The 43,093-nt window shown below is 51.4% G+C and carries 38 protein-coding genes, 1 tRNA gene and 1 pseudogene (1 of these 40 only partly in view); 22 read left to right on the top strand and 18 right to left on the bottom strand.

Features of this window, described 5'->3' with window-relative positions:
- Nucleotides 1–74 precede the first annotated feature (74 nt).
- From GF617_RS08010 to mgtE, 6 genes and pseudogenes are all read left to right on the top strand, one after another.
- Nucleotides 75–1,106, top strand: a pseudogene (locus GF617_RS08010) (porin OmpC); the annotation flags it as partial.
- 116 nt (nt 1,107–1,222) lie between these two features.
- Nucleotides 1,223–2,272, top strand: a complete 1,050-nt coding sequence (gene apbE / locus GF617_RS08005) for an FAD:protein FMN transferase ApbE (protein ID WP_203451456.1) — start codon at nt 1,223–1,225, stop codon at nt 2,270–2,272.
- 78 nt (nt 2,273–2,350) lie between these two features.
- On the top strand, nt 2,351–3,415 hold the full coding sequence (gene ada / locus GF617_RS08000) for a bifunctional DNA-binding transcriptional regulator/O6-methylguanine-DNA methyltransferase Ada (RefSeq protein ID WP_181623809.1): 1,065 nt from the start codon (nt 2,351–2,353) through the stop codon (nt 3,413–3,415).
- A complete protein-coding gene (gene alkB / locus GF617_RS07995) occupies nt 3,415–4,065 on the top strand; it encodes a DNA oxidative demethylase AlkB (protein ID WP_203451455.1) in 651 nt (216 codons plus the stop codon). Before ada ends, alkB begins: the two co-directional genes overlap by 1 nt.
- A 75-nt stretch (nt 4,066–4,140) precedes the next feature.
- Nucleotides 4,141–5,784 carry a multidrug ABC transporter permease/ATP-binding protein gene (locus GF617_RS07990; RefSeq protein ID WP_203451454.1) on the top strand — a complete coding sequence of 548 codons (1,644 nt, stop codon included), beginning with the start codon at nt 4,141–4,143 and terminating at the stop codon, nt 5,782–5,784.
- A gap of 146 nt (nt 5,785–5,930) precedes the next feature.
- Nucleotides 5,931–7,367, top strand: coding sequence for a magnesium transporter (mgtE, locus tag GF617_RS07985; protein ID WP_181620183.1), 1,437 nt, complete (start codon nt 5,931–5,933; stop codon nt 7,365–7,367).
- Here the strand turns inward: mgtE and GF617_RS07980 are convergent.
- Nucleotides 7,330–8,631, bottom strand: coding sequence for a SulP family inorganic anion transporter (locus GF617_RS07980; protein WP_203451461.1), 1,302 nt, complete (start codon nt 8,629–8,631; stop codon nt 7,330–7,332). The genes mgtE and GF617_RS07980 overlap by 38 nt on opposite strands.
- Nucleotides 8,632–8,819: 188 nt before the next feature.
- Here GF617_RS07980 and mqo point away from each other — a divergent pair, with 188 nt between their 5' ends.
- Complete coding sequence (gene mqo / locus GF617_RS07975; protein WP_203451453.1) at nt 8,820–10,469, top strand: malate dehydrogenase (quinone); 1,650 nt, start codon at nt 8,820–8,822, stop codon at nt 10,467–10,469.
- 41 nt (nt 10,470–10,510) lie between these two features.
- On the opposite strand, the gene eco is transcribed toward mqo, so the two are convergent.
- Nucleotides 10,511–11,014 carry a serine protease inhibitor ecotin gene (gene eco, locus GF617_RS07970; protein ID WP_375289793.1) on the bottom strand — a complete coding sequence of 168 codons (504 nt, stop codon included), beginning with the start codon at nt 11,012–11,014 and terminating at the stop codon, nt 10,511–10,513.
- A gap of 208 nt (nt 11,015–11,222) precedes the next feature.
- Here eco and GF617_RS07965 point away from each other — a divergent pair, with 208 nt between their 5' ends.
- From GF617_RS07965 to GF617_RS27500, 3 genes are all read left to right on the top strand, one after another.
- Entirely contained in the window at nt 11,223–11,483 is a 261-nt protein-coding gene (locus GF617_RS07965; RefSeq protein ID WP_181620180.1) for a DUF2534 family protein, read from the top strand.
- 173 nt (nt 11,484–11,656) lie between these two features.
- Nucleotides 11,657–11,863, top strand: coding sequence for a VasL domain-containing protein (locus GF617_RS27505; protein ID WP_375289790.1), 207 nt, complete (start codon nt 11,657–11,659; stop codon nt 11,861–11,863).
- Nucleotides 11,864–11,946: 83 nt separating this feature from the next.
- Complete coding sequence (locus GF617_RS27500) at nt 11,947–12,060, top strand: hypothetical protein (RefSeq protein ID WP_181623807.1); 114 nt, start codon at nt 11,947–11,949, stop codon at nt 12,058–12,060.
- Nucleotides 12,061–12,196: 136 nt separating this feature from the next.
- Here the strand turns inward: GF617_RS27500 and GF617_RS07950 are convergent.
- The 3 genes from GF617_RS07950 to GF617_RS07940 all read right to left on the bottom strand — a co-directional run bounded on the left by GF617_RS07950 (nt 12,197) and on the right by GF617_RS07940 (nt 14,353).
- Nucleotides 12,197–12,273: transfer RNA gene (locus GF617_RS07950), tRNA-Pro, on the bottom strand.
- Between the two features lie 72 nt (nt 12,274–12,345).
- A complete protein-coding gene (gene yejM / locus GF617_RS07945) occupies nt 12,346–14,106 on the bottom strand; it encodes an LPS biosynthesis-modulating metalloenzyme YejM (protein ID WP_203451451.1) in 1,761 nt (586 codons plus the stop codon).
- 19 nt (nt 14,107–14,125) lie between these two features.
- Nucleotides 14,126–14,353, bottom strand: coding sequence for a YejL family protein (locus tag GF617_RS07940; protein ID WP_001135586.1), 228 nt, complete (start codon nt 14,351–14,353; stop codon nt 14,126–14,128).
- 135 nt (nt 14,354–14,488) lie between these two features.
- Between GF617_RS07940 and yejK the strand changes: the two genes are divergently transcribed.
- Entirely contained in the window at nt 14,489–15,496 is a 1,008-nt protein-coding gene (yejK, locus tag GF617_RS07935; protein ID WP_203451450.1) for a nucleoid-associated protein YejK, read from the top strand.
- Nucleotides 15,497–15,546: 50 nt separating this feature from the next.
- Here yejK and rplY read toward each other — a convergent pair whose 3' ends face one another.
- A complete protein-coding gene (gene rplY / locus GF617_RS07930) occupies nt 15,547–15,831 on the bottom strand; it encodes a 50S ribosomal protein L25 (protein WP_203451449.1) in 285 nt (94 codons plus the stop codon).
- 124 nt (nt 15,832–15,955) lie between these two features.
- On the bottom strand, nt 15,956–17,716 hold the full coding sequence (locus GF617_RS07925; RefSeq protein ID WP_203451448.1) for a DEAD/DEAH box helicase: 1,761 nt from the start codon (nt 17,714–17,716) through the stop codon (nt 15,956–15,958).
- Between the two features lie 266 nt (nt 17,717–17,982).
- Between GF617_RS07925 and rsuA the strand changes: the two genes are divergently transcribed.
- The 3 genes from rsuA (at nt 17,983) to GF617_RS07910 (ending at nt 20,582) form a co-directional block, all read left to right on the top strand.
- Nucleotides 17,983–18,690, top strand: a complete 708-nt coding sequence (gene rsuA, locus GF617_RS07920) for a 16S rRNA pseudouridine(516) synthase RsuA (RefSeq protein WP_181620167.1) — start codon at nt 17,983–17,985, stop codon at nt 18,688–18,690.
- Nucleotides 18,691–18,705: 15 nt separating this feature from the next.
- Nucleotides 18,706–19,902 (top strand): Bcr/CflA family multidrug efflux MFS transporter, encoded by a 1,197-nt coding sequence (locus tag GF617_RS07915; RefSeq protein WP_181620166.1) that lies wholly within the window; start codon nt 18,706–18,708, stop codon nt 19,900–19,902.
- 335 nt (nt 19,903–20,237) lie between these two features.
- Nucleotides 20,238–20,582 carry a YejG family protein gene (locus GF617_RS07910; protein ID WP_181620165.1) on the top strand — a complete coding sequence of 115 codons (345 nt, stop codon included), beginning with the start codon at nt 20,238–20,240 and terminating at the stop codon, nt 20,580–20,582.
- Nucleotides 20,583–20,585: 3 nt separating this feature from the next.
- On the opposite strand, the gene yejF is transcribed toward GF617_RS07910, so the two are convergent.
- The 9 genes from yejF to GF617_RS07865 form a co-directional block, all read right to left on the bottom strand.
- A complete protein-coding gene (gene yejF / locus GF617_RS07905; RefSeq protein WP_203451447.1) occupies nt 20,586–22,175 on the bottom strand; it encodes a microcin C ABC transporter ATP-binding protein YejF in 1,590 nt (529 codons plus the stop codon).
- A gap of 1 nt (nt 22,176) precedes the next feature.
- Nucleotides 22,177–23,202, bottom strand: a complete 1,026-nt coding sequence (locus tag GF617_RS07900; RefSeq protein ID WP_181620163.1) for an ABC transporter permease — start codon at nt 23,200–23,202, stop codon at nt 22,177–22,179.
- Complete coding sequence (locus GF617_RS07895) at nt 23,202–24,296, bottom strand: microcin C ABC transporter permease YejB (protein ID WP_181620162.1); 1,095 nt, start codon at nt 24,294–24,296, stop codon at nt 23,202–23,204. The genes GF617_RS07900 and GF617_RS07895 overlap by 1 nt, the downstream gene beginning before the upstream one ends.
- Before the next feature lie 9 nt (nt 24,297–24,305).
- The gene (locus GF617_RS07890; protein WP_181620161.1) at nt 24,306–26,111 is read right to left on the bottom strand and encodes an extracellular solute-binding protein; all 1,806 of its coding nucleotides are present in this window, start codon (nt 26,109–26,111) and stop codon (nt 24,306–24,308) included.
- Nucleotides 26,112–26,200: 89 nt separating this feature from the next.
- The gene (locus GF617_RS07885; protein ID WP_203451446.1) at nt 26,201–27,757 is read right to left on the bottom strand and encodes a cyclic di-GMP phosphodiesterase; all 1,557 of its coding nucleotides are present in this window, start codon (nt 27,755–27,757) and stop codon (nt 26,201–26,203) included.
- A 205-nt stretch (nt 27,758–27,962) separates the two neighbouring features.
- Nucleotides 27,963–28,532, bottom strand: a complete 570-nt coding sequence (gene mepS, locus GF617_RS07880; protein ID WP_203451445.1) for a bifunctional murein DD-endopeptidase/murein LD-carboxypeptidase — start codon at nt 28,530–28,532, stop codon at nt 27,963–27,965.
- Nucleotides 28,533–28,945: 413 nt separating this feature from the next.
- The gene (locus GF617_RS07875; protein ID WP_181623806.1) at nt 28,946–29,659 is read right to left on the bottom strand and encodes a phosphatase PAP2 family protein; all 714 of its coding nucleotides are present in this window, start codon (nt 29,657–29,659) and stop codon (nt 28,946–28,948) included.
- Between the two features lie 34 nt (nt 29,660–29,693).
- Nucleotides 29,694–30,680 carry a GTP-binding protein gene (locus GF617_RS07870; RefSeq protein ID WP_181620158.1) on the bottom strand — a complete coding sequence of 329 codons (987 nt, stop codon included), beginning with the start codon at nt 30,678–30,680 and terminating at the stop codon, nt 29,694–29,696.
- A gap of 123 nt (nt 30,681–30,803) precedes the next feature.
- Nucleotides 30,804–32,270: a mannitol dehydrogenase family protein gene (locus tag GF617_RS07865; RefSeq protein WP_181620157.1), complete on the bottom strand. Its 1,467-nt coding sequence runs from the start codon at nt 32,268–32,270 to the stop codon at nt 30,804–30,806.
- A gap of 204 nt (nt 32,271–32,474) precedes the next feature.
- Here GF617_RS07865 and uxuA point away from each other — a divergent pair, with 204 nt between their 5' ends.
- On the top strand, nt 32,475–33,665 hold the full coding sequence (uxuA, locus tag GF617_RS07860) for a mannonate dehydratase (protein WP_181620156.1): 1,191 nt from the start codon (nt 32,475–32,477) through the stop codon (nt 33,663–33,665).
- Nucleotides 33,666–33,713: 48 nt separating this feature from the next.
- On the opposite strand, the gene yeiP is transcribed toward uxuA, so the two are convergent.
- A complete protein-coding gene (yeiP, locus tag GF617_RS07855) occupies nt 33,714–34,286 on the bottom strand; it encodes an elongation factor P-like protein YeiP (protein WP_006176435.1) in 573 nt (190 codons plus the stop codon).
- Between the two features lie 165 nt (nt 34,287–34,451).
- On the opposite strand from yeiP, the gene GF617_RS07850 reads away from it, so the two are divergent.
- Nucleotides 34,452–34,706, top strand: coding sequence for a YkgJ family cysteine cluster protein (locus GF617_RS07850; RefSeq protein ID WP_181620155.1), 255 nt, complete (start codon nt 34,452–34,454; stop codon nt 34,704–34,706).
- On the opposite strand, the gene setB is transcribed toward GF617_RS07850, so the two are convergent.
- Nucleotides 34,703–35,884 (bottom strand): sugar efflux transporter SetB, encoded by a 1,182-nt coding sequence (gene setB / locus GF617_RS07845; protein WP_181620154.1) that lies wholly within the window; start codon nt 35,882–35,884, stop codon nt 34,703–34,705. The two genes, GF617_RS07850 and setB, sit on opposite strands and share 4 nt — an antisense overlap.
- Nucleotides 35,885–36,243: 359 nt before the next feature.
- Between setB and fruB the strand changes: the two genes are divergently transcribed.
- From fruB to GF617_RS07815, 6 genes are all read left to right on the top strand, one after another.
- On the top strand, nt 36,244–37,374 hold the full coding sequence (gene fruB / locus GF617_RS07840; RefSeq protein WP_181620153.1) for a fused PTS fructose transporter subunit IIA/HPr protein: 1,131 nt from the start codon (nt 36,244–36,246) through the stop codon (nt 37,372–37,374).
- Nucleotides 37,374–38,312 carry a 1-phosphofructokinase gene (fruK, locus tag GF617_RS07835; RefSeq protein ID WP_119937029.1) on the top strand — a complete coding sequence of 313 codons (939 nt, stop codon included), beginning with the start codon at nt 37,374–37,376 and terminating at the stop codon, nt 38,310–38,312. Before fruB ends, fruK begins: the two co-directional genes overlap by 1 nt.
- A 16-nt stretch (nt 38,313–38,328) precedes the next feature.
- Entirely contained in the window at nt 38,329–40,014 is a 1,686-nt protein-coding gene (gene fruA, locus GF617_RS07830; RefSeq protein WP_181620152.1) for a PTS fructose transporter subunit IIBC, read from the top strand.
- Between the two features lie 286 nt (nt 40,015–40,300).
- Nucleotides 40,301–41,242 carry a pseudouridine kinase gene (locus tag GF617_RS07825; protein ID WP_203451444.1) on the top strand — a complete coding sequence of 314 codons (942 nt, stop codon included), beginning with the start codon at nt 40,301–40,303 and terminating at the stop codon, nt 41,240–41,242.
- Complete coding sequence (locus GF617_RS07820) at nt 41,230–42,165, top strand: pseudouridine-5'-phosphate glycosidase (RefSeq protein ID WP_203451443.1); 936 nt, start codon at nt 41,230–41,232, stop codon at nt 42,163–42,165. The genes GF617_RS07825 and GF617_RS07820 overlap by 13 nt, the downstream gene beginning before the upstream one ends.
- A 96-nt stretch (nt 42,166–42,261) precedes the next feature.
- Nucleotides 42,262–43,093, top strand: the 5' portion of a protein-coding gene (locus tag GF617_RS07815) for a NupC/NupG family nucleoside CNT transporter (RefSeq protein ID WP_181620149.1). Its footprint extends 422 nt past the window's final position; only the first 832 of its 1,254 coding nucleotides appear in the window; the start codon lies at nt 42,262–42,264; the stop codon falls past the right edge of the window.

The raw sequence follows: 43,093 nt of genomic DNA, 5'->3' as shown, positions 1-43,093 counted from the left end.
ATGGCTCATGATGTCCCTCTGGGATGCGCTCCGGATGAATATGATGATCTCATATCAGGAACTTGTTCGCACCTTCCTTAGATCTCTACGGCAAAGTAGATGGTCTGCACTATTTCTCCGATGACAAAGGTAACGACGGCGACCAGACTTACATGCGTCTTGGCTTCAAGGGTGAAACTCAGGTCAACGACCAACTGACCGGTTACGGCCAGTGGGAATATCAGGTTCAGGGCAACACCACTGAATCAGATAACCAGTCCTGGACGCGTGTTGCGTTTGCGGGCCTGAAATTTGCGGAAGCCGGTTCCTTTGATTACGGTCGTAACTACGGCGTGATCTACGACGTAACCTCATGGACCGATGTTCTGCCGGAATTCGGCGGTGACACCTATGGTGCAGATAACTTCCTGCAATCCCGTGCTAATGGCGTAGCAACTTACCGTAACCAGGACTTCTTTGGTCTGGTGGATGGTCTGGATTTTGCCCTGCAGTATCAGGGTAAAAACGGCAGCGTAAGCGGTGAAAACGATACGGGTCGTAGCACCCTGAAACAGAACGGCGACGGTTACGGCGCGTCTGTAACCTATAACCTGGGCGCTGGCTTCAGCCTGGGTGGCGCAATGTCCTCTTCTAAACGTACTGCTGATCAGAACGACACCACTAACCTGGCTCTGAAAGGCGATGGCGATCACGCTGAAGTGTACACCGGTGGCCTGAAATATGACGCAAACAACGTCTATCTGGCTGCACAATACTCTCAGACCTATAACGCAACCCGTTTTGGCGATTCCCAGACAAGCCGCAGTGATGCGATCTACGGTTTTGCTAATAAAGCGCAGAACTTTGAAGTGGTTGCTCAGTACCAGTTCGACTTTGGCCTGCGTCCATCCGTGGCGTACCTGCAGTCTAAAGGCAAAGACATCGAAGGTTACGGCGATCAGGATCTGCTGAAATATGTTGATGTAGGTGCGACTTACTACTTCAACAAAAACATGTCTACCTACGTGGACTACAAAATCAACCTGCTGGATGACAACACCTTCACCAAACAGGCTGGTATCGGTACTGATGACATCGTAGCACTGGGTCTGGTTTACCAGTTCTAATCCCGTTTCAGTATTACAGAGGGGCCATTAGGCCCCTTTTTTCTTGCATTTTATAGGGTCTTACAATTGGCCCGTTTTGGTGTACTCTTGCCGCCCTGGCATGAGGATAATAACGAATGGACATGATTTTTTTACGCGCCAGCTTTCTGGCTACCCTTTTTTTTCTGACAGCATGCGACTCTTCTACGCCTCCCGCAAAAACGGACGCGCCAGCGGCGACAGTTCTGGAAGGCAAGACAATGGGGACGTTTTGGCGTGTCAGCGCCATTAATCTTAGCGATGATCGGGCAAATGAGTTGCGTGGCAAAATTCAGTCACAGCTGGATGCCGACGATCAACTGCTTTCAACCTATAAAAACGATTCTGCGCTGATGCGCTTTAACCTGTCCAAAAGCACCTCCCTCTGGCCGGTGAGTGAAGCGATGGCCGATATCGTGACCGAAGCGATGCGCGTGGGCTATAAAACCAATGGTGCGATGGATGTTACCGTTGGGCCGCTGGTCAATTTGTGGGGATTTGGTCCCAACAAACAGCCCATCAAGACACCTACACAGGCGCAAATTGATGACGCCCGCGCAGTGATCGGGTTACAGCACCTGACGGTGATGAATCAATATGGGCAACAATATCTCCAAAAAGACATCCCTGATTTGTTCGTCGATCTCTCAACCGTAGGAGAGGGGTATGCGGCTGATCATCTTGCTGCATTGATGGCCCAGGAAGGCATTTCGCGTTATCTGGTGTCCGTGGGGGGCGCACTCGTAAGCCGGGGTCTGAATGCGAGTGATAAGCCGTGGAGAGTGGCGATTCAAAAGCCGACTGACCAGCAAAATGCGGTTCAGGCGATTGTGGATATTAATGGCCACGGAATCAGCACATCCGGGAGCTACCGTAACTATTACGAGCTCGATGGCAAGCGCATTTCCCATGTAATCGATCCGAAAACGGGCCGCCCTATTACGCATAATCTGGTCTCGGTGACGGTGATCGCCCCGACAGCTCTGGAAGCGGATGCCTGGGATACCGGGTTGATGGTGCTTGGTCCGGACAAGGCAAAAGAAGTGGTTCGTCAGGAAGGGCTGGCGGTCTACATGATCACCAAAGAGGGAGACAGCTTTAAAACCTGGGCTTCGCCGCAGTTTAAAAGCTTCCTGGTGAGCGAATAAAATTAAAAAGCAAGGTTGCGGGTTTTTGTTCAGTGGCATTCAGGCAAGGTGTGAGTATGCTTGTAAAAGGAGCTGATGATGAAGAACCCAACCTTTAATTCCGATGAGGATCGCTGGCAGGCAGTTCAGACCCGCGATCCGAGTGCAGACGGTCAGTTTGTTTTTGCCGTGAAGACGACCGGTATTTTTTGCCGTCCATCTTGTCGTGCTCGCCATGCCCTGCGTAAAAATGTCTGCTTTTATTCTGATGCCCGGCAAGCCGTACAGGCTGGATTTCGCCCCTGTAAACGCTGTGTGCCTGACAAGATTGACCCGCAAGAACGCAAACTGGCGATAGTGGCAAAAGCATGCCATCTACTGGAGCAGGAAAAGACGCTGACGCTGGAGGCATTAGCCCGGCAGGTCGCCATGAGCCCGTTTCATTTCCATCGTCTGTTTAAATCCGTAACGGGAATGACCCCAAAGGCCTGGCAGCAGGCGGCTCGGGAGCAACGTCTGCGCGCGGCGCTGGCTCAGGGCGAGAAAGTCACGGATGCCGTTTTGGCCGCAGGGTTTCCAGATAGCAGCAGTTATTACCGTCAGGCAGATGGGGCTCTGGGCATGACGGCGAAGCAGTATCGTAAAGGAGGGCGCGATGTGCCAGTTCGTTATGCCATCAGCGATTGCAACCTGGGTCGATGTTTGGTGGCGGAGAGCGAGCGAGGCATCTGCGCAATATTGCTAGGGGACGATGACTCGCTGTTATCAGACGAACTGTTATCCTTGTTCCCGCAGGCAGAGCGCGAACCTCTGGACGGTGCATTTGCCCGACGCGTCCGGCAGGTGATGACCAGCCTCGACGATAATGCGACGCCGCTGACCTTACCGCTCGATATTCGTGGTACAGCTTTTCAGCAGCGGGTCTGGCAGGCGCTACGCAGTATTCCCAGTGGTGAAACGGCAAGTTATCTTCAGGTGGCGCAAGCGATCGGCAACCCCGGTGCTGTCCGGGCCGTTGCAGGTGCTTGTGCTGCCAATAAACTGGCCATTGTGATCCCATGTCACCGTGTTGTGCGAAGCGACGGTGCACTGTCAGGCTATCGTTGGGGGACGGCGCGTAAGGCGCTGCTGCTGAAACGCGAGGCGAAAAACCCGGAGGGATAATGCTCGATCTTTTTGCCGATGCGGAACCCTGGCAGGAACCGCTCGCCCCAGGGGCCGTAATCCTGCGCCGCTTCGCCTTGTCGCGTGCGGCGGTGCTTTTCGACGGCATCAACGCGGTAGAGGCGGTTTCACCGTTTCGCCATATGATCACCCCTGGTGGCTACACCATGTCGGTTGCGATGACCAATTGTGGAACACTTGGATGGAGCACTGATGAACACGGGTATCTGTATTCACGCTACGATCCTGTGACCGGAAAACCCTGGCCGCCGATGCCTTCGGTATTTGAGCTGCTATGTCACGATGCCGCCGCTGCGGCGGGTTATTCGGGTTTTCATCCTGATGCTTGCCTCATTAATCGCTATGCTGTAGGCGCAAAACTCTCCCTGCATCAGGACAAAGATGAACCAGACCTGCGTGCACCGATTGTTTCTGTCTCGCTTGGGCTGCCTGCCATCTTTCAGTTTGGGGGAGCACGGCGCAGCGATCCGCTTAAACGCCTGATGCTTGAACACGGGGATGTCGTGGTGTGGGGCGGAGAATCACGGCTGTTTTACCACGGTATTCAACCCCTCAAACCCGGCTTTCACTCGCAGTCGGGGGCATTTCGCTTTAATCTGACCTTCAGACAGGCTACGTATAGCGAATAAAAATAAGAATTATTCTTGATGTGAGCGTAAGGCAGTTTACACTGCTGGCTGTTTTTATTGCCCGGATTGCTCAGTATGCAACTACTTCTCCTTGTCTGGCGTCAGTACCGCTGGCCCTTTATTGCCGTTATGGCGCTCAGCCTTGCCAGTGCCGCGTTGGGTATTGCTCTTATCGCCTTTATCAATGTGCGCCTGATTGAGATGGTTGATACCTCTTTGTCCGTCTTGCCAGAGTTTCTGGGGCTGCTGCTGCTGTTAATGGCCGTGACGCTGGGATCACAGCTGGCATTAACTGTGCTCGGACACCATTTCGTCTATCGCCTGCGTAGCGAGTTTATCAAACGTATTCTGGATACACAGGTAGAGCGTGTTGAGCAGCTTGGGAGTGCTTCTCTGCTGGCAGGGTTAACCAGCGATGTTAGGGCGATAACCATTGCCTTCGTGCGTTTGCCCGAGCTGGTCCAGGGGATCATTTTAACCTTTGGGTCGGCGGCGTACCTGGCCTGGCTCTCCACCAAAATGTTGGCGGTGACGGCGCTGTGGATTGTGATCACCATCTGGGGCGGTTATATGCTGGTGGCACGGGTGTACAAACATATGGCGGTGCTGCGTGAAACCGAAGATAAACTCTACAACGATTATCAGACGGTGCTGGAAGGCCGCAAAGAGCTAACGCTGAACCGCGAACGTGCTGAACATATCTTTAACCATCTTTATATCCCGGATGCGCGGGAATACCGTCACCACATTATTCGTGCCGATACGTTCCACCTGAGTGCGGTGAACTGGTCCAATATTATGATGCTGGGCGCGATTGGTCTGGTGTTCTGGATGGCTAACAGCCTGGGCTGGGCAGATACGAACGTGGCGGCGACGTATTCGCTGACGCTGCTGTTTTTACGCACCCCGCTGTTATCTGCCGTGGGCGCGTTGCCGACCTTGCTGAGTGCACAGGTGGCTTTCAATAAACTCAAAAAATTCGACCTTGCACCGTTTAAAGCAGAATTCCCTCGTCCACAGGCGTTCCCGGACTGGCAAACACTGGAGCTGCGCAATGTGATGTTCCACTACCAGGATAATGCGTTCTCGGTCGGACCGGTTAACCTGACGATTAACCGTGGTGAGTTGTTGTTCCTGATTGGGGGCAACGGTAGTGGGAAGTCAACGCTGGCTATGTTGTTGACTGGGTTATATCAGCCGCAATCGGGTGAAATTCTGCTCGATGGTCAAGCCGTTAGCGTGGAGAAACCGGAAGATTATCGCAAGCTCTTCTCAGCGGTATTCACTGACGTCTGGCTGTTTGATCAACTACTGGGACCTGAAGGACACCAGGCCAATGCTGCCCTGGTCGAGAAATGGCTGGCGCATCTGCAAATGGCCCATAAGCTTGAGTTACACGATGGCAAGATCCTGAATCTCAAACTCTCTAAAGGGCAGAAAAAGCGCGTGGCATTGCTTCTGGCGCTTGCCGAAGAGCGTGACATTATCTTGCTGGATGAGTGGGCTGCCGATCAGGATCCGCATTTCCGTCGTGAGTTTTATCAGGTATTGCTGCCGTTGATGCTGGAGATGGGCAAAACTGTTTTTGCTATCAGCCATGACGACCACTACTTCATTCATGCCGATCGCCTGCTCGAAATGCGTAATGGGCAGCTCAGCGAGCTGACGGGTGAAGAGCGCGATGCTGCGTCGCGTGATGCGGTGGCGCGAACGGCCTGATGATTCTCTCCGACCCTCTCCCATTGGGAGAGGGTGCTATATCTCGCTATTCGCCGTTTTTTTGCCCATTCCTTTGGCATGTTTATTCTTATTTACATATCCCCGCGCTATGCTTAGTTCCATCTCATTTCATGGATATATGATTGATGTCGGTAATAAACAAAAACAGCGCAAGGTTGCGCGATCAGGAGCGTGCCCGACTTATCTGGCTGCTCACGACCGATAAAGCGGTTACCTCCGCGTTGTTGGGCAAATTGACCCTGGCTGAGCAATATGATGTCGGGACGCTGTCCGACGATATTGCTGAGGTTGGTGCGCTGGTTGCCCATTTACCCCCTCCTGATTTAGCCGATACGCTCGAAGCACTCCCTTCAGAAGAGCGTCATGCCCTGTGGCGCCTGGTGCAGGATCATGAACGGGGCCAGGTCCTGCTGGAAGCCTCAGAAAACGTCTGGGACGATCTCATTGATGAGATGAGCGACCGCGACATTCTCGATGCACTACAAACGCTGGATATTGATGAGCAGATCTACCTTGTTCAGCATTTACCGCGAAATCTGACGGGACGCTTGCTCGCATCGCTTCCCGCAGATGAACGTGCGCGCGTGCGCCAGGTGATGAACTATGAGAAAAACAGTGTCGGCGCGATCATGGAGTTTGGCGTCATCATGGTTCGCCCGGATGTGACGCTTGGTACGGTGCAGCGCTACCTGCGTCGTCTGGGTAGCATGCCGGATAACACCGATAAGCTGTTTGTCACCTCGCGGGATAAAACCCTGCTCGGCGAGCTGGAACTGAAAACCATCCTGCTGAACAGTACCCAGCGGCTGGTGAGTGAGGTGATGGAAACAGAGCCCATGGTTTTCTCCCCGGAAGATGATGCGGAAAAGGCAGCCCGAACCTTCGAACGTGACGACCTGGTGAGTGCGGCGGTGGTTGATTCCGTAGGAAAGCTGATGGGGCGTTTGACCATCGATGAGATCGTTGATGTAGTTTACGAGGAAACCGATAACGATTTGCGTGCCCTGGGCGGGTTAAGCGCAGAAGATGACGTACATGCTTCTGTCGGTAAAGCTGTGAAAACGCGCTGGGCATGGCTTGCCATTAATCTGTGTACGGCATTTATTGCATCGCGCGTCATTGACGGATTTGAACACACCATTTCACAACTGGTGGCGCTGGCGTCTCTGATGCCTATTGTTGCGGGGATTGGTGGGAATACCGGTAATCAGACCATCACCATGATCGTCCGTGCACTGGCCCTGGAAAATATCCAGCCCGGTAACTTTACCTTCCTGATCTTCAGAGAGATGGGCGTTGCGCTGATTAATGGTCTGGTGTGGGGCGGTATTATGGGCGGCATTACCTGGTGGCTTTACGACGATATGGCGTTAGGCGGGGTGATGATGCTGGCGATGGTGCTGAACCTGCTGGTGGCTGCCATGATGGGGGTGATTATTCCCCTGACGATGACCAAACTGGGGCGCGACCCCGCAGTGGGGTCGAGCGTGATGATTACCGCGATTACCGATACCGGTGGGTTCTTTATTTTCCTTGGTCTGGCAACGATTTTTCTTTTATAGCCAAGACGTTACGCTTAAGGCGTGCGGGAAGGATAACCATGACAATAATCCCACCCAGCACGCCAATGGCCAGATTTCCGGTAGAAACAGTTGCTGCAACAGTGACCAGCATGACGAGCGTTTCGGCCACGGGCGCACCTTTCATTTTGGCAGGTTGAAGGCTATGCCAGTTGAAGGTTTTGAAGGCCACAATGGCCATGATTCCGGCCAGAACGGCCATCGGAATTTTTGCCATCACATCACTGAGTGATGTCACCAGTATCAGCAGGACGATGCCTGCGGCAATCGTTGAAATACGACTCCGGCCTTTCCCCATCTCAACGTTGACAATGGTTTGTCCAATCATTGCACAACCCGCAATTCCACCGTAAAAACCAGACAGAATATTCCCGACACCCAGCCCGGTACTTTCGCGGCGTTTGCCTGATGGTGTGGCCGTCAGCTCATCCACCAGTTTTGCTGTCAGCAAAGACTCCAGTAAACCGACAAAGGCAATACTGAGAGCGCAGGGCCAGATAATAACGAGCGTATCCAGATTCAGTGGTACAAGCAACGGGGTCAGACCTGGCAGACCACCGCTCATTGAACCTTCATCGCCCACGGTTGGCAGCGTTTGGCCGCTTAACACGGTAAATAGTGTGAGTGCAACAATAGCGATCAGAGGGGAAGGGATGTTTTTTATATAGCGCGGGATCCACAGCACAATCAGCAGTGTCAGCATGAACAGGCCCACAATCAGCGGGCTGTTACTCCAGAAATGGGGAACCTGTGCAATGAAAATCAATATTCCCAGTGCGTTAACAAAGCCAGTCATTACCGACTGAGGAATAAATCGCATTAACCGCGCCATACCCAGTATGCCGAACAGGATTTGGATAGCTCCAGCCAGTAACACGGCAGGCAAAATGTACTGCACACCATGCTGATGAACCATAGGACCTATCACCAGCGCGACAGAACCCGCAGCTGCGGTCACCATTGCCGGACGGCCACCAAGCACAGAAAGCACCAGGCAAAGTACCACCGAGGCAATCAGGCTTACTTTAGGGTCAACGCCCGCCACCACGGAAAATGAGATCACTTCAGGAATCAGTGCCAGGGCGGTAATCACCCCGGCCAGCGTTTCACGCATCATGAGTGTGGGAGAGCGCAGCACGATGGCAACGCGGCCTTCGTTGGAGGCTGGAGTAGAAGAGTGTGGTAATGACATAACAATTCGCAGGTTAGGGCAGGCTTCCGTGCGCGCGATCACAAAGTGCAGCATAGTAGCCAGAAAACGGCTGTTTTGCCAGCCGCATCCCTCAATCCCATACAAACAATCCATCATTAAATTTCACAATTACAATAATTTCGTAACCTTTAAACAATATTTAAAAGTTGTTACCGTTCCCCCGCAGTTTTTTCACCTGCAATTTCCACGCATAAAGCACTACTACAACGAAGGCATAAATTATGAAAAAAATGACTGCCATGCTCATGACCCTGGCGATGGGGCTGAACGCTGTCTCAATGACTGCGAAAGCCGACACGCCGAAAGAGCAGGAAACGGACGTCCTTTTAATTGGTGGCGGTATCATGAGCGCCACGCTGGGAACCTATCTGCAAGAATTACAGCCAGACTGGTCAATGACCATGGTCGAGCGCCTTGATGGCGTGGCAAAAGAGAGTTCTAACGGCTGGAACAATGCCGGCACAGGACACTCGGCACTTATGGAGCTGAACTATACGCCGCAGAAAAAGGACGGCTCCATTAGTATCGAGAAAGCAGTAGAAATTAACGAAGCGTTCCAGGTGTCTCGCCAGTTCTGGTCACACCAGGTGAACAGTGGTGTGATGCATGATCCACATGCCTTCATCAATACCGTTCCACACATGAGTTTCGTGTGGGGTGACCAAAATGTGAACTTCCTGCGCGCGCGTTACGCCGCTCTGCAACAAAGCAGCCTGTTCCGTGGCATGAAATATTCAGAAGATCACGCTCAGATTAAAGAGTGGGCTCCGTTGGTGATGGAGGGGCGTGACCCAAATCAGAAAGTTGCAGCGACCCGTACCGAAATCGGTACGGACGTTAACTACGGTGAGATCACCCGTCAACTGGTCGGTTCCCTGCAGAAAAAAGAGAACTTTAACCTGCAGCTCAGCACCGAAGTCCGTGGCTTCAAGCGCAATGCGGATAACAGCTGGAGCGTGACGGTTGCCGATCTGAAAAACAAGGATGCGGAACACGTCATTAAAGCGAAGTTTGTCTTTATTGGTGCGGGTGGTGCGGCGTTGAAACTGCTCCAGGAAACCGGTATTCCTGAGGCGGATGATTATGCTGGTTTCCCGGTAGGCGGTCAGTTCCTTGTATCTGATAACCCGGAAGTGGTGAATCGCCATCTGGCGAAAGTGTATGGTCAGGCTTCTGTCGGTGCGCCGCCGATGTCTGTTCCCCATATCGACACCCGTATTCTGGATGGTAAACGTGTGGTGCTGTTTGGGCCATTCGCAACCTTCTCCACCAAATTCCTGAAGAACGGTTCTCTGTGGGATCTGCTGAGCTCCACGACGACATCCAACTTTATGCCAATGGTGGATGTGGGCCTGGATAACTTCGATCTCGTCAAATACCTGATTGGTCAGGTGATGCTCTCCGATGACGATCGCTTTGCGGCACTGAAAGAGTATTATCCACAGGCGAAGAAAGAAGACTGGCGCTTGTGGCAGGCGGGTCAGCGTGTACAGATTATCAAGCGCGATCCGAAAGAGGGCGGTGTGTTGCGCCTTGGCACTGAAGTTGTGAGTGATAAAGACGGTACAATCGCTGCACTGCTGGGGGCATCGCCTGGTGCGTCAACCGCAGCGCCAATTATGCTGCACCTGATGGAAAAAGTGTTCAAAGATAAAGTTTCCAGCCCGGCGTGGCAGGCAAAACTCAAAACGATTATTCCGTCTTACGGCACGAAGCTTAATGGCAACGTGGCGGCAACAGAACAGGAACTGGAATACACCAGCCGTGTTCTGCAGTTGCAGTATGTCAAACCGCAGGTAGCGGATACGACACCGAAGGCAGAGCTTAAGTCTCAACCTGAAAACAAACCGGTAGCGGATATCGCGCTGTAATGTAAAAAGCCGGGTAGCGATAGCGCTTACCCGGCTTTTTATTAACGAACGACAGCGTTTCTCGTCTCTTCTTCTGCCTTCCACACTCGATATTTCACATCAATATTCTCTGGCGTATATACCACGATAGGTAACTTGCTGTTGTAGCGCAGCAGGCTGTTATCGCCCAGATATGCGGTTACAAATTTGTTCTCTTTCTTGCCATCCGGGCACGCCATCATAGTGGATACCGGCGAGGTCACTTTGTCGAAAACGTAGTAATCGTAGCCCCATCCCTCTAGAGTCTTGCTTTCCAGTTGGCCGCCAAGACGATGTCGATTACAGTCCACTTCCAGCGTCTGGCCGATTAACAGCTCAACTTTGTAATTTGTTTCGTCTTCCTGAACCGGTAACTGAATCACCTGACGCTTCATTCCTTTCTCCGATTGCGGATAAGGAGCAACTTTTTCCAGCGGTTGCACATTTTTAGCATCAGTGGCGAAAGCGCTCGCGCTAACACAGGCTGCGGCGATCAGGGCAATTGCAAATTTTGGTGCGTTTTTCACAGTCATTCCTTTATGTCAAACGATCCCGTTCAGATTAGCATAACCTTGCTGAATAAGTAGTTTTGTTTACCTATTCTTTCATTTATAGCAGAGTAATGAGCTGGTTTTTTGTGTTATATCTGGATTTTAATGCTGAATTGGAGTCGTGTGGGAGATCGTGTTAGTGTGAGCGTTAAATAATGTTATTTATCTGTAAAGGAAGAGAGAGATGGTTCGCGCAAAACTGAAAACACCTGAAGGCCGCAAATTCTTACTGGCTCTGCTTGTTGTATTTTTGATTGCGGCAGCAGGCGTCGGCCGGGCCACCATTGTCGGTGTTATCGAACAGTACAACATCCCGCTTTCAGCATGGACGACAAGCATGTACGTCCTGCAATCGGCGATGATCTTCGTTTATAGCCTGGTGTTCACCGTTCTTCTTGCCATTCCGCTGGGGATTTTTTTCCTGGGTGGGCGTGAAAAACAGTAAGTACAGACTCGCCATTTTGTTACTGCCCAAAATGATGGCATTAAAACCAATTGCCTGCGTTGGCCGGTATTTCTTGCTGGGGTTGGTTCGGTGTTGATGGTCTGTGCTGTGAGTGGATAATGCCTCCCGAACGCTAGCTGCTTCAATTCCCCTTTTGTCGCAAACGCTGAGCAATGCTCAAATACAGGTGCTTAATCAGGCTGGTGGCGTTAAACCTGCCCCCAGTCTGGCTAAAGGACGTCTTTTCGCAAGGGAGGCGGGTGGCGACATTACCGCCCAACTGGGCAATTCAATACGGGAATGCACTTGTGGCCCTGGCTCAAACTCTGTGGCCAGCGAGACCAGATGTGGAACAAATGCGCAAACAATGGCAACGCTGACTCAGCGTGGGTGCGCCTCCTGACTGGTTGAGCGTTTGAATGTACTGGATGGGCAAAAGGGGAAATAAACCACCGTTAGCGGGCTGAAATCTCAGGTATTCACTTTTACTCAGACTGTTAGCCGATCGGTCCCGGCGGAAGAACAACTTCGTCAATTTCAATCAAAGTTTTCGCGTGAGTATTATTCTTGCGATTAGCTTCGTAAGGTGCGGATTAACAACGTAAGGGGTTTTGCATCAGGGAAGGAAACGCAAAGGTACTGTGTATACACAAATTACCACATAGAAAAAGGGCTAACCCGATCAGGCAAGCCCTTTATTTAACGAGTAAGATTGGTCGGCACGAGAGGATTTGAACCTCCGACCCCCGACACCCCATGACGGTGCGCTACCAGGCTGCGCTACGTGCCGACGCATAAAAATAATACTACTCGTTTCGTTGTTGAATGCAAGAGTCGCAACAGTTAACTGGTTTATAATTAATCAGTTAGCAATAAACCGCTTCTCATCCGTCAGAACTTGCAGTAGCAGGCTTAACTGCGGTTTTTGGTCACGCAGTTTCTGACCCTGCAAGTTGTACGTCTGATAGTTGCCATTGCTATTCAGCACCAGCGTCAGCTCTGGCGTTGTCACGGCGAGCGTATTGTTGCCTGCGGCGGTGACCCAGTTATGCCGACGTGTGGCGCTGAACAGATCCTGCCCTTGTGAGTACTCATTTGCGGGTGTGCTGACATGCAGCAGACGTTGCATCAGCGTGGTCATGACATCTTTATGGTCGGTCAACATATTGATGCGCTGTGCCGGTGTTCCCGGCCAGTGAATCACCAGAGGAACCTGCAAGCTCGGGCGTGACCAGCCCATATTCTTCGCATCGTTACCGAGCGGAACGCCGTGACCCGCAGTGATAATCACTACCGTGTTATCCAGTTTGCCGGATTCGCGTAATGCATTGAGTACGCGTTCGATTTGTACGTCGACATCGCCAGCTGCGCGGCCGTAACGGCGTTCAAAACCTTTCTGGTTACTGTCACCCAACGTTGTACCGTTAAAAGCAACCCAGGAGAACCAACGGTTATCTTCCTGGGCATAGCGTTGAAGCCAGCTAACCCATTGGCTGGCTGTCTGTTCATCAGACTGGCTCTGTGCAGCCGGCAGCGAGAAATCAGACAACAGTGCCTGACGATACAACGCGCTACTGAAACCATCTGAGGAGAATAACCCAAGCTGGTATCCTTGCTGATTAAGTCCGGTAATCAGCGCCGCAGGAACTCGAGCAGAAAGCACCCCGTCCATGTAGGCTGCGGAAATCCCGTAGAACAGACCAAAAATACCTGTATCCGCCGCGTTACCAGAGCTCATATGCTGTGTGAACGTGATGTTCTTATCTGCAAACTCTGCCAGGGCGGGCATCTGTTTTTCGTAGCGCGAATAGTTCAGGCCATCAACGGTAATGAGCAAGACATTCTGACCGCGACCCATGTCCCGATAGCGCAGATCGCTCAATGGATACTGAACCGTTACCGCTTCGGGGTTGCCTTGTTCGATCAGACGACGCTGATACTCCTGCGCGTCCAGCAGGCCATGTTTTTCGAGGAACCGGCGGGCCGTCATCGGATAAGAAAGCGGCAGGTTTGCGCGCTGCATTGTAATTGGGCGATAGAAGTTTGCATCTGCCCAGATATACATGATGTGCGAGCTAACAAAAGAGGCGAAAAAGAGGGCTGCAACAGGCTTCGCATAATGCCGACGGCGAGTCAGGCTGCGGAGTTTTTGCCAGCTCCAGGTTGCAAACAGCATCTCAATCAGAAGAATGATGGGCACGCTAATAAACATCAGCTGCCAGTCTCGCGCAGTTTCGTTCTGGTCGGGGTTAATCACCAGTTCCCAGACGATGGGATTGAGATGTAAGTGAAAACGGGTAAAGACTTCGCTGTCGATAAGCAGCAGCGTCATGCCCACCGTCGCAAGGATGGCGGACAGGAAACGCATCAGGCGCTGCGACATGACGATAAACGTCAGGGGAAACAGAATCAGCAGGTAAGTGGCGAAAACCAAAAAACTAAAATGACCAACGACGCTCATCCAGGAGTAAATACGCCCGGTCAGTGTTGTTGGCCAGTCCGCCACAAACAGATAACGGCAGCCAAGCACCATCGCCAACAAAATGTTGAACAAGGCAAACCAGTGCCCCCAGCTAACCATCTGGGAGACTTTTTCGCGGTAGCGCTGACGATTCGTCACCATAAACTGTCGTTCTTTTCCCTTAATGGGCCTGATCGTCGCTAACCGATGACTGCAAAGCCTGGGCGAAAGATTTGGCGATCGCCTGACGTTGTGCCGGTGCAACGCTGGTATTGATAAGGTTGGTGACCATATTTCCCAAAACCATGAGAGAGAGATCGGTCGGCGTTTTATGTTTTTCCAGTACGTTGACCAGCTCACTGAGCAGTTGTTCAACGTGTTCGTCACTATAGCGGGAATGTTGTGGCATAAATCAAAAATCAGTTTGTTGATGAAAGGGCAACATATTACCGTAGCAACAGCTTTTTTTCCCCTTTTTTATCTAGTGTTGCACACATGCGTGGGTGGTGGTTGAATACTGCCCGGCCTAAAAGGAGAGTTTATCATGAGTCTGGATGTCAACCAGATTGCCCTGCACCAGCTTATCAAGCGTGATGAGCAAACCCTTGAAGTGGTGCTGCGCGAATCGTTGCTTGAACCAACGCCTACTGTTGTCGAGATGATGGCAGAGTTACACCGTGTTTACAGTGCTAAAAATAAAGCCTATGGCTTGTTCAGTGAAGAGAGTGAGTTGGCGGACAGCCTGCGCTTGCAGCGCCAGGGCGAAGAGGATTTCCTGGCTTTCACCCGTGCGGCAACCGGACGTTTGCGAGATGAGCTGGCGAAATATCCTTTCGCTGATGGCGGCATTGTGCTGTTTTGCCATTACCGATACCTGGCGGTGGAGTATCTGCTGGTTGCGGTGCTGAATAACTTAAGCAGCATGCGTGTCAACGAGCAGCTGGACATTAGTTCCACACACTATCTGGATATCAACCATGCAGATATTGTGGCACGAATCGATCTGACAGAATGGGAAACCAACCCGGAATCGACTCGTTATCTCACCTTCCTGAAAGGACGTGTTGGGCGCAAAGTGGCGGATTTCTTTATGGATTTCCTGGGCGCCAGCGAAGGGTTGAACGCCAAAGCGCAAAATAAAGGTTTGCTGCAGGCCGTGGATGACTTTACGGCTGACGCTCAGCTTGATAAATCTGAGCGTCAGAATGTGCGTCAGCAGGTGTATAGCTATTGTAATGAGCAACTGCAGGCGGGTGAAGAAATTGAACTGGAATCGCTGTCGAAAGAGCTGGCGGGTGTCAGCGAGGTCAGTTTCCAGGCGTTCGCGGCGGAGAAAGGCTATGAACTTGAAGAGAGCTTCCCCGCGGATCGCAGCACGTTGCGCCAGTTAACCAAATATACCGGAAGCGGTGGCGGGTTAACCATCAATTTTGACGCGATGCTACTGGGTGAGCGGATCTTCTGGGATCCGGCGACCGATACCCTGACTATTAAAGGGACGCCGCCGAATTTGCGCGATCAGCTACAACGTCGTACGTCTGGCGGTAAATAGCCGCCATAAAAAAACCCCGCATTGCGGGGTTTTTCTCAACTTGTCAGCGATTAAGCGCGAACGAAGTCGATGTGAGACAGTTTTGGCTTGAACGGGTGACGCTGAACAGCCTGAACTTTCACTTTTTCTTCTTTACCGCCAACAACGATGGTCAGAACTTCGTTGTAAAACTCAGCTTTAGTCTGCAGGTTCCACACTTTGTCCTGGTCCAGTTCGATAGAAACTGGAGCAGCTTCGCCACCGTAAACGATAGCTGGGAACTTGTTGGCGTTACGCAGGCGGCGGCTCGCACCCTTACCCTGTACGCTACGTACTTCTGCTTCGATAGTAAACATTGATTTCTCTCTGTAAATAAGTCCTGCTACAGGCGACCCAGCAGCAGGTGAGTGTTCTGCCTCACGGATGTGAAGCGGGCGGCATTTTATACTCAAACGCATTTCACATCAATGAAAAGTCCCGTTATCCCCGTAATTCATTTGCCCGGCGATAGCGCCCTTCGTAGTCAAAAACTTTCTCTCGCACCTGCCAGAACTGTCCTTTTTTACGGGCGACAACGAAATCAGGATGGCGTAACAGCGCCTGCTGATGCACGATGTCGGCAACGGTTATCCAGCGGAGTGGTACGCCCGGCGTGCGGGTGTGTGGGCGGATAAACAGCTGTTCAAAGGCAGTTCGTTGCGCTGGTGTATGAAGGCGAAAGCGCTCGCTAACATCCGCGCCATCTTCATCGTAATAGGTAATTTTTAGCCATTCGCCTTTGTCATCAGCCCCTGGCTGGAGGGACATGCCGGAACAGCGCAGAACCAGCGCATCCTTAAGCTTTAGTGCCGCTTTAAGCATGTCATCAGGATCGACCAGCACCGTGTCGCACTCACGGCAGCGGCGAGCAGCAATATCGTTCTCCGCATTGCATTGTGGGCAGTTTTTAAAGCGAAAACGAAAATCACACTGTTCGCGATGCCCTTCCTCATCTTCGAACCAGCCCTGACAGCGGCGACCAAAGTGTTCAATGAGTGTCCCGTCTGATGTGGTTTTCCCCCAGAAGGTGTTCGCAAATCCACATGCAGGGCAAAAGACCTGCACCGGCACGTTATCACTTTTTCCTTTGGGTGCGCCCACTTCCGGCGAATACAGGTCATGCGGGTTGCCGGCATAATCCAGTATCAGGCAGTCGGTTTTTCCCGGGGCAAGCCGAAGACCTCGTCCGACAATTTGTTGGTAAAGGCTGACGGATTCGGTTGGACGCAGAATGGCTATCAGGTCGACATGCGGCGCGTCAAATCCGGTGGTTAAAACCGATACGTTGACGAGATAGCGAAACTGTTGTGCTTTGAAGGATTCAATGAGTGTGTCCCGCTCGGAACCCGGTGTTTCGCCGGTAATGAGCACAGCATCGTCAGCAGGCAGTAAACCGGTGATTTCCCTGGCATGTTCTACGGTAGCCGCGAAGATCATTACCCCTTTGCGTGTTTGAGCAAATTCCTCAATCTGGCTGATGATATGGGGGGTTATGCGTTGCTGCTTTTTAAGTTCGTGATTGAGATCGGCTTCGCTGAACAAGCCATTACTTTGCGCCTGCAATCGGCTGAAGTCGTACTGAACTACAGGCATATCCAGGCGTTCAGGTGGCGTCAGGTAGCCATGTTTAATCATGTAACGCAGCGGGAGTTCATAGATACAGTCGCTAAAAAGCGCTTTTTCATCTCCGCGTACCATGCCGTGGTAATGAAAGCGATAAATCCAGCCCTTGCCCAGACGGAAGGGGGTGGCCGTCAGGCCGAGCAGACGTATGTGAGGATTCACCTCTTTCAGATGAGCGAGGATTTGCTGATATTGGCTGTCGTCGTCATCGCTGATGCGGTGGCACTCGTCGACAATCAGCAAGGAGAACTCGCTGCGGAAATGCTGCAGATTGCGGGCTACCGACTGCACGCTACCGAACACCACTTTTCCATGGCTCTCTTTGCGTTTGAGTCCGGCGGCAAAAATATCCGCCTCAAGCCCGAGGGCGCAATACTTGGCATGGTTTTGCGCCACCAGTTCTTTGACGTGGGCCAGCACCAGAACCCGACCACGGGCCAGGCGTGCCAGTTCGGCGATCACCAGGCTTTTGCCTGCACCTGTTGGGAGCACAATAGCGGCAGGTTCCTGGTGCTGGCGAAACCAGGTGAGGGTAGCGTCAACGGCTTCCTGCTGATAGGGGCGAAGTGTAAATGTCATGAAGTCTCGGTTTAGTTATTTCGCACATATACACGACATCCTTCAGGCTGCGACTGCTCACCCCGTCACTGACTTGAGTAAGCATCCCAGGGATGCTCAGGCATACCGCTTTGACGCAGCTTGAATGATTTTGTGTATCTACAGTATGCCACGAAACTTTTTCCCTTGAGTGGCACAACCAGACCATTATACTGAACTGTTTCTGACTGCTTCTTTTTCGGACGCGTAATCCGACTTCCAGCATTTTTTAAGGCTAAAAAGACTTCATGCGACTTGATAAGTTTATCGCTCAGCAACTCGGCGTAAGCCGCGCTATTGCCGGACGTGAAATTCGCGCCAGCCGCGTTACCGTGGATGGCGACATTGTGAAAGACAGCGCTTTCAAACTCCAGCCTGAACATCAGGTTGAATATGACGGCAATTCGCTTACTCAGCAGAATGGCCCGCGCTACTTCATGCTCAACAAACCGGAAGGCTATGTTTGCTCCACTGACGATCCTGATCATCCGACGGTGCTCTATTTTCTGGATGAACCCGTTGCGCATAAACTACATGCGGCGGGACGTCTTGATATTGATACGACAGGCCTGGTACTGATGACCGACGATGGTCAATGGTCACACCGTATTACCTCTCCGCGTCATCACTGTGAAAAAACCTATCGGGTGACTCTGGAATCTCCGGTTGCCGATGACACAGCGGAGCAATTCGCCAGAGGCGTTCAGTTGCATAATGAAAAAGATCTGACGAAACCGGCGGTGCTTGAAGTGATTACGCCGACCGACGTTCGTTTGACCATCAGCGAAGGGCGCTATCACCAGGTGAAACGTATGTTTGCCGCAGTGGGGAATCGTGTTGTGGGTTTGCATCGTGAACGTATTGGCGCGATAGCACTCGATCCAGAGCTTGAACCCGGTGAATATCGGCCGCTGACAGAAGAAGAAATCACAAGCGTTAGTCTGTCTTCACGTTAATTTCAGGAGAACTCTGTGACCACCAGGCCACACTCATCTTTCAGGATTGTGTTTATTCTTGGCCTGTTGGCCATGCTGATGCCCCTGTCCATCGATATGTATTTACCTGCGCTTCCTGTGATTTCCGCGCAGTTCGGTGTTCCGGCGGGCAGCGCGCAGATGACGCTCAGTACCTACATCCTCGGTTTTGCTTTTGGGCAACTGCTCTATGGCCCGATGGCTGACAGCCTGGGGCGTAAACCGGTTATCCTGGGCGGTACGCTGGTTTTTGCGGGGGCGGCCGTTGCCTGTGCTCTCGCGCAGACCATTGATCATCTGATTATCATGCGTTTTTTCCATGGTCTGGCCGCCGCAGCGGCAAGCGTGGTCATTAACGCCCTGATGCGCGATGTGTATCCGAAAGAAGAGTTCTCGCGCATGATGTCGTTTGTCATGCTGGTCACAACTATTGCGCCACTCATTGCGCCAATGGTCGGGGGCGCAGTGCTGGTCTGGTTTAGTTGGCATGCGATTTTCTGGATCCTGGCGATTGCGGCATTGCTGGCTTCAGCGATGATCTTCTTCTTTATTGATGAGACGCTCCCCGTTGAGCGGCGGCAGAAATTTCACATTCGCACCACGCTCGGGAATTTTGCTTCGCTGTTTCGCCATAAACGCGTGTTGAGCTATATGCTGGCAAGTGGGTTCAGCTTTGCGGGGATGTTCTCTTTCCTGAGCGCCGGGCCCTTTGTTTACATCGAACTTAACCACGTTTCCCCACAGCATTTCGGTTACTACTTTGCGCTGAATATTGTGTTCCTGTTTATCATGACCATGATTAACAGCCGTTTTGTCAGACGTGTCGGGGCTCTGAATATGTTCCGCGCTGGTCTTTGGATCCAGTTTGTGATGGCTGTATGGCTGGTGTTGAGTGCGTTTCTTGGCGTGGGCTTTTGGGCGCTGGTGATTGGGGTTGCAGCATTTGTGGGATGTGTTTCTATGGTCTCATCCAACGCAATGGCCGTGATACTGGATGAATTTCCACACATGGCGGGCACGGCATCCTCTCTGGCAGGCACGTTCCGTTTCGGGATTGGTGCGATTGTGGGCGCACTGCTTTCAATGGCTACGTTTAATACCGCCTGGCCGATGCTGTGGGCCATTGCATTTTGCGCCACCAGTTCCATTCTGTTCTATCTCTACGCCAGTCGGCCACGAAAGCTCGCACGCTGACGTTGATAAAAAGGCTCACTGAGGGCCTTTTTTTTGATACATATCAACCAAAGGTGTGTTCGTTTACCCGGTGTTTGTTTCTTTTATGTAAAATCTATTTATGTAAAAAGTCACATCATTGTAGTTAAAAAGGTTGAGTTAGATCGCAGAAACGGGTACATATAGCGCCGAAGCGAACCTGAAACTCACCAAAAAAAGCCCTGATAAATGAGACGCTAATGCCCACAAGATGCGGCTGTAAGCGTTTTCTCATCAAAAACAGAGCAGGTTAGCGATGATGTGTTACTATAAATGTAAATAAATTGTGAAGTAATTTTTGCTTCCGGGGAACGAACGTGAATACATTACAACTCTCCATTGTCCATCGCTTGCCCCAGAGCTATCGCTGGTCTGCGGGTTTTGCAGGTTCGAAAGTTGAACCGATTCCGCAAAACGGATCAGGCTGCGAGAATTGTCTGGTCGCGCTCAAATTACTGAGCCCGGATGATGAAAACGCATGGCCCGTAATGGAACGTCTCAGTCAGGCGCTGACGGATATCGAAGTGGATAGCTCGGTACTGGAGTGCGAAGGTGAGCCATGCCTGTTTGTTAAAAGTCAGGATGAATTCGCCGCGACGTGCCGCCTGAAAAACTTTGGTGTTGCGATTGCCGAACCCTTTTCCGGTCAATACCCTTTCTAAGCGCTAGCCTAACGATAACAGCTGGCGCGTGTAAGTCTGCGTTGGCGCAGAAAATACGTGCTGGCATTCACCCTGCTCAACCACTTCCCCCTGCCGCAAAACGATCACCTGGTGGCACAACGCGCGAACGACGTGTAAATCATGGCTGATAAAGATATAGGCCAGTTGATGTTTTTCCTGTAATCCCTTGAGTAATGCCAGAATCTGCGCCTGCACGGTTTTGTCCAGCGATGACGTGGGTTCATCAAGAATGATCAACTCCGGTTTGAGGATCAGCGCGCGGGCAATAGCAATACGCTGACGCTGCCCGCCAGAAAACGCTGCAGGGTAGCGGTGTCGCGTATGCGGATCTAATCCAACCTCCTCCATAACCCGAATCACCTCCTCTTCGCGTTGTTGCTCCGAGAGTTCCGGACGATGTACGCGCAAACCCTCTTCGACGATCTGTAGTACGCTCAGGCGAGGATTAAGCGACGAATTAGGATCCTGAAAAACGACCTGCATACGTGGGCGAACAGGGAGCATCTGGCGGCGGTTCAAACTGTGTAATGGCATCCCATCAAACAGAATATGGCCTTGAGAGGCAATTAAGCGCAGAAGTGCGAGGCCGGTGGTACTTTTGCCTGAACCCGATTCGCCCACCAGCCCCAGCGTTTCGCCTGGCCGCAGGGAAAAGCTGATGTCTTTCAGCACCAGATTCTGATCGACAATGCGTCGCAGAATGCCTTTACGGACAGGGAAAGAGACGGACAGATTCTCAACGTGCAGCAGGGGCGCGCTGCTGGCTCTGAGTGGCACAGGGTCACCGGAAGGTTCGCTATCGAGCAAACGTTGTGTATAGGGGTGCTGAGGCGCGCTAAGCAGAACCTTTGCTGCATTTTGTTCTACACAACGCCCGTTTTGCATTACCGCAACGTTGTCTGCGAGTTTTCTCACGATGCTGAGGTTATGAGTAATGAACAACAGGCTCATGTTCAGCTCGTCACGCAGCTCCCGCAATAGCTGTAAGATTTGTGCCTGTACGGTGACATCCAGTGCGGTAGTCGGTTCATCGGCAATCAGTAATTCAGGACGCGTCAACAAGGCCATCGCAATCATTACGCGCTGACGTTCTCCCCCGGAAAGTTGATGCGGAAAATCCGTCAGCCTTTTTGCCGCATGGCGAATACCGGTGCGTTCAAAGCAATCCAGAATCTCGCCGCGTGCTGCCTCTTTTCGCATGCCACGGTGGAGTGACAGCACTTCATACAGCTGCTTTTCCAGAGTATGTAACGGATTGAGTGACACCATGGGCTCCTGGAAAATCATGGCAATTTTATTACCACGGATGCCGCGTAAGGTTTGTTCGTCAGCCCGTAACAGTGATTGACCGTGAAACAGGATATCCCCATGGGGATAACTAACCGGCGGAGAGGGAAGAAGACGTAACACGGAGAGCGCCGAAACGCTTTTCCCTGAGCCAGACTCACCGACCAGTGCCAGTGTTTCTCCCGGCTGAATACGCAGTGATAAATCGCTGACTACGGTCTGCATTTCCCCTTGCTGAGAAAACGCAATCGACAAATTTTCGATACTCAGAAGTGGCTGGGTCATCTTATACCGCCTTATTGGGATCAAAGGCATCGCGTACCGCTTCGCCAATAAAAATCAGTAATGAGAGCAATACCGCCACGGAAAGAAAGGCGGTAATACCCAGCCAGGGAGCCTGAAGGTTATTTTTGCCTTGCAGCAACAGTTCACCAAGAGACGGTGAGCCAAGCGGGAGCCCAAAGCCGAGAAAGTCTAGCGACGTCAGCGTGGTGATTGAACTGCATAAAATAAACGGCAGGAAGGTCAGTGTGGCGACGACCGCATTGGGCAGCATATGGCGGAAAATGATACCACTGTCGCTCACCCCAAGCGCTTGTGCAGCGCGGATGTAATCAAAATTTCGTGTGCGTAAAAATTCGGCGCGAACGACACCAACCAGCGTCATCCAGCCAAACAGCACGGTGATGCCAAGTAGCCACCAGAAGTCAGGTTGTACAACGCTTGAGAGCAAAATAATCAGAAATAGCGTTGGCATTCCAGACCAGACTTCAATGAACCGCTGCCCCCAAAGATCAATTTTTCCGCCGTAATAGCCCTGGACTGCACCAGCAATCACACCCATTACGCTGGAAAATAGCGTCAGCATCAAACCAAATAAAATGGATATCCGCGTGCCATAGAGAATGCGAGCCAGGACATCACCGCCGTTGGCGTCCGTCCCGAGCCAGTTCTGTGTTGACGGTGGTGAGGGGAAGGGCGTTGATGTTGAAAAATTAATGGTGTTTGCACCAAACCGGACTGGGGCCCAGAGTGCCCAGCCCTGTTTTTCAATCTGATTGCGAAGCCAGGGGTCCTGGTAATCAGCCACGGTGGCAAAAGGTCCACCAAAGTCACTTTCGCTGTACTGAGTGAGCACAGGGAGATACCAGCGGTCGTTGAAATGCACCAACAGGGGTTTATCGTTAGCAATCAACTCAGAACACATGCTTAGCACGAACAGTACGGTAAAAATCCATAGCGACCAGTAACCGCGGCGGTTATGCCGGAAACGGGCCCATCGGGCCTGATTGACGGGGCTTAAACGTGGCATCAGCGGCCCTCAAAATCAATTCGGGGATCAACCAGCGTATAGCAGATATCACTGAGGATATTCAGCAGCAGGCCAATCAGCGTGAAAATGTAGAGTGTACCAAACATCACCGGATAGTCGCGTGACACAGTGGCTTCATAGCCAAGCAGACCCAGGCCGTTCAGCGAGAACATGACCTCTATCAGCAGCGAGCCGGTAAAAAACATACTGATGAACGTGGCAGGAAAACTGGCAATCACCAGCAGCATGGCGTTGCGGAAAACATGTTTCCACATGATCTGCTGTTCACTGACGCCTTTTGCACGGGCAGTTACCACGTACTGTTTGCGGATCTCATCGAGAAAGGCATTTTTAGTGAGCATGGTCAGGGCTGCAAATCCCCCAATCACCGTGGCAAGAACGGGCAGGGTGATATGCCATAAATAGTCGGTAATTTTTTTATACCAGGGTAAGGTGCTGAAATCGGCTGATACCAGCCCACGTAGCGGGAAAATATCGAAATAGCTGCCGCCAGCAAAAAAGACAATCAACATAACCGCGAACAGGAATGCCGGAATGGCGTAGCCAATGATGATAAATGTGCTGCTCCAGATATCGAAACGACTGCCATTGTAAACGGCTTTTCGGATGCCGAGTGGAATCGACACCAGATAAATAATGAGCGTTCCCCATAGCCCCAGAGTAATGGATACAGGAAGGCTTTCTTTAATCAGTTGCAATACTGACGCGCTACGAAACAGGCTGTCGCCAAAGTCAAATCGCAGGTAATCCCAGAGCATTTTAAAATATCGCTCATGGATGGGTTTATCAAAACCATAACGATGGGTGATCTCGGCGATCACCTCTGGGTCCAGACCACGCCCGCCCCGGTAGTGACTCTCGCTGATATTGCCTGTACCGGTTCTTGCGTGGCTGGCACTCAGGCTTTCTCCACCACCACCAGGTACACCGCTACTATTACCAAATTCAATAGCCGCGATTGCCTGGTCGACCGGGCCGCCAGGGGCAATTTGCACGATAAAAAAGTTAATCGTGATGATGGCCCACAGGGTTGGAATAACCAGCAATAAACGGCGGATCAGGTAAGCACCCATCTTGATTCCTTAGCGCCGCTCTGCGGGAAGTTTGGCTGCCTTATTGACGTCATACCACCAGTTGTCAAATCCCAGAGAGTAGATTGGGCGAACGGATGGCATCGAGAATTTGTCCCAACGAGCGACGCGATCCTCGCCCATGAACCACATTGGCAGCATGTAATAATTCCAGGTTAATACGCGATCAAGCGCACGTCCCAGAGGGAGAAGCTTGTTCTTATCTCCCTGAGCCGCGACGATTTTAGCGATCAATGTATCAATCGCCGGGCTTTGAACACCTGGCGCGTTATACGATGAGTCGATATAGCTTGATGCCCAGGAGATCTGTAAGTCACCACTCGGCCAGGGTTGAGCAGGCCAGCGTCGCTGCATCATATCGTAATCGCGACTCCGCATTCGGTTGGTAAGCTGTGCGTTATCCACCTGACGTATCGTCATCGTAATGCCAAGCCGCGCAAGGCTATGCTGGAAAGGCAGAACCCACTGATCGTTGCCGCCAGAGGACAACAGGAGTTCAAAGCTGAGTGGCTTTCCGGTTTGCACATTGACGCGTTGCTGATTTATTAACGCCCATCCCGCCTCATCCAGCAACTTGCTGGCTTTAAGCAGGTTGTCACGATCGAACCCATCGCCTTTTGAGACCGGAGGCTGAAATACACGTGTGAAGACTTCAGGTGGAAGTTCTGATTTCAACGGTGCAAGCAGGGTGAGTTCATCAGCATCCGGGTATTGACGGGCGGCGTACTCCGTATTCTGGAAATAGCTGTTAGCACGGCTGTATGCACCGTAAAACAGGGCCTTGTTCATCCATTCAAAATCAAACGCCAGGGTGATTGCCTGGCGAACCCGACGGTCAGCAAACATAGGGCGTTGGATATTAAACGCCAGCCAGCGCGTATCTTGCGCTGATTCGTTTTTATGTTCGTCTTTGACAATGTAGCCGTTTGAAAAGTTTTTACCTTTGTAGCGGGTGGCCCAGTTTTTAGCGCTACTTTCCTGACGCAAATCGTAAGCACCTGCTTTGAATGCCTCAAAGGCAACGTTATCGTCGAGGTAATAGTCGTACCGCAGGCTGTCAAAATTCCAGCGGCCACGGTTGACGGGTAAATTTGCCGCCCAGTAGTCTTTGACGCGGGAATAGACCACATACTGCCCCATACGCCAGTCGGTGATGCGATAAGGGCCGCCTGCAAGGGGAGGTGTTGATAAGGGATCGCTGAGCTTATGACTTTTCCAGAATGATGCCGGCATGACGGGCAATGAGAACAGGCTGAGCATGTTCTCTTTATTCGGCTCGGCGAGTTCAATACGTACCGTGAGCGGCGCAATGGCTTTTATGGTTGTGCCTTTATAGACCAGGCGAAACTGGGGGACACCCTCAGTCATAAATTTCTGAAATGTGAACGCGACATCGCTGGCTTTTACGGGGGAACCATCATGAAAACGTGCCCGTGGATTAAGTGATATTTCGGCCCAGGAGAAATCTTCAGCGTAACGAACGTTTTCAGCTACCAGAGGATAGTAGCTACCAGGCTCATCATCTGAGGTAACAAAAAGTGTGTCATAGAGTGATTCGGTACGTGCCGCGGCAACCCCGCGCAGTGCAAAACGGTTGAAGTTATCAAATGTGCCGATAGCGGAGAGCGTCACGTTTCCCCCCTTTGGCGCAGCAGGATTAACGTAATCGAAATGATTAAAATTGACCGCGTACTTAGGTTCGCCCAGGACGGCGAACGCGTAGCTCTCTTTAATCGCCTGGGCCTGACTGGACAGACTCACTAATGCTAATAGCAGCACAACAATGCGCATAAACATCTCCCGGCGGATCCCTCTTGATTCTGACTCACGTGCGGAGAAGTATTCAGATAAGCTGAATAATAAGTGACGTAGCCACCGTTGTGAAATTATTCACCTGCAGGCGGCGTGTCCGGTTGCCATTTGATGAACTGCGCGAGCGGCATTGGACGGCTAATCCAGTAGCCCTGCAAGAAATTAACGCCATGTTCACGCAGCCAGGCGGCTTGCTCCGGCGTTTCAACACCTTCCGCCACGGTTGACATATTAAGACGCCTTGCGAGCGTTAGCACAGCATCCAGTACGGGAGACGTCACTGTTTCAGTACCGATTGCGTTCACAAATCCGCGATCGATTTTGAGATAGTCCATGGTGAAACGCTCAAGGTAGATGAGTGCGCTGTGGCCCGTACCAAAATCATCAATAGCGACTTCGAAACCTTCAAGGTGTAGCCAGTCGAAGAGTTTATTTGCTTCACGCTGATTAAGCATATCCCGTTCGGTTATTTCCAGAACGACCTGGAAATGATCAGGCGGTAATGATGCGGCAAACTTGCGCATATCATCTTTGAAGCTTTCAGCATGCAGGTGGCCTGGAGCGATATTAATTCCCAGCTTTGCTCCGGGTAGTAGCAAGGTTTTTAAAACGGCGGCATCGCGAATGATGAGATCAAAAAGATGAAGCGTCAGCGGCACAATCAGTTTTTGGGCTTCCGCAAAATTGATAAAGGCATCAGGCGGGATTTCACCGGCGCTTGGGTGACGCCAGCGCATCAGGACTTCGACACCCCGCATTTTTAACTCTTTGGCATCCACCACGGGCTGGTAAACCACGTAAAACTGGTCTCGTTTGATAGCGGTTAAGATCTCTCTGCCTGGGTTCAGGCGCACGGTCAGGATGTAATAGCTCAGCGTTCCGGCTGCGATCCCGGAGATCATGCCAAAAAGAAGCGCAAACAGAAGGCTCTCTGCTTTCCACGATTCGGCGTACAAATTAATGGTCAGGGGAAGATTATCGAGTTTTGTGGTGCGCGCGGGATGCTCGGTTAACTCGCTTGCCTTAAGCAGATGATCGGATCCCGTGGAGAGCGCATTATTTCCCACGACCAGCGCGATACCCGCAAAATCATCTTGTCGTGAGGTATAGAGAAGATAAGGTGTCAGATTGATATTTATCGACGTAAAAACACCGCCATTATTTACCAGGGGGTTACGATACCAGATAACAATGGCCGGTTTTTTGGGCAACATTGGCGTACCGGGTAACAGCGCCATATCAACGTTTTTTTCGAGATCAAGTTCTGGCATCAAATCCGTTAGTGGTGCGTTCATTTCCCCTGTTGCGGAGGAGCAAAATACGATGCCATCTCTTACCAGTAGAAACGCACGTACATTAATGCTAAACGCCGCGCGAGACGTTAGCTCACTGCTCACATCGCGGCAATGACTTAACGTCAGTGGTTGAAGCGTATCGATCGTCTTTTTTAACTCACCGAAGTAGTTATTCATGTAGACACGAAGATCTAACATCAACGTGTCGAGTTTTTCTTGTCGCTGGTGGTAGCTGGTGAAGAACTGCAACGCGCCGCAGAGCAGGGCAACAAGAAGCCCCGCAATGATACTGCCGGTCAGCATTTTTCGGCTGGTTGAAAAGTAGCGGCTGAACATAAACGTCGTTGTTCCTGATGTATCGTTTGTAGCACCAATGCGGCTAAACTGACGGTTTTACAAGACTATAGCCTGGTTTATTCTCTTCAGTCAGGCAATGTTGTTCGCGACCTGATGATGGACAGACAAAAAAAAACACTGCCGAAGCAGTGCTTTTTTTTATCGAATCGTCAGCCAAGGGATAACCAACGATACGATAGAGTCATTAGCTGCGACTCAGAACGCGGCGCGCTTCGTTGTAGCGCTTCTTCCAATATGGCTCGTTCATGCTGGATATCGTCACACCACTGCTGGTGGAAGCATGAACAAACTGGTCGTTGCCAATGTATATTCCTACGTGTCGGCCTGTAGAACCAGCCCGGAACAGAACTAAATCGCCGGTACGCAGTTTGGTACGCGAGATCGATTTACCCATTTCCTGCTGCTCGTAAGTCGAACGCGGAAGGTCTAACCCGAATTGCTCACGGAAAGTACGTTGTACAAAACCGGAACAATCGATACCTTTTTTGGTGCTGCCACCAAGACGATAGCGCACGCCTTTCCAGTCAGCATATTGGTCCATAATACGGGACTTCACGTCCAGGTTACGTACCATATTCTCAAATTCATCCTGAGAGGCTTGCAGTGAAGAGGAATCTTCCATTCCCACAACACGCGTCTCAGGATGCATATTCTTAGCGGTATTCGATGTACTACATGCGGACAGCAGAATCGCTACTGCTATCGCCGGGATCCCCCGCAAGATATATCTCAAAATCGGTTGAGATTTGACCATTTTGTTTATTATCCCTTGAAGTCCTTAACGATAAATATCGTTATAAAAATGCCAAACGTGACGAGACTAATTATCTGTGCACATCGAGACAATTCTTTATGGTCAGATTTGTGGCATGACGCACAAATTTCTTTACCCTGCAAAATTATCTCTATGGGGCAAAACGAGTTCGAGATTAACCGATTGCTTACACCATTGCGAGTAAAAATATCCGTTTTTGTATAAGAAATTGTGATACAGAAAGTGAATAATCGGGATTGCGCAAAATGCCGTCAATTTAGGTTAAGAAACGTGCAACATGTTCATTTGTATCACGAATAATATTACGAGAAGATGACGAAAATGAAGCTGACGGGGAAAAGTGCGTCAGGGATCAAAAATGATCCCTGATGGATGAGGTTAATTTAGGTTAGTTATTTGTTTTTAATTTGTTGCGTTTTGCCGGGAAGATAGCGTTCAAAAACGGCAATAATCCGATCGCTCAGTGGGGTCATTAACCACCACGGCAGGCCAATCAAAGCAACAGAAAGTGAGCCTACTGCAATATCAGTAAACCAGTGCGCGCCAATCATTACGCGTGGGAAGGCAAAAACCACAAAAATAATCAGGGCTACAGCGAACGCTTTTTTACCAAAATAACGCAGCATAATTGCGGAAAAAATAAGCAGCATCATGCCGTGATCGCCAGGGAAGCTGTCTTTAGACGCATCTTTCGTCGGAATATGCAGTAATTCACTCACGCGGTTAATATTGCTAAAAAAGAGGGTTGGGCTGGCGCGTTTAACCGGAATAAGTGCCTGTGCCAGTTGGTTGAGCACCACGGCAGTCAGTAACATGACCAGTCCAATAATCAGAATACGTCGACGTCCGGCCTTATCTTCTTTCAGCCAGAAAGTGAGCATCAGGCTGCCCATTGCCAGAAGCGAGCAGCCATCAAAGGCACGGTTGTTAGTGACAGCGACCAGCCACAAGAACGCTTCACTTTTGACCAACTCCTGGTTAAAGAAATGAAAAATGGCGGAATCCAGAGGGAACCAGAAACCATGATTCACCGGCAAATACCAGGAGAGGAAAAGCGCCAGACCGGCGACATTCAGTAAAATTATCAAGGGAAATCGAGTTGTCATCATCATTCAGCAAGCAGTTAATTCAGGGGCAACGTTAGCCTCCGGAAGTTAAACGAAGCTTCAACAGGCTGGACTGAAGGGCATTCCAGTCTGCATTAACCGCACTAATTAACTCTATTCGGCTATCAGGCGGTGCAATATTTTGCGTCTCAATGAAGAAATCTGCGCCCTGGCGATTTATGCGTACCAGTCCATCCGGTGTCCTCATGATCCCCTTAACACGATCGACTGGGGCGAGGCGGGCCCACTCCAGTATGCCAATTGTGTCAAAGCACGTATCAGCGTCAAAAATCCATCCGCAGGCCTCATAGCCCTGGCCATTGTTGAGGCTGCGACGCCAGCGCTGATGTTCAGGCAGGCTCAATGCGGCCAGACCTTGCTTCACACTATGGCTGTGGGTGTGTGCGGCGCTGGCTGGCAGTTCCGCCTGGTTCAGACGAGGAAGATCGAGTAGCGCGTTTTCGATATGGCCCTGAGTCGTCTGAATACGCTGACGCCCGCCACCAAAGTGTTGCCACCAGGCGTCGAATGCCTCACGACTCTCTGTCGTTGCACGATCGGCTTTATTGGCGACGATGATATCCGCAGAGGCGAGTTGATCGCGGAAGTTCTCATTGCTCAGAGCTTTCTCATCAAGAAGTTGGCGCGGATCAAGCAGGCACAGCGTGGCACGCAGATCGATCCAGGGTTCGTATACGGGCGCGGTGAGTAAATCGAGAATTTGTTTTGGGTGGCCCAGACCGGTTGGTTCAATCAGCAGGCGATCGGGTTTACCCTGGCGCAGCAGTGTGTTCAGACCCACCTGCATGGGTAACCCATTCACGCAGCACATACATCCACCGGGGATTTCTTTGATCATCGCACCGCTGTTTGACAGCAGCGCACCATCAATGCCGACTTCACCAAATTCATTTACCAGTACGGCCCATTTTTCGGCCGGATCTTTATTGGCCAGTAAATGCAGAATCGAGGTGGTTTTACCGCTGCCGAGAAAGCCGGTAATAAGGTTGGTTTTAGTCACGTGCGCTCCAGAAGATAATTGTGATGCTATAACAATTATCCGCCATCCTGACGAAAAAGGAACGCGATGAGAAGGGGGAGGGCGAACGGAGGGCCGCTCCGTTCGTCTTAATCGCAAAAATGGCTAAATTTTTAACGTTTCAATAACAGCCTGGCGTGCGCCGTGGCGAGTAATGAGCTGGTAGGCTTGCTTCACAGAATGGACAAAATACGGGTCGGATGGAAGGTCCTGACCAAAGACTTCGCTGAGAGCCAGCAGAGCGTCGACACGATCCTCTTCGCGGCTGTCTTTAACGCGTGCGCGAATTTTGTCGCTGAGCGGATCACGAACATCAATCTCGTTACCGTTATCATCTATGCCGCTGACGTAGCGCATCCAGCCTGCCACACCGAGAGCCAACAGTGGCCAGGTGCTTTTGCGTTCTAAATGCACCCGGATCCCCTCCAGCATGCGCTGTGGTAATTTCTGGCTACCATCCATCGCAATCTGCCAGGTTCGGTGTTGTAACGCCGGGTTGGCAAAACGCTCGATCAAGCTGTTGGCATAGGCTGTCAAATCGACATCTGTGATACGCAGCGTGGGGGCTTGTTCATCGAGCATTAAGCGGTGGGCTGCCTCGCGGAAACAGGGTTCCTGCATACATTCATTGATATGGGCGAAACCTGCAAGATAGCCCAGATAAGCGAGGAAAGAGTGACTGCCGTTCAGCATCCGTAATTTCATCTGTTCCCACGGCAAAACATCGTTCACCAGCTGTACGCCAGCCACTTCCCATTCAGGACGGCCAGCCACAAAGTTGTCTTCAATCACCCACTGGATAAAGGGTTCACAACTGATGGCGCAGGGGTCTTCAACGCCCATTTCCTGGGTAATTTCTGCCAGAGAAGCCTCTGTAGCGGCGGGAACAATTCGGTCGACCATGGTTCCAGGAAAACTGACATGCTGGCTTATCCACTCTGCAAGGGCTGCCGACCGTTTGTGAGCCATCCCGAGAACCGCATTTTTTACCACATGGCCATTGTCAGGAATATTGTCGCAGGAGAGCACCGTAAAAGCAGGCAGGCCACGCTCCCGACGTCGATGGAGCGCTTCCACCAGAATACCCGGTGCGGAATGGGGCTCTGAAGGGTTTTCCAGGTCATGGAGAATGCGGGCGTTTTGCATATCCAGTTTGCCGGTCGCCGGATCGATGCAGTAGCCTTTTTCGGTAATGGTCAGTGAGACAATGGCCACCTGGGGCTCACAGAATTTTTCAATAATAGCCGCCAGGGAGTCCAGCTTTGCATTCAGGCATTCGTGAACAGCACCGACAATGATGGGCTGATTCCCCTCAGCGCCTTTCTCCAGCACAGTGAACAGATGGTTTTGCGCACGCAACTGGCTCATCAGCACATCGCCACTGAAGAGGCTGATCTCACAAATACCCCAATCGCCTCCCTTCGCGTTCAGCACACGATTTGTTAACAACGCCTGATGTGCACGATGAAATGCACCAAACCCAAAGTGAACAATGCGGGAGCGTAACTGCTGGCGATCGTAGCCAGGCTGCTGAACGTGGGCTGGGAGCTGAGTGGAGGCAATAGTCTTCATGAAATACACACCTGATTAACCATTAATTAACAATGCCAGTGTAAAGTTATATGACAACAAATTAAATTGGTGAGCCGTAAATATCCCTGTTCTGTGAGTTTGATCAATCAATCTGTTGGCCAGGATTGACCCTTTTGGCCAAACATGTATGGTAGTCGTCATCACGGTAACACATATTGGTATAACAACTTGAAGGGGTGGGCAATGGAACAAACCTGGCGTTGGTACGGGCCGAACGATCCGGTTTCTCTTGATGATGTGCGTCAGGCAGGCGCTACGGGTGTCGTGACGGCGCTGCATCATATTCCTAACGGCCAGGTCTGGCCGGTCGAGGAAATCAAGCAGCGTCAGGCGCTGCTGGCAGAAAAAGGCCTAACCTGGTCTGTCGTCGAAAGCATTCCTGTTCATGAAGATATCAAAACGCATTCCGGTGAGTTTGAGACCTGGATTGCTCACTATCAGCAGAGCATCCGTAACCTGGCCGCCTGTGGCATTGACACTGTCTGCTATAACTTTATGCCCATTCTGGACTGGACGCGTACCGACCTTGAGTATCAGATGGCAGATGGCTCAAAAGCGTTACGTTTCGATCAGATTGCGTTCGCTGCATTCGAGTTGCATATCCTTAAGCGTCCAGGTGCTGAAGCGGACTACACCGCGCAAGAGCAGCAGCAGGCGCAGGCATGGTTTACTGCAGCAAGTGAAGCCGATATTGAAAAACTGACCCGTAACATCATTGCGGGCCTGCCAGGGGCGGAAGAGGGCTACACCCTGGATCAGTTCCGCGCACGACTGGCGGAATACGGTGATATCGATAAAAATCAGCTGCGCGAGAATATGGCGTATTTCTTGCGTGCTATTGTGCCGGTGGCGGAAGAGGCTGGCGTTCGTCTGGCGATTCACCCGGATGATCCTCCGCGTCCCATTCTCGGTTTGCCACGCATCGTTTCAACCATTGACGATATGCAGTGGCTGAAAGAGACTGCTGACAGCATCTATAACGGGTTTACGATGTGCACAGGCTCTTATGGTGTGCGCGCCGATAACGACCTGGTTCAGATGATTGAAACGTTTGGTGATCGTATTCACTTCACCCACCTGCGCGCGACCTGTCGTGAAGAGAACCCAAAAACTTTCCATGAAGCGGCACACCTGGGCGGCGATGTGAACATGGTTGCGGTGGTTGACGCTATTCTGGCTGAAGAGTTACGCCGTAAACAGGCAGGGGATGTGCGTCCTATCCCATTCCGTCCAGATCACGGACATCAGATGCTGGACGATCTGCGTAAGAAAACCAACCCAGGCTATTCGGCGATTGGTCGTCTGAAAGGGATGGCTGAAGTGCGCGGTGTGGAACTGGCACTGAAGATGACGAAGTATCCTGAGTTGCTGTAAAGGCCGTTTCAGGAAAAAGAAAACCCGGCTTTCGCCGGGTTTTTCGTTTTAGTCTGCACGACCCATATAGCGCTTTTCTTCGATATGGATGCGAATTTTTTCGCCAGCAGAGAGGTATTCAGGAACCTGAACCACCAGACCTGTAGTCAGCGTGGCGGGTTTGTTACGCGCACTTGCAGACGCGCCTTTGATACCCGGTGCTGTATCAACGATTTCCAGATCCACAGTCTGAGGCAGCTCCAGCGCCAGCAGCACACCATCCCAGGTCAGAACTTGCATATCCGGCATTCCGCCTTCAGGAATAAACAGCAGCTCTTCTTCAATCTGATCTTTGGTGAAGATGTACGGGGTGTAATCTTCTTTATCCATGAAAACGTATTCGTTGCCGTCAATGTAAGAGAAATCAACATAGCGACGGGTCAGGGTTACGGTATCAACGATATCATCACCTTTAAAACGTTCTTCAACCTTCAGGCCAGTACGGACATCGGCAAAACGCATTTTGTACAGCGTTGCTGCACCACGGGCGCTCGGGGCCTGAATATCAATGTCTTTCACAATCAGCAGTTTGCCGTTGTAATTCAGTACCATACCTTTCTTAATTTCGTTCGCTCTTGGCATTGCAGTAATCCTGTTCACGGGGAGGTCAAAAATATCGCGCCAAATTACTCGTGCGCAGCCTTTCAGGCAAGAGGAATTCGTGGCTTTTGCTATCAATACGAAAAAGGTGTTACTGTGCGCGCCATGCCCGGCTGTACGGGTCTTCGTCACTGACAGAGAGCATTTATGGATTGCCGTCCAGACTGTGGCGCGTGCTGTATTGCACCGTCCATTTCAAGCCCTATACCGGGGATGCCGCATGGCAAGCCTGCAAATACGCGTTGTGTTCAGTTGTCGGAAAGCAATCTCTGTCTCATCTTTGCCTCACCGTTGCGCCCGGCGGTTTGCGCGGGGCTTCAGCCTTCGGGAGAAATGTGCGGTAACACACGTACACAGGCAATGACGTATCTTCTTGAGCTGGAATCGCTCACTGCGCCCTAAACGTCTTTAATCCGTGTCAGGCAGCCAATTGTCAGGATGCACATCACCAGCGCAATCCAGAAGACGGTGTGATAACTCCAGATCTCAGCCACAACACCCGCCATTGAACCCGCAATGATCCAGCCCACGCGGGTGGTATTGGTATACAGCGTGGTGGCTGAACCTGCCTGGCCTGGCATCAGATCCTGGAAGTAAAGCATGCCGATCCCGGCCAGAATCCCAATATAGATAGCGTTCAGCAACTGTAAACCCAGCAGCAGTACCGGGGTGTGTACTGTTAACATGCCGATATAGAACAACAAACCGGCAGCGGCGGCAATGCGCATTAAAAAACGCTTTCCGAAGCGCTTAGCGTAATAGCCAGCAATCAGCATGGTTGGGATTTCCAGCCCGGCGGCAGTACCCATCATGATCCCTGCCAGTTTTTCCGGCAGATGCAGTTCATCAATAATAAACAGCGGCATATTGATGATGTACAGGCTGTTTGTGCCCCACATCAGCGTGCAGGTTATAAATAAGAGTAATGCATCACGTCGGTTGCGGCGAGGCGCTTCCAGTGAGCCAGTCACGGGTTTTGGCTCTTTACGCATGGTCGGTAAAAAGAACCACACCATAAGGCCGCATACCACAAAAGCGACAGCCGCGCTCAGGTACATCACCGTAAAGCCAAAACCCATTGCCAGCGCGTAGGCCAGCGGAGGGCCAATCACCCATGCCAGCGATACCTGGGCACGCAGGATCGAACTGAACATCACAGCTTCACGGCCGGTATGGTCGGCGTGTTCACGGGCAAGGGCAAACATTTGTGGGTTAGCAGTCGAACCGAAGCTGCTCAGGAAAACTCCGATAAACAACAGTACAAAATAGTTACGATTCCATGCAAACAAAAGGCAGGCGAAAACGCCCAGCAGGCAGCAAAAAACGATAAGACTTTTACGGTCACCTTTTCGATCTGAGCGACCGGCTAAAAACTGGCTGACCAGGATGCCGATAATGGCGCTTCCGGTAAAAAAGAAGCCAACCATTGCCGGACGAGCGTGGACTTCGTTGGTCAGAAACAGACTGAGCGTTGGAGTTTGTAACGCACCGGCGATCCCGGTGAGGAAGGCAACAATCAAAAACGCCGTTGACGTCAAATCAAAAGGCTTTGGTGAGGCGGCAGCGGGGGTGTTGTGCATGTTTCTATATCAGCGATTTATCGAGAGACGCGGAGTGTACGCCGCTTGTCAGAAAATAAACAGATGCTGCGGTCAAATTCGCCACAAAAAATCAAAATGGCATTTCAAGTTACATCTTCTTGCTGATGTCTGCTGAAGGAGGGTTGCTGAACGTCAGCAAAAATGAGTTGAACGGAGAAGAAATGTGCTGCACATCTAACTTCTGAAATGAGAAATGTAACTTTCCTTGCAAGACCTTATAGAAAGAGCAAGACTTCTTGAAACGTTTCAGCGCTACCTTGTTTTAACTGACTGAACAGGTTAGCGCATTTTTTCTCATTGTAGCTGAAACGATTCAAGTTCAGCAGGAGAGGAGAACCATGTTCCAGTTATCTGTTCAGGATATCCACCCGGGCGCACAGGCCGGGAATAAAGAAGAGGCCATTCGTCAGGTCGCCGCTGCGCTTGTACAGGCGGGCAACGTTGCTGATGGCTACGTTAACGGTATGCTTGCGCGTGAGCAGCAAACCTCAACCTTCCTCGGCAATGGCATCGCTATTCCGCATGGCACAACCGACACCCGCGATCAGGTGCTGAAAACCGGTGTTCAGGTTTATCAGTTCCCGCAAGGCGTACTGTGGGGTGACGGGCAGGTGGCTTATGTGGCTATCGGCATTGCTGCCAGTAGCGACGAACACTTAGGCCTGCTGCGTCAGCTGACGCACGTGCTGAGTGATGACTCCGTAGCGGAACAACTGCAATCTGCCACGACGGCTGAAGAACTGCGTGCATTGCTGATGGGCGAAAAACAGAGCGAAGCGCTGAAACTGGATAACGAAACGCTGACGCTTGATGTTGCCGCTACCGATCTGGTGACGCTGCAGGCGCTGAATGCCGGCCGCCTTAAAGAGGTTGGTGCGGCAGATACGGCATTTGTGACCCATGCTATTAATGATAAGCCGTTGAATCTGGGTCAGGGTATTTGGCTTAACGACAGTGCTGAAGGTAATCTGCGTAGCGCAATCGCCGTCAGCCGTGCAGCTTCTGCATTTGATGTCGAAGGTGAACGTGCAGCGATGCTCGTCACCGTGGCGATGGCTGATGAGCAGCCGGTGTCTGTGCTGAAGCGTCTGGGTGATCTGCTGCTAAATAATAAAGCTGAAAAATTGCTGAATGCTGATGCAGCCACTGTGCTGGCGCTGTTAACCAGCGATGATGCATTGACTGACGATGTCCTGAACGCGGAGTTTGTGGTGCGCAACGAACACGGCCTGCATGCCCGTCCAGGCACAATGTTGGTTAACACCATCAAACAGTTCGAAAGTGAGATCACCGTAACGAACCTGGATGGTTCGGGCAAGCCGGCCAATGGCCGTAGCCTGATGAAAGTTGTCGCTCTGGGCGTGAAAAAAGGCCACCGTCTGCGGTTCACCGCACAAGGCGCAGATGCTGAACAGGCGCTGAAAGCAATTGGCGATGCCATCGCGGCGGGTCTGGGGGAGGGTGCATAATGAGCAGACGTGTTGCGACTATTACGCTGAATCCGGCTTACGACCTGGTGGGTTTCTGCCCTGAAATTGAGCGTGGTGAAGTTAACCTCGTACGTACCACAGGCCTGCATGCTGCGGGTAAAGGGATCAACGTCGCGAAGGTCCTTAAAGACCTTGGTATTGATGTCACTGTTGGCGGTTTCCTCGGTAAAGATAATCAGGACGGTTTCCAGCAACTGTTCAGCGAGCTGGGTATTGCTAACCGTTTTCAGGTGGTGCAAGGCCGTACCCGCATCAACGTTAAGCTGACGGAAAAAGACGGAGAAGTCACCGACCTGAACTTCTCGGGTTTCGAAGTGACCCCTTCCGACTGGGAGCGTTTTGTTAACGATTCTCTGACCTGGCTGGGACAGTTCGACATGGTGTGCGTGAGCGGCAGCCTGCCGTCTGGCGTTAGCCCGGAAGCGTTCACCGACTGGATGACGCGTCTGCGCAGCCAGTGCCCATGCATTATTTTCGACAGTAGCCGTGATGCGTTGGTCGCTGGTCTGAAAGCTGCACCGTGGCTGGTCAAACCAAATCGCCGCGAGCTGGAGATCTGGGCGGGCCGTAAGCTGCCAGAATTAAAAGATGTGATTGAAGCTGCGCATGCGCTGCGTGAGCAGGGGATTGCTCATGTTGTGATTTCGCTTGGAGCAGAAGGTGCGTTGTGGGTTAACGCATCTGGCGAATGGATCGCCAAACCGCCGTCGGTTGAAGTGGTGAGTACCGTTGGCGCAGGGGATTCGATGGTTGGCGGTCTGATTTACGGTCTGCTGATGCGCGAATCCAGTGAACATACTTTACGTCTTGCTACCGCCGTTGCTGCCCTGGCCGTGAGCCAGAGCAATGTCGGTATTACCGATCGTACCCAGTTGGCCGCGATGATGGCGCGCGTTGACTTAAAACCCTTTAACTAACAGCAGGAGAGGCATAATGAAAACGCTGCTGATCATTGATTCCGGTCTTGGACAGGCTCGCGCCTATATGGCGAAGACCTTGCTGGGAGCGGCGGCAAATAAAGCAAATCTGGACATTATTGACAACCCAGGCGAGGCCGAACTGGCTATCGTGCTGGGAGACAAAATCCCGGCGGATAGCGCGCTGAATGGCAAAAAAGTGTGGCTGGGCGATATCAACCGCGCAGTGGCGCATCCGGAGCTGTTCCTGAGCGAAGCCAAAGGCCACGCAACGGTGTACAGCGCACCTGTTGCTGCGACTCCGGTTGCGGCAGCAGGCCCGAAACGTGTTGTTGCTATCACTGCATGTCCTACCGGTGTGGCACATACGTTCATGGCGGCTGAAGCTATTGAAACGGAAGCCAAAAAACGTGGCTGGTGGGTAAAAGTTGAAACGCGTGGTTCCGTAGGCGCGGGCAATGCAATCACTCCTGAAGAAGTGGCTGAAGCCGATCTGGTGATTGTCGCGGCGGATATCGAAGTGGATCTGGCGAAATTTGCCGGTAAGCCGATGTACCGCACTTCTACTGGCCTGGCGCTGAAAAAGACGTCACAGGAGTTTGATAAAGCGCTGGCGGAGGCGAAACCATACCAGGCAACTGGGAGCACTCAGTCTGCGACCGAAGGTAAGAAAGAGTCTGCTGGCGCGTACCGTCACCTGTTGACGGGGGTGTCTTATATGCTGCCGATGGTGGTGGCAGGCGGGCTGTGTATTGCACTCTCCTTTGCGTTTGGTATTACGGCGTTTAAAGAAGAAGGTACGCTGGCTGCAGCATTAATGCAGATTGGTGGGGGTTCAGCGTTTGCGCTGATGGTTCCCGTTCTGGCTGGCTTTATTGCGTTCTCAATTGCTGACCGCCCAGGTCTGACTCCAGGTCTCATCGGCGGTATGCTGGCTGTGAGTACAGGTTCTGGCTTTATCGGCGGTATCATTGCTGGTTTCCTGGCGGGTTATGTTGCGAAGCTGATTAGCTCAAAACTGAAACTGCCGCAGAGTATGGAAGCGCTGAAACCCATCCTGATCATCCCGCTGATTTCCAGCCTGGTGGTAGGCCTGGCGATGATTTACCTCATCGGTAAACCGGTTGCGGGTATCCTGGCGGGTCTGACTCACTGGCTGCAAACCATGGGTACAGCGAATGCTGTTCTGCTGGGTGCAATTCTGGGCGGCATGATGTGTACCGATATGGGTGGTCCGGTTAACAAAGCGGCATACGCCTTTGGTGTCGGCTTGCTGAGTACCCAAACCTATGCGCCGATGGCTGCTATCATGGCTGCCGGCATGGTTCCGCCACTTGCACTGGGTCTGGCGACGATCATTGCGCGTCGTAAATTTGATAAAGCGCAGCAGGAAGGCGGTAAAGCGGCACTGGTACTGGGTCTGTGCTTTATTACCGAAGGTGCGATTCCATTTGCTGCTCGTGACCCAATGCGTGTTCTGCCTTGCTGTATCGTTGGTGGCGCGGTGACCGGTGCTATCTCCATGGCAATTGGTGCGAAACTGATGGCTCCACACGGCGGTCTGTTTGTTCTGCTGATCCCTGGCGCAATCACCCCAGTAGTGGGTTATCTGCTGGCAATCATTGCTGGTACGCTGGTCGCAGGTCTCTCCTACGCTGTACTGAAACGTCCGGAAGTGGAAGCGGTCGCAAAAGCAGCCTGATTTCACTCACATCTTCAAGGGCAGAGTTTTCTCTGCCCTTTTTTTGTTTCTAATGTGTGCCCCGCCTCTCAACTTTCCTTTCCCTCTCAAAGTGTCTCTATAAAAAAATGTGATTCTGTTCATATCTATTTGCTATAGATCCGCATGATCGATTTACTTTGTCAAAAGTACGCATATTATGAGCACATGTTTGCATATGAACATGTGCTCATAATATGTTTTTGTTTTGCATTGAGCATTGTTGAATAACGTATCGTTATGGCGATTTATTACCGGGGGATGTGCTATGCATGAAAATGAATACATAGTAACGATAGGCTCGGCCAATATGGATGTTGCCGGGTATTCGCATGCCTCACTCAATTATGCGGATTCAAACCCAGGCAAGATAAAATTTACTCCAGGGGGTGTTGGACGGAATATTTCACATAATCTGGCGCTTCTGGGTAAAAACTCCTGGCTACTGACGGCAGTCGGCAATGATTCATATGGTCAATCATTGTTGGCGCAAACTCGCCAATCCGGTGTGCATGTGGATAAGTGCTTACTGGTCTCTGGAGAGAACACATCCTGTTATTTATCGTTACTCGATAATACCGGTGAGATGCTGGTAGCGATTAATGATATGACTATCTCAGAACATATTTCAGTGGCGTTTTTATCCCGGCATGCTGAGTTTATTCGTGGGGCAGCCGCCATTGTCGCAGACTGCAATATCAGTGAAGATGCACTGACCTGGATACTTGAAAATGCAGGACGTGCTCCCGTATTTGTTGACCCCGTTTCCGCCTGGAAGTGCATCAAAATTCGTGAACAGCTTGGCAAAATCCATACCCTGAAACCTAATCGTCTGGAAGCTGAAACACTCAGTGGTATCGCACTTTCCAGCCGGGAGGATGTCGGGAAAGTTGCCGCCTGGTTCCATGAAAATGGGCTAACCCGTCTGGTGTTGAGTATGGGAGGCGATGGCGTCTATTACAGCAACATCGATGGCGAGAGCGGCTGGTCATTACCGATTCAAACCCGCGTGATTAATGTGACCGGAGCCGGGGACGCCATGATGGCCGGGCTTGTTTCCTGCTGGGTTGACGGCGTGTCTTTTATCGATTCTGTTCGATTTGCACAAGGTTGTTCATCAATGGCGCTTGCCTGTGAATATACCAATAATCCTGATTTATCTGTTACGAATGTGACCTCGTTAGTGGAGAAAACCGAATGTCTGAATTAAATCTGAGTTCTGAGTTATTACAGGTTTCACCAGAAGTACAGGAAGCACTAAAACACAATAAGCCGATTGTTGCGCTGGAATCCACGATTATTTCTCACGGAATGCCTTTTCCGCAAAATGCGCAGACGGCGATTGAGGTTGAGCAAACCATTCGTAATCATGGTGCGGTCCCAGCGACGATCGCTATTATTGGCGGCGTAATGAAAGTCGGCCTGAGTAAAGAGGAAATTGAATTACTTGGACGTGAAGGCCACAGTGTAACGAAAGTCAGTCGCCGGGATTTACCATTCGTTGTGGCGGCAAAGAAAAATGGCGCAACCACCGTGGCTTCAACCATGATTATTGCCGCTCTTGCGGGGATTCATGTTTTTGCAACCGGCGGTATTGGTGGTGTTCATCGTGGAGCAGAACAGACATTTGATATTTCAGCCGACCTTCAGGAACTGGCACATACCAATGTCACCGTCGTTTGTGCGGGGGCGAAATCTATTCTCGACCTGGGATTAACCACAGAATATTTAGAAACCTTCGGCGTGCCATTAATTGGTTATCAGACAAAAACGCTCCCGGCATTTTTCTGCCGTACCAGTCCGTTTGAGGTGAGTATTCGCCTAGATACCCCAGAAGAGATCGCTCGCGCAATGGCGGTGAAATGGCAAACCGGTCTCAACGGTGGTCTGGTGGTCGCCAACCCTATTCCGGAACAGTTTGCGATGGCGGAAGGGAAAATCAATGCAGCTATCGATCAGGCGGTGAAGGAAGCGGAAGAACAGGGGGTGGTGGGCAAAGAAAGTACGCCGTTCCTGCTGGCTCGTGTCGCTGAGCTCACTGGCGGCGATAGCCTGAAGTCCAATATCCAACTGGTGTTCAACAACGCGATACTGGCCTGCGAGATTGCGAAGGAATATCAACGCCTCTCCTGACAGCACTTTTCGGGCAGAAAGCGGTCGCCCACGAATATCAAACATACTAAAACCTGGCGTTTGCGCCGGGTTTCCTGGCATGAAGGGAAAACCATTATGGACATGATGAGAAGTGTGGTGGGTATGGCGGTATTACTGGCAATCGCTTACCTGCTGTCAGTCAATAAAAAACGGATCAGTCTTCGGACTGTGGGGGCAGCACTGATATTACAAATAGCCATTGGCGGAATTATGCTCTATTTCCCGCCTGGGAAATGGCTGGTTGAACAGGCTGCACTGGGGGTTCATAAGGTGATGTCCTACAGTGACGCGGGGAGTGCATTTATCTTTGGCTCGTTGGTTGGGCCAAAGATGGATGTGCTGTTTGATGGCGCGGGATTCATCTTCGCTTTCCGTGTATTGCCTGCCATCATCTTTGTTACTGCGTTGATCAGTTTGCTCTATTACATTGGCGTGATGGGCCTGCTTATCCGCATTCTTGGCGGCATTTTTCAGAAAGCGCTCAACATCAGTAAAATCGAGTCATTTGTTGCCGTAACGACGATTTTTCTCGGTCAAAATGAGATCCCGGCAATTGTGAAGCCGTTTATTGAGCGTCTTAACCGCAATGAACTGTTCACCGCAATTTGCAGTGGGATGGCTTCCATTGCAGGGTCAATGATGATCGGCTATGCCGGAATGGGTGTCCCGATTGATTACTTACTGGCAGCATCACTGATGGCCATTCCGGGCGGTATTCTGTTTGCGCGTTTGTTAAGCCCGGCAACGGAAGAGTCAAAAGTCACCTTTGAAAACCTGTCATTCACCGACACCCCACCCAAAAGCATCATTGAAGCGGCAGCGACAGGGGCGATGACCGGACTGAAAATCGCCGCGGGTGTGGCCACGGTCGTCATGGCTTTTGTCGCCATCATTGCACTGATCAACG

This window comes from Lelliottia sp. RWM.1, from assembly GCF_016859735.1.
Taxonomy (GTDB): Bacteria; Pseudomonadota; Gammaproteobacteria; order Enterobacterales; family Enterobacteriaceae; genus Enterobacter.
Note: the sequence above shows the minus strand (reverse complement) of the source record. Positions and strands in the feature narration are given on the sequence as shown.

Coding starts and splice junctions, on each gene's coding strand:
- apbE (WP_203451456.1), top strand. CDS start 1,223: ATGGACATGATTTTTTTACGCGCCAGCTTTCTGGCTACCCTTTTTTTT.
- ada (WP_181623809.1), top strand. CDS start 2,351: ATGAAGAACCCAACCTTTAATTCCGATGAGGATCGCTGGCAGGCAGTT.
- alkB (WP_203451455.1), top strand. CDS start 3,415: ATGCTCGATCTTTTTGCCGATGCGGAACCCTGGCAGGAACCGCTCGCC.
- GF617_RS07990 (WP_203451454.1), top strand. CDS start 4,141: ATGCAACTACTTCTCCTTGTCTGGCGTCAGTACCGCTGGCCCTTTATT.
- mgtE (WP_181620183.1), top strand. CDS start 5,931: ATGTCGGTAATAAACAAAAACAGCGCAAGGTTGCGCGATCAGGAGCGT.
- GF617_RS07980 (WP_203451461.1), bottom strand. CDS start 8,631: ATGCTGCACTTTGTGATCGCGCGCACGGAAGCCTGCCCTAACCTGCGA.
- mqo (WP_203451453.1), top strand. CDS start 8,820: ATGAAAAAAATGACTGCCATGCTCATGACCCTGGCGATGGGGCTGAAC.
- GF617_RS07965 (WP_181620180.1), top strand. CDS start 11,223: ATGGTTCGCGCAAAACTGAAAACACCTGAAGGCCGCAAATTCTTACTG.
- GF617_RS27505 (WP_375289790.1), top strand. CDS start 11,657: ATGCTCAAATACAGGTGCTTAATCAGGCTGGTGGCGTTAAACCTGCCC.
- yejM (WP_203451451.1), bottom strand. CDS start 14,106: ATGGTGACGAATCGTCAGCGCTACCGCGAAAAAGTCTCCCAGATGGTT.
- GF617_RS07940 (WP_001135586.1), bottom strand. CDS start 14,353: ATGCCACAACATTCCCGCTATAGTGACGAACACGTTGAACAACTGCTC.
- yejK (WP_203451450.1), top strand. CDS start 14,489: ATGAGTCTGGATGTCAACCAGATTGCCCTGCACCAGCTTATCAAGCGT.
- rplY (WP_203451449.1), bottom strand. CDS start 15,831: ATGTTTACTATCGAAGCAGAAGTACGTAGCGTACAGGGTAAGGGTGCG.
- GF617_RS07925 (WP_203451448.1), bottom strand. CDS start 17,716: ATGACATTTACACTTCGCCCCTATCAGCAGGAAGCCGTTGACGCTACC.
- rsuA (WP_181620167.1), top strand. CDS start 17,983: ATGCGACTTGATAAGTTTATCGCTCAGCAACTCGGCGTAAGCCGCGCT.
- yejF (WP_203451447.1), bottom strand. CDS start 22,175: ATGACCCAGCCACTTCTGAGTATCGAAAATTTGTCGATTGCGTTTTCT.
- GF617_RS07900 (WP_181620163.1), bottom strand. CDS start 23,202: ATGCCACGTTTAAGCCCCGTCAATCAGGCCCGATGGGCCCGTTTCCGG.
- GF617_RS07895 (WP_181620162.1), bottom strand. CDS start 24,296: ATGGGTGCTTACCTGATCCGCCGTTTATTGCTGGTTATTCCAACCCTG.
- GF617_RS07890 (WP_181620161.1), bottom strand. CDS start 26,111: ATGTTTATGCGCATTGTTGTGCTGCTATTAGCATTAGTGAGTCTGTCC.
- GF617_RS07885 (WP_203451446.1), bottom strand. CDS start 27,757: ATGTTCAGCCGCTACTTTTCAACCAGCCGAAAAATGCTGACCGGCAGT.
- mepS (WP_203451445.1), bottom strand. CDS start 28,532: ATGGTCAAATCTCAACCGATTTTGAGATATATCTTGCGGGGGATCCCG.
- GF617_RS07875 (WP_181623806.1), bottom strand. CDS start 29,659: ATGACAACTCGATTTCCCTTGATAATTTTACTGAATGTCGCCGGTCTG.
- GF617_RS07865 (WP_181620157.1), bottom strand. CDS start 32,270: ATGAAGACTATTGCCTCCACTCAGCTCCCAGCCCACGTTCAGCAGCCT.
- uxuA (WP_181620156.1), top strand. CDS start 32,475: ATGGAACAAACCTGGCGTTGGTACGGGCCGAACGATCCGGTTTCTCTT.
- yeiP (WP_006176435.1), bottom strand. CDS start 34,286: ATGCCAAGAGCGAACGAAATTAAGAAAGGTATGGTACTGAATTACAAC.
- GF617_RS07850 (WP_181620155.1), top strand. CDS start 34,452: ATGGATTGCCGTCCAGACTGTGGCGCGTGCTGTATTGCACCGTCCATT.
- setB (WP_181620154.1), bottom strand. CDS start 35,884: ATGCACAACACCCCCGCTGCCGCCTCACCAAAGCCTTTTGATTTGACG.
- fruB (WP_181620153.1), top strand. CDS start 36,244: ATGTTCCAGTTATCTGTTCAGGATATCCACCCGGGCGCACAGGCCGGG.
- fruK (WP_119937029.1), top strand. CDS start 37,374: ATGAGCAGACGTGTTGCGACTATTACGCTGAATCCGGCTTACGACCTG.
- fruA (WP_181620152.1), top strand. CDS start 38,329: ATGAAAACGCTGCTGATCATTGATTCCGGTCTTGGACAGGCTCGCGCC.
- GF617_RS07825 (WP_203451444.1), top strand. CDS start 40,301: ATGCATGAAAATGAATACATAGTAACGATAGGCTCGGCCAATATGGAT.
- GF617_RS07820 (WP_203451443.1), top strand. CDS start 41,230: ATGTCTGAATTAAATCTGAGTTCTGAGTTATTACAGGTTTCACCAGAA.